The sequence below is a fragment of the Sphingomonas sp. HMP9 genome (genome assembly GCF_013374115.1).
Taxonomy (GTDB): domain Bacteria; phylum Pseudomonadota; class Alphaproteobacteria; order Sphingomonadales; family Sphingomonadaceae; genus Sphingomonas.
Genome location: NZ_AP022673.1, coordinates 338,832 through 393,958 on the forward strand (window position 1 = coordinate 338,832; position 55,127 = coordinate 393,958).

57 protein-coding genes and 1 other RNA gene (2 of these 58 cut by a window edge) are annotated in these 55,127 nt (G+C 65.7%); 29 read left to right on the forward strand and 29 right to left on the reverse strand.

Annotated elements, in window-relative coordinates; genetic code table 11:
* Positions 1–413: the end of a sensor histidine kinase gene (locus HMP09_RS01610; RefSeq protein ID WP_176498906.1), read on the forward strand. 928 nt of this gene lie to the left of the window's left edge; the window shows 413 of its 1,341 coding nt (coding positions 929–1,341); the start codon falls outside the window, past its left edge; its stop codon occupies positions 411–413.
* Positions 414–472: 59 nt separating this feature from the next.
* Here the strand turns inward: HMP09_RS01610 and HMP09_RS01615 are convergent, their stop codons facing one another.
* Positions 473–3,085: a TonB-dependent receptor gene (locus HMP09_RS01615; protein WP_176498907.1), complete on the reverse strand. Its 2,613-nt coding sequence runs from the start codon at positions 3,083–3,085 to the stop codon at positions 473–475.
* Positions 3,086–3,348: 263 nt separating this feature from the next.
* Between HMP09_RS01615 and HMP09_RS01620 the strand changes: the two genes are divergently transcribed.
* Complete coding sequence (locus HMP09_RS01620; protein ID WP_176498908.1) at positions 3,349–6,411, forward strand: TonB-dependent receptor; 3,063 nt, start codon at positions 3,349–3,351, stop codon at positions 6,409–6,411.
* Between the two features lie 5 nt (positions 6,412–6,416).
* Complete coding sequence (locus HMP09_RS01625; protein ID WP_176498909.1) at positions 6,417–7,433, forward strand: phytase; 1,017 nt, start codon at positions 6,417–6,419, stop codon at positions 7,431–7,433.
* A 3-nt stretch (positions 7,434–7,436) separates the two neighbouring features.
* Here the strand turns inward: HMP09_RS01625 and HMP09_RS01630 are convergent, their stop codons facing one another.
* From HMP09_RS01630 to aroQ, 7 genes are all read right to left on the reverse strand, one after another.
* A complete protein-coding gene (locus HMP09_RS01630; protein WP_232090540.1) occupies positions 7,437–8,774 on the reverse strand; it encodes an ABC1 kinase family protein in 1,338 nt (445 codons plus the stop codon).
* Positions 8,775–9,302: 528 nt separating this feature from the next.
* Positions 9,303–10,715 (reverse strand): type I glutamate--ammonia ligase, encoded by a 1,413-nt coding sequence (gene glnA / locus HMP09_RS01635; RefSeq protein ID WP_176498911.1) that lies wholly within the window; start codon positions 10,713–10,715, stop codon positions 9,303–9,305.
* Positions 10,716–10,872: 157 nt separating this feature from the next.
* On the reverse strand, positions 10,873–11,211 hold the full coding sequence (locus HMP09_RS01640; RefSeq protein WP_055875939.1) for a P-II family nitrogen regulator: 339 nt from the start codon (positions 11,209–11,211) through the stop codon (positions 10,873–10,875).
* 184 nt (positions 11,212–11,395) lie between these two features.
* The gene (locus HMP09_RS01645; protein ID WP_176498912.1) at positions 11,396–11,731 is read right to left on the reverse strand and encodes an arsenate reductase family protein; all 336 of its coding nucleotides are present in this window, start codon (positions 11,729–11,731) and stop codon (positions 11,396–11,398) included.
* A gap of 102 nt (positions 11,732–11,833) precedes the next feature.
* Positions 11,834–13,186 (reverse strand): acetyl-CoA carboxylase biotin carboxylase subunit, encoded by a 1,353-nt coding sequence (gene accC, locus HMP09_RS01650; protein ID WP_176498913.1) that lies wholly within the window; start codon positions 13,184–13,186, stop codon positions 11,834–11,836.
* A complete protein-coding gene (accB, locus tag HMP09_RS01655; RefSeq protein ID WP_176498914.1) occupies positions 13,186–13,674 on the reverse strand; it encodes an acetyl-CoA carboxylase biotin carboxyl carrier protein in 489 nt (162 codons plus the stop codon). The genes accC and accB overlap by 1 nt, the downstream gene beginning before the upstream one ends.
* Before the next feature lie 14 nt (positions 13,675–13,688).
* Positions 13,689–14,123, reverse strand: a complete 435-nt coding sequence (aroQ, locus tag HMP09_RS01660; protein WP_055875951.1) for a type II 3-dehydroquinate dehydratase — start codon at positions 14,121–14,123, stop codon at positions 13,689–13,691.
* Between the two features lie 121 nt (positions 14,124–14,244).
* Between aroQ and thiS the strand changes: the two genes are divergently transcribed.
* From thiS to HMP09_RS01675, 3 genes are all read left to right on the forward strand, one after another.
* The gene (thiS, locus tag HMP09_RS01665; protein WP_176498915.1) at positions 14,245–15,237 is read left to right on the forward strand and encodes a sulfur carrier protein ThiS; all 993 of its coding nucleotides are present in this window, start codon (positions 14,245–14,247) and stop codon (positions 15,235–15,237) included.
* Between the two features lie 123 nt (positions 15,238–15,360).
* Positions 15,361–15,543 carry a CsbD family protein gene (locus HMP09_RS01670; RefSeq protein ID WP_176498916.1) on the forward strand — a complete coding sequence of 61 codons (183 nt, stop codon included), beginning with the start codon at positions 15,361–15,363 and terminating at the stop codon, positions 15,541–15,543.
* Between the two features lie 251 nt (positions 15,544–15,794).
* Positions 15,795–16,457 carry an HAD-IA family hydrolase gene (locus HMP09_RS01675; protein WP_176498917.1) on the forward strand — a complete coding sequence of 221 codons (663 nt, stop codon included), beginning with the start codon at positions 15,795–15,797 and terminating at the stop codon, positions 16,455–16,457.
* 18 nt (positions 16,458–16,475) lie between these two features.
* Here the strand turns inward: HMP09_RS01675 and HMP09_RS01680 are convergent, their stop codons facing one another.
* From HMP09_RS01680 to HMP09_RS01700, 5 genes are all read right to left on the reverse strand, one after another.
* A complete protein-coding gene (locus HMP09_RS01680) occupies positions 16,476–16,688 on the reverse strand; it encodes a hypothetical protein (protein ID WP_176498918.1) in 213 nt (70 codons plus the stop codon).
* A 42-nt stretch (positions 16,689–16,730) separates the two neighbouring features.
* Positions 16,731–17,735 (reverse strand): alpha/beta hydrolase, encoded by a 1,005-nt coding sequence (locus tag HMP09_RS01685; protein ID WP_176498919.1) that lies wholly within the window; start codon positions 17,733–17,735, stop codon positions 16,731–16,733.
* Between the two features lie 99 nt (positions 17,736–17,834).
* Positions 17,835–18,260 (reverse strand): MAPEG family protein, encoded by a 426-nt coding sequence (locus HMP09_RS01690; protein WP_176498920.1) that lies wholly within the window; start codon positions 18,258–18,260, stop codon positions 17,835–17,837.
* 194 nt (positions 18,261–18,454) lie between these two features.
* A complete protein-coding gene (locus HMP09_RS01695; RefSeq protein WP_107955180.1) occupies positions 18,455–19,510 on the reverse strand; it encodes a 1,9-bis(guanidino)-5-aza-nonane synthase in 1,056 nt (351 codons plus the stop codon).
* Between the two features lie 152 nt (positions 19,511–19,662).
* A complete protein-coding gene (locus tag HMP09_RS01700) occupies positions 19,663–20,898 on the reverse strand; it encodes a type III PLP-dependent enzyme (protein WP_176498921.1) in 1,236 nt (411 codons plus the stop codon).
* A 137-nt stretch (positions 20,899–21,035) separates the two neighbouring features.
* Between HMP09_RS01700 and HMP09_RS01705 the strand changes: the two genes are divergently transcribed.
* On the forward strand, positions 21,036–21,998 hold the full coding sequence (locus HMP09_RS01705; RefSeq protein ID WP_176498922.1) for a threonine ammonia-lyase: 963 nt from the start codon (positions 21,036–21,038) through the stop codon (positions 21,996–21,998).
* On the forward strand, positions 21,995–22,174 hold the full coding sequence (locus HMP09_RS01710) for a hypothetical protein (protein WP_176498923.1): 180 nt from the start codon (positions 21,995–21,997) through the stop codon (positions 22,172–22,174). Before HMP09_RS01705 ends, HMP09_RS01710 begins: the two co-directional genes overlap by 4 nt.
* Positions 22,175–22,320: 146 nt before the next feature.
* Here HMP09_RS01710 and HMP09_RS01715 read toward each other — a convergent pair whose 3' ends face one another.
* Positions 22,321–22,977 carry an alpha/beta hydrolase gene (locus HMP09_RS01715; RefSeq protein WP_128453102.1) on the reverse strand — a complete coding sequence of 219 codons (657 nt, stop codon included), beginning with the start codon at positions 22,975–22,977 and terminating at the stop codon, positions 22,321–22,323.
* A gap of 144 nt (positions 22,978–23,121) precedes the next feature.
* Between HMP09_RS01715 and HMP09_RS01720 the strand changes: the two genes are divergently transcribed.
* From HMP09_RS01720 to HMP09_RS01755, 8 genes are all read left to right on the forward strand, one after another.
* On the forward strand, positions 23,122–24,147 hold the full coding sequence (locus HMP09_RS01720; protein WP_176501510.1) for a cysteine desulfurase family protein: 1,026 nt from the start codon (positions 23,122–23,124) through the stop codon (positions 24,145–24,147).
* Positions 24,144–25,229: a cysteine desulfurase family protein gene (locus HMP09_RS01725; RefSeq protein ID WP_176498924.1), complete on the forward strand. Its 1,086-nt coding sequence runs from the start codon at positions 24,144–24,146 to the stop codon at positions 25,227–25,229. The genes HMP09_RS01720 and HMP09_RS01725 overlap by 4 nt, the downstream gene beginning before the upstream one ends.
* Positions 25,226–25,531, forward strand: a complete 306-nt coding sequence (locus HMP09_RS01730; protein WP_176501509.1) for a 2Fe-2S iron-sulfur cluster-binding protein — start codon at positions 25,226–25,228, stop codon at positions 25,529–25,531. The genes HMP09_RS01725 and HMP09_RS01730 overlap by 4 nt, the downstream gene beginning before the upstream one ends.
* Positions 25,532–25,641: 110 nt before the next feature.
* Complete coding sequence (locus HMP09_RS01735) at positions 25,642–25,953, forward strand: hypothetical protein (RefSeq protein ID WP_176498925.1); 312 nt, start codon at positions 25,642–25,644, stop codon at positions 25,951–25,953.
* A gap of 77 nt (positions 25,954–26,030) precedes the next feature.
* On the forward strand, positions 26,031–26,270 hold the full coding sequence (locus tag HMP09_RS01740) for a hypothetical protein (RefSeq protein ID WP_176498926.1): 240 nt from the start codon (positions 26,031–26,033) through the stop codon (positions 26,268–26,270).
* Positions 26,271–26,328: 58 nt separating this feature from the next.
* Positions 26,329–26,422, forward strand: an RNA gene (ffs, locus tag HMP09_RS01745) — signal recognition particle sRNA small type.
* A 324-nt stretch (positions 26,423–26,746) separates the two neighbouring features.
* Entirely contained in the window at positions 26,747–28,453 is a 1,707-nt protein-coding gene (locus tag HMP09_RS01750; protein WP_176498927.1) for a DNA polymerase III subunit gamma/tau, read from the forward strand.
* A complete protein-coding gene (locus tag HMP09_RS01755) occupies positions 28,450–28,773 on the forward strand; it encodes a YbaB/EbfC family nucleoid-associated protein (RefSeq protein ID WP_176498928.1) in 324 nt (107 codons plus the stop codon). Before HMP09_RS01750 ends, HMP09_RS01755 begins: the two co-directional genes overlap by 4 nt.
* Positions 28,774–28,917: 144 nt before the next feature.
* On the opposite strand, the gene mtgA is transcribed toward HMP09_RS01755, so the two are convergent.
* The 4 genes from mtgA to HMP09_RS01775 form a co-directional block, all read right to left on the reverse strand.
* Positions 28,918–29,592 carry a monofunctional biosynthetic peptidoglycan transglycosylase gene (mtgA, locus tag HMP09_RS01760; RefSeq protein WP_176501511.1) on the reverse strand — a complete coding sequence of 225 codons (675 nt, stop codon included), beginning with the start codon at positions 29,590–29,592 and terminating at the stop codon, positions 28,918–28,920.
* A gap of 9 nt (positions 29,593–29,601) precedes the next feature.
* Positions 29,602–30,873, reverse strand: a complete 1,272-nt coding sequence (locus tag HMP09_RS01765) for a flavin monoamine oxidase family protein (RefSeq protein ID WP_176498929.1) — start codon at positions 30,871–30,873, stop codon at positions 29,602–29,604.
* A gap of 1 nt (position 30,874) precedes the next feature.
* Positions 30,875–31,777 carry an RNA polymerase sigma factor RpoH gene (rpoH, locus tag HMP09_RS01770; RefSeq protein ID WP_056048373.1) on the reverse strand — a complete coding sequence of 301 codons (903 nt, stop codon included), beginning with the start codon at positions 31,775–31,777 and terminating at the stop codon, positions 30,875–30,877.
* 78 nt (positions 31,778–31,855) lie between these two features.
* On the reverse strand, positions 31,856–32,803 hold the full coding sequence (locus tag HMP09_RS01775; protein WP_176498930.1) for an RluA family pseudouridine synthase: 948 nt from the start codon (positions 32,801–32,803) through the stop codon (positions 31,856–31,858).
* 41 nt (positions 32,804–32,844) lie between these two features.
* Here HMP09_RS01775 and HMP09_RS01780 point away from each other — a divergent pair, with 41 nt between their 5' ends.
* From HMP09_RS01780 to HMP09_RS01810, 7 genes are all read left to right on the forward strand, one after another.
* A complete protein-coding gene (locus HMP09_RS01780) occupies positions 32,845–33,258 on the forward strand; it encodes a M67 family metallopeptidase (RefSeq protein ID WP_332103259.1) in 414 nt (137 codons plus the stop codon).
* 119 nt (positions 33,259–33,377) lie between these two features.
* Positions 33,378–34,022 (forward strand): histidine phosphotransferase family protein, encoded by a 645-nt coding sequence (locus tag HMP09_RS01785; protein WP_176498932.1) that lies wholly within the window; start codon positions 33,378–33,380, stop codon positions 34,020–34,022.
* Between the two features lie 184 nt (positions 34,023–34,206).
* Positions 34,207–36,495 (forward strand): chemotaxis protein CheA, encoded by a 2,289-nt coding sequence (locus HMP09_RS01790; protein WP_176498933.1) that lies wholly within the window; start codon positions 34,207–34,209, stop codon positions 36,493–36,495.
* Positions 36,492–36,920 carry a chemotaxis protein CheW gene (locus HMP09_RS01795; protein ID WP_176498934.1) on the forward strand — a complete coding sequence of 143 codons (429 nt, stop codon included), beginning with the start codon at positions 36,492–36,494 and terminating at the stop codon, positions 36,918–36,920. Before HMP09_RS01790 ends, HMP09_RS01795 begins: the two co-directional genes overlap by 4 nt.
* 75 nt (positions 36,921–36,995) lie before the next feature.
* Positions 36,996–37,361 (forward strand): response regulator, encoded by a 366-nt coding sequence (locus HMP09_RS01800; protein ID WP_176498935.1) that lies wholly within the window; start codon positions 36,996–36,998, stop codon positions 37,359–37,361.
* A gap of 94 nt (positions 37,362–37,455) precedes the next feature.
* A complete protein-coding gene (locus tag HMP09_RS01805; RefSeq protein WP_176501512.1) occupies positions 37,456–38,502 on the forward strand; it encodes a chemotaxis protein CheB in 1,047 nt (348 codons plus the stop codon).
* Positions 38,499–39,323, forward strand: coding sequence for a CheR family methyltransferase (locus HMP09_RS01810; protein WP_176498936.1), 825 nt, complete (start codon positions 38,499–38,501; stop codon positions 39,321–39,323). The genes HMP09_RS01805 and HMP09_RS01810 overlap by 4 nt, the downstream gene beginning before the upstream one ends.
* Here HMP09_RS01810 and cdd read toward each other — a convergent pair.
* From cdd to HMP09_RS01825, 3 genes are read right to left on the reverse strand one after another with little or no spacing between them, the layout of a single operon-like run.
* Positions 39,320–39,769, reverse strand: coding sequence for a cytidine deaminase (gene cdd, locus HMP09_RS01815; protein ID WP_176498937.1), 450 nt, complete (start codon positions 39,767–39,769; stop codon positions 39,320–39,322). The two genes, HMP09_RS01810 and cdd, sit on opposite strands and share 4 nt — an antisense overlap.
* Entirely contained in the window at positions 39,766–40,443 is a 678-nt protein-coding gene (locus HMP09_RS01820) for a glycoside hydrolase family 25 protein (protein ID WP_176498938.1), read from the reverse strand. The genes cdd and HMP09_RS01820 overlap by 4 nt, the downstream gene beginning before the upstream one ends.
* A gap of 7 nt (positions 40,444–40,450) precedes the next feature.
* Positions 40,451–40,933 (reverse strand): UPF0262 family protein, encoded by a 483-nt coding sequence (locus HMP09_RS01825; RefSeq protein WP_176498939.1) that lies wholly within the window; start codon positions 40,931–40,933, stop codon positions 40,451–40,453.
* A gap of 99 nt (positions 40,934–41,032) precedes the next feature.
* On the opposite strand from HMP09_RS01825, the gene HMP09_RS01830 reads away from it, so the two are divergent.
* A complete protein-coding gene (locus HMP09_RS01830) occupies positions 41,033–42,523 on the forward strand; it encodes a replicative DNA helicase (RefSeq protein WP_176498940.1) in 1,491 nt (496 codons plus the stop codon).
* 166 nt (positions 42,524–42,689) lie between these two features.
* Here the strand turns inward: HMP09_RS01830 and HMP09_RS01835 are convergent, their stop codons facing one another.
* From HMP09_RS01835 to HMP09_RS01865, 7 genes are all read right to left on the reverse strand, one after another.
* Positions 42,690–43,442, reverse strand: a complete 753-nt coding sequence (locus HMP09_RS01835; protein WP_176498941.1) for a phosphoadenylyl-sulfate reductase — start codon at positions 43,440–43,442, stop codon at positions 42,690–42,692.
* Positions 43,435–43,875 (reverse strand): DUF934 domain-containing protein, encoded by a 441-nt coding sequence (locus tag HMP09_RS01840; RefSeq protein WP_176498942.1) that lies wholly within the window; start codon positions 43,873–43,875, stop codon positions 43,435–43,437. The genes HMP09_RS01835 and HMP09_RS01840 overlap by 8 nt, the downstream gene beginning before the upstream one ends.
* Positions 43,868–45,499, reverse strand: coding sequence for a nitrite/sulfite reductase (locus tag HMP09_RS01845; RefSeq protein WP_176498943.1), 1,632 nt, complete (start codon positions 45,497–45,499; stop codon positions 43,868–43,870). The genes HMP09_RS01840 and HMP09_RS01845 overlap by 8 nt, the downstream gene beginning before the upstream one ends.
* A gap of 1 nt (position 45,500) precedes the next feature.
* The gene (locus HMP09_RS01850; RefSeq protein WP_176498944.1) at positions 45,501–45,797 is read right to left on the reverse strand and encodes a DUF2849 domain-containing protein; all 297 of its coding nucleotides are present in this window, start codon (positions 45,795–45,797) and stop codon (positions 45,501–45,503) included.
* On the reverse strand, positions 45,794–46,585 hold the full coding sequence (cobA, locus tag HMP09_RS01855; protein WP_176498945.1) for a uroporphyrinogen-III C-methyltransferase: 792 nt from the start codon (positions 46,583–46,585) through the stop codon (positions 45,794–45,796). The genes HMP09_RS01850 and cobA overlap by 4 nt, the downstream gene beginning before the upstream one ends.
* 244 nt (positions 46,586–46,829) lie before the next feature.
* The gene (gene astD, locus HMP09_RS01860; RefSeq protein ID WP_176498946.1) at positions 46,830–48,242 is read right to left on the reverse strand and encodes a succinylglutamate-semialdehyde dehydrogenase; all 1,413 of its coding nucleotides are present in this window, start codon (positions 48,240–48,242) and stop codon (positions 46,830–46,832) included.
* A gap of 145 nt (positions 48,243–48,387) precedes the next feature.
* Positions 48,388–49,746, reverse strand: a complete 1,359-nt coding sequence (locus HMP09_RS01865; protein WP_176498947.1) for a protein adenylyltransferase SelO family protein — start codon at positions 49,744–49,746, stop codon at positions 48,388–48,390.
* Positions 49,747–49,783: 37 nt separating this feature from the next.
* Between HMP09_RS01865 and HMP09_RS01870 the strand changes: the two genes are divergently transcribed.
* From HMP09_RS01870 to HMP09_RS01880, 3 genes are all read left to right on the forward strand, one after another.
* On the forward strand, positions 49,784–50,665 hold the full coding sequence (locus tag HMP09_RS01870; RefSeq protein WP_176498948.1) for an alpha/beta fold hydrolase: 882 nt from the start codon (positions 49,784–49,786) through the stop codon (positions 50,663–50,665).
* A gap of 44 nt (positions 50,666–50,709) precedes the next feature.
* Positions 50,710–51,468 carry an SDR family oxidoreductase gene (locus HMP09_RS01875; RefSeq protein ID WP_176498949.1) on the forward strand — a complete coding sequence of 253 codons (759 nt, stop codon included), beginning with the start codon at positions 50,710–50,712 and terminating at the stop codon, positions 51,466–51,468.
* A gap of 124 nt (positions 51,469–51,592) precedes the next feature.
* Complete coding sequence (locus HMP09_RS01880; RefSeq protein WP_176498950.1) at positions 51,593–52,702, forward strand: glycosidase; 1,110 nt, start codon at positions 51,593–51,595, stop codon at positions 52,700–52,702.
* A gap of 47 nt (positions 52,703–52,749) precedes the next feature.
* Here HMP09_RS01880 and HMP09_RS18310 read toward each other — a convergent pair whose 3' ends face one another.
* Complete coding sequence (locus HMP09_RS18310; RefSeq protein WP_232090541.1) at positions 52,750–52,956, reverse strand: hypothetical protein; 207 nt, start codon at positions 52,954–52,956, stop codon at positions 52,750–52,752.
* Positions 52,957–53,386: 430 nt separating this feature from the next.
* On the opposite strand from HMP09_RS18310, the gene HMP09_RS01890 reads away from it, so the two are divergent.
* Both HMP09_RS01890 and HMP09_RS01895 read left to right on the forward strand, forming a co-directional pair.
* Positions 53,387–54,523: a glycosyltransferase gene (locus tag HMP09_RS01890; protein ID WP_176501513.1), complete on the forward strand. Its 1,137-nt coding sequence runs from the start codon at positions 53,387–53,389 to the stop codon at positions 54,521–54,523.
* Positions 54,524–54,592: 69 nt separating this feature from the next.
* A protein-coding gene (locus HMP09_RS01895) for an NAD(P)H-dependent flavin oxidoreductase (RefSeq protein WP_176498952.1) crosses the window boundary here: on the forward strand, positions 54,593–55,127 show its 5' end (the start). The gene runs 869 nt beyond the window's last position; only the first 535 of its 1,404 coding nucleotides appear in the window; its start codon is at positions 54,593–54,595; the stop codon falls past the right edge of the window.

The window sequence follows — 55,127 nt, forward strand, 5'->3', positions numbered from 1 at the left end:
ACATCGCGACGATGATGCAGCCGGTTGTCGAGGACAGCGATCGTACGCTGCTGGTCGAGGCGTCCGCGCACGCGCCGATCGTCGGCGACCGGCAGATGCTTGGCCAGATGATCGTCAACCTTGTCGAGAACGCGATCCGGCACACGCCCGTCGGCACCAGGATCGCGATCGGTGTCGAAGCCGTCGCCGACAGCATTACGGTGACCATTGCCGATAACGGTCCGGGGATCCCGGTGGAGCAGCATGCTTTGGCGCTGCGGCGGTTCGGGCGTCTCGATGCCAGTCGCCACGACACCGGCCATGGCCTCGGACTGCCGCTGGTCGCGGCGATCGTCCGGCTGCACCGGGGCACCATCGCGCTCGAGGATGCAAACCCGGGTCTGCGCGTGGTGCTTCGTCTCCCGCGCGTCTGAACGCAGAACGACCCGAGCGGGCAGGGCCAGCTCGGGTCGTTCGATCGTCCGGTGGTCGATCAGAACTTCACGGATGCCTCGGCACCGAAGGTCCGCGGCGCGTTGAAGTTGCCGTAGTCGCCCAGCACGTTGTTGATATTGCCCGCGGTTGCGGTGCCCGACGTCGGTGCGCCCGGCAGGCTGTTCGACGGATCGCGGCGGAACACATACTGCTTGTCGAACATGTTGCGCACCCAGGCCGAGATGGTCAGCATATTGGTGCCGCTCACCCGGATATTGGCCAGCGCGACGCGGCCATTGGCGATGAACGCCGCATCGTTCTTGGTCGCGAACTGGTCGAAAGTCTGCGTGGCCTGCGAGTAGTTGCCGTCCAGATGGAACTTCAGGTCGAGGTCGCCGAGCGGCATCGTGTAGTCGATCGCGCCGTTCGCGGCGTTGCGCGGCGTGAAGACGATGAAGAAGTTCTGGTACACGCCGGTCGACGCGATCAGCACCGGCGGGATCTTGGTGTAGGTATAGGCATAGCCCGCGGTCAGCGTCAGGCCGTCGACCGGCTGCACGGTCAGGTCGGCCTCGATCCCGCGGATCTTGGTGATGCCGGGCGCATTGATCGTCACGAGATTGTTGAAGTTGCTCCCGTTGAACGGCTGGATCGAGCTGATGTCGACCTGGCTGTTCTTGCGGTCCATGATGTAGCCGGCGAGGTTCAGGCGCGCGCGGTGATCCCAGAAATCGGATTTCATGCCGATCTCGTACGACTTCACGTCCTCGGGGTTGAACGTCTGGTAGTTGGCGGTGCGCGAGCTGGCACCGCCCGCGCGGTAGCCGGTCGCGTATTTCGCATAGACATGAAGCGTGTCGCTCACGTCATATGCCAGCGTCGCCATCGGGTTGAACCGGTTCCAGCTCTTGTCGAGCGGCGCGTAGCCTGCCGCCGTCGCGGCCGCGGTATTGGTGTCGTAATTGACGTTGCGCGAATAATGCAGGACGCCCTGCTTGTCGTCGTGGGTGTAGCGACCGCCGACCGTCAGATGCAGCGCGTCGGTCGCGTTCATCGTCACCTGGCCGTACGCCGAATAGCTCTTCGACCGGACTTCGGATGCGCGATCGATCGAGCGGCACTCCGGCTGCGATCCGGCGGGCTGGGGAACGCCGGTTGCGTTCGCAATGTAGGTGCAAGGGTCGACGATCGTGTAGGACAAGCCGTTCGCACCGATATCGGGCTGGCCGTCCGCGCCGTTGGCGCCCGTCGTGTTGTTGACGAGATCCTGGTTCCAGCGGTTCGAGTTCGGCGTCGCCGCGTCGTCGCTGACATGCTCTTGGAAGTAATACAGGCCACCGACATAGTCGAACCGGCCGACCGTACCGACCGCCTGGAACTCCTGGCTGAACTGGCTCTGGTGCAGGTCGGCGAGGCTGTACCGGCTGAAATAGCCCGAATTGTTCGGGTTAGCCGCGGTCGGGTTGAGCACGCTCAGCACGGGTACGCGGTGCGCGCCGCCGCTATTGTCCCACTGCGTCGAGCTGACGCCGCGCCATGCGGTGATCGAGCGCAGTTCGATCTCGGGCGACACGTTCCAGCGGATGTTGGAGGTATAGCCGTGCGTCTTGTCGATGCTCGGCTGCTGCGGCACGCCGATGTCGGCCATTTTCATGCGGCTGTCGCCATTGACGACGACTTGTCCGGGCACCGGCTTGACGGTGCCGGTCAGCGTGGTGAAGTTGGTGCCCGGCAGGTAGCAGGCCGACGCCGCAGCCTGTGTGCCGGCGACGCAGGCGTTCGGATTGGCGTTCAGCAACTGGCTGTAGAACGGGCTGTTCGCGTCGTAGCCGTTATCGTAGCTGAAGTCGGCGGTCATGCCCTCGACGGGCTTGATCCGCGCGGTCGCCTTGAAACCGCGACGGTCGAAATAGTTGAAGCCGGTCTGGCCGACGAGCGGGTTCTTGGTGGTCGCGCCCTGATACTGGACGACGCCATCGAGCTTCAGCGAGACGCCGTACGTCTCGGGCAGGTCGAGGCGGATCGCGCCGTTATAGCCGCCGTAATTGGCGATGCCCGCGGTCGCGCTGCCGCCCCATTTGCCGGTCGGTGCCTTTGTGACGATGCTCAGCGCGCCGCCCTCGGTGTTGCGGCCGAACAGGGTGCCTTGCGGACCCTTCAGGACTTCGATCCGGTCGACGTCGAACAGCGCTGCGTTCAGCCCGTGCTGGCGACCGAGATAGACGCCGTCGATATAGATGCCGACGCCCTGCTCACGTGCGGGCTGGTTGGCGTCGAGCGGGACGATGCCGCGGATGCCGACCGTCAGCGCGGACTGGCGCGCCTCGAAGGTCGCGACGCGCAAGGACGGGACCGCGCCGTCGGCGAGGTCGTACAGGCTCTGGACGTGGCGATCGGTCAGCGCCTGGCTCGTGAGCACGTTGATCGCGATCGGCGTCTTCTGCAGGTTCGTCTCGCGCTTGGTCGCGGTGACGACGATCTCGCCGAGACCGGTTTGACCGGCGGCAGGCTCTGCATCCGTTGCCGGCTGGGGATCGGTCGGAGCCGCCGTAACAGGCGCCGTATCCTTGGCGGCGGTCGGCGTAGGTGCTGCGAACGCTGGCGTCGCGATCGCGACCGTCAGGGCGGCGCCGGCCAGCAGCCGCAAGCGCAGGCTTGCTGAATTCAACATCGAGAGTTTCCCTTTTTCGGCAGTCTTTGCCTTGAAGGGCGCGATAGGCGGCGGTCGTGGCACGTCCGTTACGAATATAAGAATCGCGTGTCCGGCGATTTTAACGTTGGTTTAATGTAGATTTATCCCCTCGGGCGCGCGAACCCGTCGCAGATGACGGCGCTGTCACAGGCCTGTCATGCAAAAGTAACGTCGCTGCCATGCACGGCGGTTACCGCGCCTCCAAGCCGGCTGAAGAAGTCGGGACCACCCGGGGGAATATCATGAAATCGAACCTGTCGACCCGCGTTCGCGGTCGCGTCCTTGCGCATGCGCTGCTTACCGGCTGTGCGCTGACCTCGCTGACCGCAACCAGCGCTCATGCCGGCGCCAACGCCGCGACCCCGGCCGGCGCACCGCGGGCTGCGGGCTCGATCGTCGGTACCGTGTCGCAGGCCGGCAGTGGCGAGTATCTCGACGGGGCGTCGGTCTCGATCCCGGCGCTGGACCTGTCGACGGTCGTCGATCGGACGGGACGGTTCGCGTTGCTCGGCGTTCCCGCGGGCACGCACGACGTCGTGATCCGCTATGTCGGCTTCCCCGATACGCGCCGGGCCGTGACGGTCGCCGATGCTGCCGTGACGCTCGACGTGGCGATGACGGTCGACGCCGGCGCGAACGCAGGCGAGGGCGACGAGATCGTCGTTTCCGGCTCGCGGCCGATCGCGGAATCCGAAGCCGCCGCGCTGCAGATCCAGCGGACCAGCCCCTCGCTCGTCTCGGTCATCGCCTCCGATTCGATCGGACGCCTGCCCGACCAGAACGTCGCGCAGGCCGTCAGCCGTCTCCCCGGCGTCGGCGTCCAGCGCGACCAGGGCCAGGCGCGCTACATCACGCTTCGCGGCGCGCCGATCAACTGGACCACGCTGTCGATCGACGGCATCAACGTCGTCAGCCCCGAAGGCCGCGACGCCCGCTTCGATTCCATCCCCTCGGCGATCGCGTCGCAGATCATCGTGCGCAAGGCCGTCACCCCGGACATGACCGGCGAGACGATCGCCGGCAACGTCGACATCATCACGCGCTCGGCATTCGATTATCCAGGCATGAAGGTGCAGGCCAAGGGCGGCCTCGGCCATGTCGAACTCGGCAAGAAGACCGAATATGAGGGCTCGCTCGTCATCTCCGACCGGATCGACACCGGGATCGGCGAGTTCGGTATCGTCTCGTCCGCCAGCCTGTATCGCCGCGGCATGGTCACCGACAATTTCGAGACCGATTTCGAGGCGGTCGACCGCGATCTCCGCCCCGGCTTCGAGACCCGCAAATGGGCACGCGAGACGGAGAACAAGCTGTACCGCCTGACACGGAAGAACTACTCGCTGTCGACCCGGCTCGACTGGCGCCCGGCGCCTGGCCACAAGCTGTTCGCCGAGACGATCTACTCGGCGTTCCAGGACGACGAACAGCGCAACAACTACATCTTCGATCTCGACGATCAGCAGTCGCGCACGCCCAATGGCACTGCCGCCTGCACGCTCAACGCGCGGCCTGCGACGGGCACGACCGGCTATGCCGATGTCTGCACGGGCAACACGCCGCTGCTCGGCACGGTCTACGGGATCGATCTCAATTCGAACTTCACCGTGCGCAAATACAAGCAGTCGGTGTTCACCAACACGATTGGCGGCGATCACGAACTGGGCGCCTGGAACGTGAAGTGGCGCGGCAATTTCACGCGCTCGATCGATGACCGCTCGCAGCCTGCACAGCTGAACTATGACAGCCCCTCGTTCGGCACCAACGGCGCGAATGCCGCCAACCGCCTGACCGTCGGTTACGATTTCACCGACCCGCAGCTTGCCAAGGTCCAGTTGTTCCGGACGATCCGCAACGCCGACGGCACCTTCTCGCGCGGCGCGCAGGTGACGTCGATCGAGGACTTCCCGCGCACGCTGTCGCGACTGCGGTCGCTGAAGGCGAAGGACGTGACCGAAGCCTATACCGCCAAGCTCGACATCAGCCGCGAGGCCGCGGTGTTCGGCGCGCAGACGGTGTTCGCGGTCGGGCTCCGCTACGACGATCGCACCAAGACCGCGAACGAGTATCTGCTCGACCTGAGCACACCCGCGCAGTTCGCCGCGGCCGGCATCGCGACGGGGTACGCCGCGATCGCCAAGCCGGGCGGGTTCCAGGGGGAGATCCCGCTCGGCTACACCTTCCAGTATTTCGATCGGGACAAGATCCTGGCGCTGGTCGAGCAGGCCAAGGCGGTCAGCCCCTTCGTGTCCACAGACGCCAATTTCTATGATGTCGGCGAGAAGGTCTATTCCGCCTATGCGATGGCGACGACGACCACCAACTGGGGCAGCATCATCGGTGGCGCCCGCATCGAGCATATCCGCAACGACGCCAGTGCGTTCTCGTCGCTCGGCCTGATCGACGTGAAGTCGAGCCAGACTCTCGTGTATCCGAGCCTCCACCTGAACTGGGACGTCAACGACCGCATGAAGGCGCGCCTGTCGTTCAACACCGGCGCCGCGCGGCCGGATTACGATCAGCTGCGCCCCAATCTGAGCTTCAACGACGCGAACGCGACCATCTCGGGCGGCAATCCCGACGCGAAGCCCGAAAAGGCCAAGGGCGTCGATCTCTACGTCGAATATTACACGATGCCACGCGGCTTCCTGTCGATCGGCGCGTATTACAAGGACGTCACCGATGTCCTGTTCGACTCGACCCGCACCTATGGCCAGACGACCCTGAACACCCCCGGCGTCGATCGGTCCGGGTATGTCTACTCGACCATCATCAACGGCGGCAAAGGCTATATCATGGGGATCGAGGGCGCGATCCAGCAGCAGCTCGACCCCTTCACCGCAGACCTCGGCCTGCCCGAATGGATGGGCGGGTTCGGCGTCCAGCTCAACGCGACGATCAACAAGAGCCGCGCCGATACGCCGGCAACGGGCGCGATCCCGTCGCGCAAGGTGCCGCTGCCCGGCGCATCGGATGCGATCTACAACCTGATCGCCTATTACGAAAAATACGGGTTCTCCGCCCGCGTGTCCTACCAGAACCGATCGGCGTGGCTCGATGCGATCGGTGCGGTCGACACGATCGGTGGCGTAGTCCGCGGCGTCGACGGCGGCGATTTCTACTGGGCCAAGGACAACGAGCTCGACGCGTCGGTCCGCTATGCGATCAACGGCAATGTCGAGATCTACGGGGATTTCGCCAATCTGCTGAACGGCCCGGGGCGTCGCTACGTCGGATCGTCCGCGTACACGATCGAGCATGAGACGTTCGGCCGGCGCTACACGGGCGGCGTGCGGGTGACGTTCTGATGCGCATGCTGCCCTTCGCCGCGTTGCTGCTCGCGGGATGTGCGACGACCTCGACCCCGGTGGCGGTCGACGCACCGATCGTCGCGGCGACGGCAGAGACCGATCCGGTCGACACCGTCGCCGATGCCGCGGACGATCCCGCGATCTGGCGGAACGTCTCCGATCCGGCGAAGAGCCTGGTCATCGGCACCGACAAGAAGGCCGGCATCCACGTCTACGGCCTGACGGGCAAGCGCCTGAGCTTCACGCCCGCCGAACGCCTCAACAATGTCGACCTGCGCGATCTCGGAACGCGCGTGGTCGCCGCGGCCAGCGACCGCGCCGACGTGAACACCGCGCACGTCTCGCTGTTCACGCTCGACACGGCGGCGGCAAAGCTCGTCCCGCTTGGTCGCTTCCCGGTCGGGCCTGGCGAGGCGTACGGCATGTGCCTGTGGACCCGCGCGCGCGACCACGCATTGTTCGGGTTCGTCGTGCTGAAGGACGGCCGCATCGATCAGGTCGCGATCGACCTGTCGGGTGCCTCCCCGAAGGTCACGACGGTCCGCTCGATGAAGCTTGGCACCCAATCCGAAGGCTGCGTTGTCGACGATCGGACCGGCCAGCTCTATGTCGCCGAGGAAGACGTCGGCCTCTGGCGGTTCGATGCCGACCCGTCCGCGCCGGCCACCGCCACCGCTATCGGCAAGGTCGACGGGAGGACACTGTTCGCCGATGCCGAGGGGCTCGCCCTCGCACCCTCTGGCAGGAGCGGCGGCTATCTGATCGTGTCGAGCCAAGGCGACAACGCCTACACGCTCTACCGCCTGCCCGGCATGGCCTATGCAGGCCGCTTCCGGATCGGCGGCGGCGGGATCGACGGGACCAGCGATACCGACGGCATCGACCTGATGCTCGGTGATTTCGGGCCGGCCTATCCGCGCGGCCTGTTCGTCGCGCAGGACGGCGACAACGCACCCGCCACGCAGAACTTCAAATATGTCAGCTGGGACGCGGTCCGAAAAGCGCTCCGGCTGCGATAAGCGTCAGGGCCGGTCGTCCGCGCAATAGGCGACGACCATGGCCCGGATATCGACGCGCGCCTTCAATCGCGCGGCGAGCAGCGCGGTGCCGCTGATCTTGCGCTGGACGAACAGCGTGTCGATCGGGGGCAGGTGCCAGGTGTCGCGGTCGCGAGCGATCTCGGTGCCCTGTTCGCGGAGCACGCCGACGAACGCCCGATCGCCGAAATCGAACGCGCCGGGCTTGGCGAGCTCGCCGATGATCACATCGATCATCCGGTCGATGAGCGCACGGTGCTGCAACACGGCCGCCTCGCCGAGGAAGCCCGCGGCGATCGCGGCGTCGCGGACCGCGTCGCGATCGCCCGCCAGCGCTGCGGTGAGCAGCCGGCGATACCCTTCGCCGGTTTCGGCGGGAAGGGGGCGGGCGGCGCCGAAGTCGAGCAGGACGAGCTTTTCGGTTTCAGGCTGCCAGCGGTAGTTGGCGAAGTTCGGGTCGGTCTGCATCAGCCGCCAGTCGAACAGTTCGCGCAGCACCAGCGAGACGAGGTCGTGCATCACGCGATCGCGGACGTCCTGCGGCGCGGTTTCCAACGTCTCTACCGGAACGCCGGTGACGAAGCTCATCGCGAGGACACGCGGCGTTGTGAGATCCGCGTAGAGCGTCGGGACGACGAACTGCGGCTGCTCGGCGAGCAGGTCGCCGTAACGCGCGAGCATCTGCGCTTCGCGGAGGTAATCGGCTTCCTCGTGGAGCTGCTTCTTCGCCTCGTCGAGCAACGGCGCGATATCGAGCGACTTGGGGAGCATGCCCGATACGCGGAGCAGCGTCGCGACGTTGTCCACGTCCGCGTCGATGCTCTCCTTCACGCCCGGATACTGGACCTTGATCGCCAGTTCGGTGCCGTCGGGCAGGCGGGCGCGGTGGACCTGACCGATCGAGGCTGCGGCGACTGGGTGTGCCTGGAAATGTGCGAAGCGGCGGCGCCAGTCCTTGCCCCATTCTGCGGCGAGCACGCGGTCGAGCTGTTGCGGTGGCATGTGGTGCGCGTTGTTGCGCAACCGCGCGAGGATCGTCGCGAGCTCGGGCGGGAGCATGTCGCCCGCGTCCATCGAGATCATCTGCCCAAGCTTCATCGCCGCGCCGCGGAGGTGGGAGAGCTGATCGGCAACGCGCGTGGCGTTGGCCGGGGTCAGCAGGAGATCCCCGATCTTGCGCCGCTCGCCGTTTGCGAGACGGCGGGCGCCCTCAGCGACGACCCCGCCTGCGACGCCGCCGGCGAGTTTGCCGAAGATGCCGAGGCGGGCAAGGCGGCCGCTCGGGATGGCGCGTCCGGCGCGGTCGCCGCTGTCTTCGGTCACGGATGTTCCTTGGATTTTGGGGAGGACTGTTGGGAAGGATATGGGTTGCGGGTGTGGTCGATCAATCGAACGCGGCATGGGAAGTTAACCGAGGTCTACGCCCTCTTGTTCTCCCGCGAAGGCGGGAGCCCAGACTGGGTCCCCGCCTTCGCGGGGAAACAAGCTTGGTGAGGGCACTCTGGGCCATGCCTTTGTGTCATCGCCGACCCCGTCGTCATCCCCGCGCAGGCGGGGATCCATAAACTCGATCACTCGCGCTTCGATCGTGCCGTCAGCCAGTATGGGTTCCCGCCTGCGCGGGAATGACGGGAAGGGCGGTGTTGCTATCGCTTCTCCACATCCGAACTTGCCGGTAAGAAGTGTGAGGGCCTGCTTGGATTGCTTATAAACAAAGAGGGCGCCCGGATTGCTCCGGACGCCCTCTTTTCCAGTCAGCGACGTGGCGAAGCCACGTCGTCGGTCGTCGCGGTTCGCGACGCCGGCCGACAGCGGCCGTGCGCTTTCGCGCACCGCTGCCGGCTCGGCCGCTCAGCCGCTGTAGTACATGTCATACTCGACCGGGCTCGGCGTCATTTCCCAGCGTGCGACTTCGGCGCGCTTGATCTCGACATAGCTCTCGATCTGGTCCTTCGAGAACACGTCGCCCTTGAGCAGGAAGTCGTGATCGGCGAGCAGGCAGTCGAGCGCCTCGCGGAGCGAACCCGCGACGGTCGGGACCTGCGCGAGCTCTGCCGGCGGCAGGTCGTACAGGTTCTTGTCCATCGCCTCGCCCGGATGGATCTTGTTGAGGATGCCGTCCATGCCGGCCATCATCAGCGCCGCGTAAGCGAGATACGGGTTGGCGAGCGCATCGGGGAACCGCACTTCGACGCGCTTCGCCTTGGGGCCGGTGCCGTACGGAATGCGGCACGATGCCGAGCGGTTGCGCGCCGAATAGGCGAGCAGCACCGGTGCTTCGTAGCCGGGGACGAGGCGCTTGTAGCTGTTGGTCGACGGGTTGGTGAACGCGTTGACCGCCTTGGCGTGCTTGATGATGCCGCCGATGAAATACAGGCACATGTCGCTGAGGCCCGCATAGCCGTTGCCGGCGAACAGCGGCGTCTTGCCTTCCCAGATCGAGAAATGCGTGTGCATCCCCGAGCCGTTATCTTCCTTGATCGGCTTGGGCATGAACGTCGCCGTCTTGCCGTACGCATGCGCGACCTGATGAACGACGTACTTGTAGATCTGCATGCGATCCGCGGTCTGCGTCAGCGTGCCGAAGGTCAGGCCCAGCTCATGCTGTGCGGCCGCGACCTCGTGGTGATGCTTGTCGCAGGGCAGGCCCATCTCGATCATCGTCGAGACCATCTCGCCGCGGATGTCGACCGCGCTATCGACCGGCGCCACGGGGAAATAGCCGCCCTTGGCGCGCGGACGATGGCCGAGGTTGCCGCCCTCATATTCGCGACCCGAATTGCCCGGCAGCTCGATATCGTCGATCTTGTAATAGCTGGTCGAATAGCTGTTCTCGAAGCGGACATCGTCGAACATGAAGAATTCGGCTTCGGGGCCGACATAGACCGTGTCGCCGACGCCGGTGGTCAGCAGATACGCCTCGGCGCGCTTGGCGGTCGAGCGCGGATCGCGCGCGTACAGCTCGCCGGTCGACGGATCGGCGATGTCGCAGATCAGGATCATCATCGGCGTCGCCGAGAACGGATCGACATAGACCGCGTCGAGATCGGGCTTGAGCGTCATGTCGCTCTCGTTGATCGCCTTCCAGCCCTCGATCGACGATCCGTCGAACATCAGGCCGTCGGTCAGCTCGTCTTCGCCGATCAGGCTGGCGACCATCGTGAGGTGCTGCCACTTGCCCTTGGGATCGGTGAACCGCAGATCGACCCACTCGATCTCCTGGTCCTTGATCATATTGAGAACGTCGGAGGCCGAATTCGCCATGATGCTTGCCCTTCGTCTTGAGACTTCCACCGCGTCGTGCGGGGAATCTAATTGCGGTATGGAACGTGATTTCCACACAATGTTGCGCTGCGTCAAATGACGATGTCGTCACCCCCCGTCAACGGGGAAGTCGTCAACGCCGTATGCGTGCTCTGAACTAGATTGCGTCGTCGTCGCGCTCGCCGGTGCGGATGCGCAGCGCGCTCTCGACCGGGATGACGAAGATCTTGCCGTCGCCGATCCGGCCGGTCTGCGCGGCTGCGGCGATCGCCTCGACGACGCGCTGTGCCAGACCGTCCTCGACCACGACCTCGAGCTTCACCTTCGGCAGGAAGTCGACGACATATTCCGCGCCGCGGTACAGCTCGGTATGGCCCTTCTGCCGGCCGAAACCCTTGGCCTCGGTCACGGTGATGCCGCTCACGCCGATCTCGTGCAGCGCTTCCTTCACCTCATCGAGCTTGAACGGCTTGATGATGGCTTCGATCTTTTTCACAGGTACGCCCCCGGTTGTCGTTGAAAGCCTCGCCCTTGCGGGTGAGCCGTTCGCCCTTCCGGGCGCCTTGCACCAAACGTGCCAGCCGCGGCGCCCTTGGGCAACCGCGGAATATCGTTGATTTCACTGCCCGAAATTGCGGCAATCGCTGGCTGCGTGCGCAATGCGAGGGCAGGGGTATCGATCACAGGATCTCGTGCAGCCGCGCGATCGGGCGGCCAAGGCGCACGCCCTTGTCGGTCTCGACCAGCGGGCGTTCGATCAGCAGCGGATCGATCATCATCGCGTCGAGGATCGCGTCGGCATCGCCATGCTTGACCGCCTTGGCGCCGTCTTCGGCCATACGGAGACCCTGGCGCGGCGTCATGCCGGCGCGGTCGTAGAGGCGGACGAGGTCCGCGCGGGAGGGGGGAGTCTTCAGATATTCGACGATCGTGACGTCCGCGCCCGCGTCCTGCAGCAGGGCGAGCGCCTCGCGCGACTTGGAGCAGCGTGGGTTATGGTAGATCGTCGCCTTCACGCATGCTCCGTCGTTATCGAACTCACCCGGGCCAGAACACGTGTCCCGCCCGCCTCTTGTTCTCCCGCCTTTGCGGGAGAACAATCCAAGTTGCAGGGAAGACTACGCCCCCTGCTTAGCGAGCCACTCTTCCAGCCACTTGATCGTGTACGCGCCTTCCTGGAACTCGGCATCGTCGAGCAGCGCGCGATGCAAGGGGATCGTCGTCGTGACGCCCTCGATCACCATCTCCTCGAGCGCACGCCGCAACCGGCGCAGCGCGCCCTGGCGGGTCGTGCCGTAGACGATCAGCTTGGCGATCATCGAGTCGTAATATGGTGGCACGCGGTAGCCGGCATACAGCCCGCTATCGACGCGGACGTGCATCCCGCCCGGCGCGTGATACACCTTCACCAGCCCCGGCGACGGCGCGAAGGTGCGCGGGTCTTCGGCGTTGATGCGGCATTCGATCGCATGGCCGCGGAACTGGACGTCTTCCTGGCGCAGCGTCAGCGGATGCCCCTCGGCAACCCGGATCTGTTCGCGGACCAGATCGAGGCCGGTGATCATCTCGGTCACCGGATGCTCGACCTGGAGCCGCGTGTTCATCTCGATGAAATAGAATTCGCCCGCTTCCCACAGGAACTCGATCGTCCCGGCGCCGCGATAGGCCATGTCGGCCATCGCCTTGGCGACGATGCCGCCCATCCGCTCGCGTTCTTCGGCGGTGATGATCGGCGAGGGGGCTTCCTCGAGCACCTTCTGATGGCGGCGCTGGAGCGAGCAGTCGCGCTCGCCGAGATGGATCGCGTTGCCGTTGCCGTCGCCGAAGATCTGGAATTCGATATGCCGCGGATTGCCGAGGTATTTTTCCATGTAGACGGTGGCGTCGCCGAACGCGGCCTTCGCCTCGCTGCCCGCCTGCTGCATCTGCGTTTCGAGGTCTTCGGGATCGTTGACGACCTTCATGCCGCGACCACCACCGCCCGACGCGGCCTTGATGATCACCGGATAGCCGATCGATTCGGCGATTCGCTTGGCCTCGGCGATGTCACTGATCGCGCCGTCGGAGCCGGGGACGAGCGGCAGCCCGAGCGCGCCTGCCGTGCGCTTGGCCTGAACCTTGTCGCCCATCGTGCGGATGTGCTCGGGCTTGGGGCCGACGAACAGGATGTTGTGCAGCTCAACGATCTCGGCGAACTGTGCGTTCTCGCTGAGAAAACCGTAGCCCGGATGGATCGCGTCAGCGCCCGAAATCTCGGCCGCCGAGATGATGTTGGGGATGTTCAGATAGCTGTCGGTGGCCGACGGCGGTCCGATGCAGATCGCCTCGTCCGCGAGCCGCACGTGCATCGCGTCGGCGTCGGCGGTCGAATGGACCGCCACCGTCTTGATGCCCATCTCATGGCAGGCACGGTGGATCCGCAGCGCGATCTCGCCGCGGTTCGCAATGAGCAGCTTCTTGATTTGCGGCATTATTCCACCACGACCAGCGGCTGGTCGAACTCGACCGGCTGGCCGTTCTCGACGAGAATCGCGGTGACGGTGCCGGCCGACGGCGCGACGATCGTGTTCATCACCTTCATCGCCTCGATGATCAGCAGCGTGTCGCCCGCATTGACCTTCTGGCCGATGGTCGAGAACGGCTTCGCCTCGGGGTTGGCGGCGAGATAGACGGTGCCGACCATCGGCGATTTCACCGCGCTCGCGCTGATCGCCGGGGCCGACGCGCCGACCTCGGCCTGCGGGATCGCGAGCGGTGCGGAGACGGGGGCCGCCGCGGGGGCGGGCGCGTAATGCGCGACGGGCGCGGCCTGGGCGGCCTTGCGCGCGACGCGGATCCGGCGCGAACCGTCCTCGACTTCGATCTCGGTCAGCTGCGTGGTGTCGAGGAGTTCGGCGAGCTGGCGCACCAGGGTCACATCGACCTGCATCGCACCGGTGTTTTCTGTATTGTCGGTCATGGCGGGGCCTCCTGTCAGAACCGTGCGACGGCTTCAAGCGCGAGCAGATACGAAAGCGCGCCGAAACCCGCGATCGTACCCTTCGACGCCTGGCCGACCAGGCTGACGTGCCTGAACGATTCGCGCGTATGGGGATTGGAAAGATGCACTTCGATCACCGGCGTCTTCACGCCCTTGATCGCGTCATGGACCGCGACCGAGGTGTGCGTGAACGCGCCGGCGTTGAGGATCACCGCCTTGGCGCCGCGCGCCTGCGCTTCCTGGATCCAGTCGACGAGGTGCCCCTCGTGATTCGACTGGCGCATGTCGATCGTCAGGTCGAGTTCGCGCGCGCGATCCTCGAGCATCCCGGCGATGTCGTCGAGCGTCTCGTCGCCATAGATCTCCGGCTCGCGCGTCCCCAGCAGGTTGAGGTTGGGGCCGTTCAGGACGAATATCGTATCGGGCAAGGTCGGCCTTTCGGTTGCGGGCGCTGCGGCGCGGTCTCTATATGCGTGTCACGCCATTCCTTACAGGCCCGTCTCGCGACAAGTCGAGCCGCGCCTTCGCTGTATAGTGGATCACACACCCATGCCCCATTCCGATGGCACCGTCTCGATCACCGTCAACGGCGAGCACAAGCGCGTCACCGCCGGGCTTTCGCTCACCGCACTTGCAACCGAACTCGGCCTCGTTCCCGAGAAGATCGCGGTCGAACGCAACATGGAAGTGGTGCCGCGCTCGACTCTGGCGGACGTCATGGTCGAGGACGGCGACGACCTGGAGATCGTGCATTTCGTCGGCGGCGGTGACCATGCCGACAGCTGGACCGTCGCCGGGCAGAAATTCACGTCGCGGCTGATCGTCGGCACCGGCAAATACAAGGATTTCGCGCAGAACGCCGCCGCCGTCGAGGTGTCGGGCGCGGAGATCGTCACCGTCGCCGTACGCCGCGTCAACGTGTCGGATCGCAACGCGCCGATGCTGACAGACTTCATTGACCCGAAAAAGATCACCTATTTGCCCAACACCGCGGGCTGCTTCGATGCCGAATCGGCGATTCGCACGCTGCGGCTGGCGCGCGAGGCAGGCGGCTGGGAGCTGGTGAAGCTCGAGGTGCTGGGCGAGGCAAAGACGCTTTATCCCGATATGGTCGAGACGTTGCGCGCCACCGAGATCCTGGCGAACGAGGGCTTCAAGCCGATGGTCTATTGCGTCGACGATCCGATCGCGACGAAGCGGCTGGAGAATGCGGGCGCGGTCGCGATCATGCCGCTGGGCGCGCCGATCGGCTCGGGGCTGGGCATCCAGAACCGCGTGACGATCCGGCTGATCGTCGAGGGGGCAGGGGTGCCCGTGTTGGTCGATGCAGGCGTCGGCACCGCGTCCGATGCCGCGGTGGCGATGGAGCTCGGTTGCGACGGCGTGCTGATGAACACTGCGATCGCCGAGGCGAAGGATCCGCTGATGATGGCCGCGGCGATGAAGGCCGCGGTCGAATCGGGGCGGCTGGCTTATCGTGCCGGCCGGATGGGGCAGCGGCGCTATGCGGATCCGTCGAGCCCGCTGGCCGGGCTGATCTGAGTGCGCGCTTCTCAAACTGGGTCATGACGCAAACGTCACGGAACCCACGTTAAAGATGACCGTTATACCTTTACAAGTTCAGAGCGGCACGACTGGCGTGACGCGAAACAGATGGAGGCTCTGATGGGCGAATTCACCGATAAGGTCGCAGCAGCAGGCAACAAGGCTGCAGGCAACGTCAAGGAAGCCGTCGGCAAGGCGACCGATAATGATCGTCTGGTAGCCGAAGGCGAGGCACAGCAGGCCAAGGGCACTGCGCAGAACGTCAAGGGCAGCGTCAAGGGCGCACTCGGTGACGACATCTAAGCTTTGGCTTGATGCATGAATATTGGCCGCTTCGGGAAACCGGGGCGGCCTTTTCTTTATGCGCGGTCTACCGCGACCACGACCCCGGCGAAGGCCAGGGCCTAATTGGCGGACGATTGTGACCGAGGTTATCACGTGGTTACCTCGGTCATGCCAATTGGGGCCCCGCCTTCGCCGAGGTGGTAGATAGCCCGTCAGGGTGGTGGACAGGCCCCTTGCCCCACGACCCAAACCCCATCACGAGCACCCTCATGACCTTCCCCACTCGCACCTACGCCGCATTCCTGTTCGACATGGACGGCACGATCCTCACCTCGATCGCCTCCGCCGAGCGTACCTGGACAAAATGGGCGATCGCGCATGGCCTCGACGCCGCGACGTTCGTGCCGACGATCCACGGGGTGCAGTCGGTCGAGACGGTCCGGCGGCTGAACCTCCCCGGCGTCGATCCGGTCGTGGAAGCCGCGGCGATCACCGCTGCCGAGATGGAAGATGTGGGCGACATCGCGCCGATCGCCGGCGCCGCGGCGTTCCTCGCCAGCCTGCCGGCCGAGCGCTGGACGATCGTTACCTCCGCGCCGCGCGCGCTCGCCGAGGTGCGTCTCAAGGCAGCCGGCCTGCCGATCCCCGCGACGATGATTGCCGCTGATGACATTCCAAACGGCAAGCCCGCCCCGGATTGTTTCCTGATCGCAGCCGAACGGCTGGGCGTCCTGGCCACGGATTGCCTGGTGTTCGAGGATGCCCCAGCCGGTATTACAGCAGGCGAGGCGGCTGGCGCAGATGTTCTGGTGATCACCGCTACGCATGGGATGACCCATCGGCCCGATGCCCGTCACCTCAAGATACAGGATTATCTGAACGTGACGGCGACGGTTACGTCGGACGGTGAACTCGTGATGGTATCGCTCTGACGCGAACGATCGGCGCGTTCAAACCAAAGTACCACGCTCTTGTGCACGCGCAATCAACTCATCGTTCGCGGCTTCGTCAAGGCGTCCAGCGGTACGCAACGCAGCTTCGGGAGTCATCGCGATGACCGCCCCGTTCGGCCCGTCGATCACAACCTCGCCGTTTTCATGGAAAACGTCGCGGGGTTCGGTATGCGGACTAATCATCGCGCGCTCCTGATCTTTCAGGATCAACGTCGGTCGAGACGGATAGGTCCACGATGCTGACTCTTCCCGTCAGCCGATAACCGATTCGCCCATCCATCGATCGAACAATTGCGGCCACAACGACCCCGGCGAACGCGGCGAGAGGCGCGTCCCGAAACCATGGCCGCCATGCTGAAGGAAATGTGCTTCCGCCGGAATGCCAGCGCGACGAGCGGCGGCGAGCGTGTCGACACTGTTCGCGACCGGTACGGTGGTGTCATCCTCGGCATGGACGAGGAACAGCGGCGGGTCGCCCGCCTTCAATTGGCGGTCGATCGCGTAGCGTGCCTGAACGGCAGGCACCGGGTCCGGGCCGAGCAGGTTGGCGCGCGATCCGCCATGGCTGCGGCCGGGGTCCATGTTGGAGACCGCGTACATCAGGCCCGCCCAGGCCGGCCGTGCCGAATGCCGGTCGGCGGCGTCGACCGGACGATACGCCTTGAAGTCGTGGAGCACCGCCACGGAGCCGGCAAGGTGTCCGCCGGCCGAGAAGCCGAGCACGCCCAGCTTCTCCGCCTTGATCCCGTAGGCGCGCGCATTGGCTCGGATCAACCGCATCGCGCGCTGCGCGTCGGCAAGCGGCACGTCGGCGCGGTCCGCCCACCCTTCGCCCGGCAGGCGGTAGCTCAGCACGAATGCGGTGATCCCGAACGCGTTCAACGCGCGCGCGACATCGATCCCCTCGTTACGCAGCGAGGTGATCGAATAGCCGCCGCCGGGCACGATCAGCACCGCGCGACCGTCGGGCCGGGCAGCGCGAAACACGCCGACTTCCGGGTGGACGACGCCGCGCATCTGGAAGTCGCGATACCCGTCGGGGTAGCGCGGCATCCGCGGCTGCGGGATAGGCAGCGGGTTCGGCGCACCCGGGGGGATGCCGGGCCATAGCGCGAACCGCTCGGCAGGGGGCCAGATCGGCAGCTCGGGTGCGCGTGGCTGGCCGGAAGTGCGTTGTGCCCCACTCCGCGCGAAGACGGCAGGTGTAAGGCCCGCAGCGAGGGGAAGGGCAAGGAGCGAGCGGCGGTCAAAGGTCATGCCGGATTTCTAGACGATCGATCGGCGTCGGGGGAGGGGCGTATGCCGCGAATGGCGATTATTCGCATTGGCTCTCCAGTCTCGCCTCGAGCCACCGCCTCAAAACACTGCCAAAGCCGCGTGTAGCGTGAGCGCGGCGACCATCATGCTCGACAGGACGAAGAACAGGAAGCGGACGCGGACGCGGTTGCTGGTCGACTGCACCAGACTGTGCAGGATCCTCAGCCCGACATAGGCCCAGGCGATCCAGGTGTTGGGGCCGTTTCCCGTGCCGCTCAACGCCAGAACGGTACAGATCGCGTAGAACAGCGTCGGCTGCTCCATCAAATGATTGTAATTATGCGCCTTCCACTGCGCCTGTGGCGGCAACGACCGGTCGGCATCGGCGGCCTTCGTACCGACGAGGGTGCTCATGTCGATGCCCGCCGCCTTCATCGCTGGTAGTCGCGTCGCGAGCGTCCAGGCCAGCATGACCAGCGTCCACGCGATCAGCACGACCATAGGTCGCAGGATGTCGCTGTGCATGAAAAAGCCTCCCCCGGTTATCCGGAGAAGGCTGCCTCAGTTACATGTGCGGAGCAATGTCTGAATCCTCCCCCGCCAGGGGGAGGTGGCAGGCGCAGCCTGACGGAGGGGGAGGGAAGGGCAACTTACGTTCCGTGTCCGCCCCCTCCATCGCCTTCGGCGCCACCTCCCCCTAGCGGGGGAGGATCAGCGGCTCAGTCGAAGCTCGCGCCCCACTTGCGGACCGGACGGTCCTTCCAAAGCCCGCGGTGATACGCGTCCGACGCCAGCAGCGGCATGACCGAACCCGCTTCGGCGAACACCATCTGCTCGATGCCGGTGTTGACCTTGCCCCACGAGGCGGCCTCCTGCAGCGTCGACGACGAGCACGCACCGTCGCGCACGTCGGCGACCGTGATCTGCACCGCGTACTTGTGGACCTGGACGTCGTCGTGGCCGAGGATCTCGGCGCAGACGACGGTGTCCTGGATGAAGTTCTTCGGCACGCCGCCGCCGATCATGAGAAGCCCGGTGGTGCCCGCCTTGATCTTGATCTCGGTGAGCTCGCGGAAATCGGCGATCGCGTCGAGCACCATGTACGGCTTGCCCGCCTTGACCGCGTCGACCTGGTGCTTGACGAGCCCGAAACCTGCCGAGCTGTCGACGAACGCCGGGCAGAAGATCGGCACGTCATGCTCATAGGCGAGCTTGACGAGGCTGTTCTCCTTCTTGCCGTGCTCGACGAGGTACTTGCCCATCTCGCGGATGAATTCGCGGCTCGAATAGGCGCGCGGCTCGAGCGTCTCGGCGATCTCGAAGATCGTGTGGTCGACGTGCTGGAGCTCTTCCTCGTCGATATAGGTGTCGTAGATCCGGTCGATCATCAGCGAGCGCAGCACGTCGTCGTGCGGTACTTCGAGCGCCTGATAATGCTTGTGGCCGAGGCCCTCGAAGAAATCCATGTCGACGATCGTCGCGCCGGTCGCGACGATGCCGTCGATCATGTTGTTGCGCAGCAGTTCGGCATACAGGTCCATGCAACCGCCGGCCGAGGTCGAACCCGCGATCACGAGGAAGATCGTGCAGTCCTTGTCGGCCAGCATCTGGTTGTAGATGTCGGTCGCACGACCGAGGTCGCGGCTGGTGAACGACATCTTCTTCATCGCGTCGACGATCGGCCGCGCGTCGAAGCTCGTGATGTCGATATGCTCGACGGTGGTGGACAGGAGCTCAGCCTTGCGCTGCGCGTCGATGCGGGTGTCTTCGGTCATGTGAATTTGCTCCATAAGTCCCCCTTCCGCTTGCGGGAGGGGTTAGGGGAGGGACTGAAATATCCGCGAACGCCAACGCTCACGGACAAGCCCTCCCCCGACCCCTCCCGTAAACGGGAGGGGAGGAAGAAGGGCGCGGTACTAAAGCTTGGTTACAGCTTGACGACGTTCGACGCGAGGTCCTGGAACCGCTCATCGTACAGCGAGACCATCGGCTCGTCGGTGACGATCACCGTCTCGTCCGATCCGAACCCGTTGAACGCGGTCCGCATCGCCGAGCCGTACGCGCCGAGCATGCCGATCTCGATGTAATCGCCGGCCTGCGTGTCGGCGGGCAGCAGGAACGGGCCGACCATGTAATCCATGTCGTCGCACGTCGGACCGTAGAAGCTGAACTCCATGTCCTTCGCCCGGCTTTCCGGCTCGCGGAGCAGTTCGACCGGGAAACGCCAGCCGATATGCGCCGCATCGAACAGCGCGCCATACGCGCCGTCGTTAATGTACAGCTCGGTCCCGCGGCGCTTTTCGACGCGCACGATAATCGACGAATATTCCGCACACAGCGCGCGGCCCGGCTCGCACCACAGCTCGGACGAATAGCTGACGGGCAGCGATTCGAACGACCGGTGGATCGTCTCGAAGAAATGCTCGAGCGGCGGGGGCTCCATGCCCGGATAGGACGACGGGAAGCCGCCACCAACGTCGATCACGTCGACCGTGACCGCCGCCTCGACGATCGCCGCACGGACGCGCTCCATCGCGTTCGAATACGCTTCGGGAGTCATCGCCTGCGAACCGACATGGAAGCAGATGCCGAGCGCGTCCGCCGCCTGGCGGGCTGCGAACAACAGCTCCTTGGCTTCATGCGGGGCGGCACCGAACTTCGACGCGAGGCTCAGCTTCGAATGTTCGGACGACACGCGCAACCGGACGCACAGCGTCAGGTCGGTCGCTTCGTTGGTCGCGCGAACGACCTTGTCGAGCTCTTCGAGGCTGTCGAGGCTGAAGGTACGAACGCCGTGCGTGAAATACGCCTCGCGCACTGCTTCCTCGGCCTTGACCGGGTGCATGAAGCACAGGGTCGCCTGCGGGAGCGTCCGCGCGACCAGGCGCACTTCGGCGATCGACGCCACGTCGTAATGCGTGATGCCGTTGTCCCACAGGATCTGCAGGAGTTCGGGAGACGGGTTCGCCTTCACCGCATACATTGAGCGACCCGGAAACTTCTCGACGAAGAACCGAGCGGCGCGCGCAGCAGCGTGCGGACGAACGAGCGTGACCGGATCAACCGGGCGCCCTTTAGCGATGTCGATGCCGCTCCCGATGGGGGAGGTGTCGGCGGTCGAATGGGCTTTCGCTAACCCCAGCGCGATATGATGCTTAACCAATTCAAGGGACCTCCAATGTCCTGAGACAAATTACAAAAACACTGCCTTGCGGTTGGAAGTCCCATGGGGCAGCGGAAGCGCGATCTAGGGTTACGCGCCCCCCATGTAAATAGCGTTTGGCGGATAGGAGACGGTGTGTGACGATTTTGCGACAACCGACGCGGGCGGGTGTGCGGGATGCCGCGGAAAAGATCGCCCGGATCCTCCCGCCGACACCTTTGTCCGTCAGCGAAATCAGAGGCGTATCGGTCGCTTTCAAAGCTGAATCGCTGCAACCCATCGGCGCGTTCAAGATTCGCGGCGCGTGGCATCGGCTCACCGCCTTGGACGAGGTCGCACGAAAGAAAGGCGTGGTCGCGTTTTCGTCGGGCAATCACGCGCAAGGTGTGGCGTGGGCGGCGAAGCGGCTCGGGATTTCGGCGACGATCGTGATGCCGTCGGACGCGCCGCGCCTGAAGCGCGAGTCGACGCTGGCGCTGGGTGCGGAGGTCGTCACCTACGACCGCGCCACCGAAAGCCGCGAGGCAATCGCCGCGGGACTGGCCGAAGCGCGCGGCGCGACGTTGGTACCCAGCTTCGACGACCCGTGGATCATCGAAGGGCAGGGCAGCACCGGGATCGAAGCGGCCGCGCAGATGGCAGCGCTCGGCATGGGCGTGCCGAGCCGTGTCGTGATCCCGTGTGGCGGCGGCGGTCTGTCGGCGGGCATCGCGCTCGCGTTGAAGGACAGCGCCATCACCGTCGTCGAACCCGAGGGCTGGGACGACATGCGTCGTTCGCTGGAGGCCTCCTGGATCGAACCGGTCGGCCCCAACCCGCCGCCGACCGCCTGCGATTCGCTCCAGACCCTACGCGTGTCGCCGCTGACCTTCGACGTCCTCTCCCGCCGCGATGCGACCGGCGTCGCGGTCAGCGAATCGGAGATCGCGGCGGCGCAGCGTTGGGCGGCGGAACGGCTACGGCTGGTGATCGAACCCGGCGGCGCGGTCGGATTGGCGGCAGTGCTCGCCGGCAAGGTGAGGCTCGAACCCGGGCTGCTGGTCATCCTGTCCGGCGGCAACGTCGACATCGCCGCCTATGCAAAGGCGATGGCCGCATGAATGCCGCACTGATCTCGATCGCGGCGGCAGCGCCCACCATCGCGATGCTGGGCATGTTCGCCTGCCTGATCGGCGGGGTCATGTTGATCGCGAAGAAGCGCGACACGAAAAAGGGCGTGCTGATGCTGGTGATGGCCGCAGTGCTGCTGGCCAACGTAGCGATCTGGACCCTCTAACTCTCTCGCCCCTGCGGGGAGAGGGAAGGGGCCCGCCGCACTTGCGGTGGGAAGGGAGAGGGGAGTTGGGGAGAGATCCGCTCTCCCCAACTCCCCCTCATCCGGCGCAAGCGCGCCACCTTCTCCCCGAGGGGAGAAGGCCAGGTTCACCGGATCGGCGAGTTCGGATCGAGGCGCATGTCGAGATACTTGTCCACGCTCCCCATCAGCTCGGGCATCTCGTGCTCGAAGAAGTGGTTCGCCTTCGGGATGGTATCGTGATGGATCGTGATGTGCTTCTGCGTGCGGAGCTTATCCACCAGCTTCTGCGTGGCACCCGGCGTCGCGACCTCGTCGCCCTCGCCCTGGATGATGATCCCGCTCGACGGGCAGGGCGCGAGGAACGTGAAGTCGTACAGGTTCGCCGGCGGCGCGACCGAGATGAAGCCGCGGATCTCGGGGCGGCGCATCAGCAGCTGCATGCCGATCCACGCGCCGAAGCTCACGCCCGCAATCCAGGTCGTCTGCGCCTCCGGGTGGAAGCTCTGCACCCAATCGAGCGCGCTCGCCGCATCGCTCAATTCGCCGACGCCATTGTCGAACACGCCCTGGCTCTTGCCGACGCCGCGGAAGTTGAACCGCAACGTGGCAAAGCCGCGCCGCTGGAACGTCTTGTACAGCTGCTGCACGATCGCGTTGTTCATCGTGCCACCCGCCGATGGATGCGGGTGCAGGATCATCGCGACGGGTGCGCGCGGGCGTGGACCCGGCGCAAAACGACCTTCGAGGCGGCCTTCGGGACCGGGGAAAATGACTTCGGGCATGGGGCACTCGCGAACTGGAGGCGCACTCGGGTGGAGTGACGGAATATGCGCGCTATATAAGGTCCGAGCCCCTTTTCGCAATTGGAACCGACCCTGGCCCGTCACGACTCGCGTATCTACCTCGATCACGCCGCCACCACGCCGATGCGCCCCGAGGCCATCGCGGCGGTGATGGAGGGCATGGCGCGCTGGGCGAACCCGTCCTCGCCGCATGCCGAGGGGCGGGAGGCACGGCGCGCGTTGGAGGATGCGCGAGCGAGGATCAAGTCGGTTCTGGGTTGGACGGGTGAAGTGATTCTGACCAGCGGAGCAAGCGAGGCACTCGCGATCGGCTTGGGCCGATCGAAGGCGGTGCGTCAGCTCGTTTCTGCCGTAGAGCACGACGCCGTCTTTCGCGCTGCTCCTCGGGCAGACATTCTGCCGATTATCGATGGCCAGCCGGATGAGGTTTTCTTAGCGGAGTATCTCGATACCGGCGCCCCGCCGGTCGTGGCGATCCAATCGATAAATTCGGAGACGGGAACTGCCTTGCTCCCTTACGTCCGCTCGCCAACTCTCAAAATGGTTCAGGACGCAGGCGGTTTGGTACTGGCGGACTGTTCGCAATCGGCCGGGAAGATGCCGCTCCCAGACGCCGATATGGTCGTGGTGTCGGCACACAAGCTTGGAGGTCCGCCGGGCGTGGGTGCGCTGTTCGTCAGAAATTTCGGGATGCTGGAGCCGACAGGCGGTCACGAGTCAGGCTACCGCGCGGGAACCGAAAACCTCCCTGGCGTACTTGGATTTGCCGCAGCGCTTGATGTCGTAAGTTCATGGTCGACTGACGTCGAGCAGCGGTTCGATTTCAAGAACTCGCTGCACGAGGTGGCCGAAATCAACATGCCCGGCGTTCAGTGCTCGCACATCTTTTCCGTCGCGATGGAGCATTTGCCTTCGGCCGCACAGTTGATCCGCCTAGATGGCATGGGTTTTTCCGTCTCTGCCGGCAGCGCTTGTTCGTCGGGAACGTTGAAGACTAGTCGTTCGCTTGCAGCCTTCGGCGTTTCGGACGTCGCCGCTGCGCGAACGATCCGAATCAGTCTTGGCTGGTCAACGACGGTCGAAGAACTGAACCAGTTTGCCCGAGCGTTTCGCACTCTTGCGCACGATGCGGCAGCGCGCGCCGCATGATCTATCTCGACTACCAGGCGACCACCCCGCTCGCGCCCGAAGCGCTCGCCGCCATGCTCCCCTGGCTCGAATCGCAGCATGCCAATCCGCATTCGCCCCACCGCGAAGGTCGCCGCGCGAAAGCGGCCGTCGAAGTCGCCCGCGATCAGGTCGCCGCATTGCTCCCCCCCGGCGGCCGCATCGCCTTCACCAGCGGCGCGACCGAGGCGCTGAACTGGGCGATCAAGGGCACGCGCGGTCCGATCGTGACGCTCGCCAGCGAACATGCGGCCGTCCTCGACACGGCCGCGGCCGAAGCGGCGAGGGGGCGCGACGTCACCATAATCCCGGTCGGTGCGGACGGCATGGTCGACCTTGACGCAGCCCGCTCGGCGATACGCTCCGGTACCGGCCTCGTCGCCGCGATGCTCGTCAACAACGAGATCGGCGTCATCCAGCCCATCGCGGCACTCGCCGAGATCGCTCACGACTCTGGTGCGCGGATGCTCTGCGATGCAGTACAAGGCTACGGCCGCGTCCCGATCCCCGCCACCGTCGACCTGATCGCCATCTCGGCACACAAGGTCCACGGTCCCAAGGGGATCGGCGCGCTCTGGATCCGCGATGGCGTAGACCTCGCCCCCCTGATGCACGGCGGCGGGCAGGAAGCGCCGGGCCGCTCCGGCACGCTATCGCCCGCCCTGTGCGCAGGCTTCGGCGTCGCAGCGCGCCTGATGGCCGATCGCAAGGACCAAGACGAAGTGCATCTCGACCGCCTCTGGTCGCTGGCCCGCGACCGTCTCGGCCCAGGCTGGACGATCAACGGCTCGATCGAACATCGCTACCACGGCAATCTCAACGTCCGCCGCGAAGGTCTCGACGTGAACCGCCTCATGTCCGACCAGCGTGACATCGCCTTCTCCGCCGGATCCGCCTGTGCCAGCGGCTCCGGCCGTTCGAGCCACGTCCTGCGCGCGATCGGCCTTACCGAAGCCCAGGCACGGTCGAGCATCCGCCTCGGCTTCGGCCGCTACACCACCGAAACCGAACTGCGCGACGCCATCAATGCGATCGTCGCCGCAGCCGAGGCACAATGGCCATGATTGTCCGCTTCATCGCCCGTGACGGCAGCATAGGTAGCGTCGCGGCCAATCCCGGCGACCGGCTGCTCGACGCTGCGCAGGCGGACGGCCAGCCGCTCGAAGGCACCTGCGAAGGCCAATTGTCCTGCGCGACCTGCCACGTCATCGTCGACGCCGCCGACTTCGCCCGCCTGCCGCCTGCGAGCGAGGACGAGGAGGACATGCTCGATCTCGCGCACAACGCGACTCGCACCAGCCGGCTCGCCTGCCAGATCCGCCTTACCGAAGCCCTGGATGGACTGACCGTGAGGATTCCCGCTTAGGTCAGCAAAGCTTACAGGAAGACAACGGCCGGTTCAGGGAACGTCCACCGCAGAAAGTGGATTATCCCCTCATCGCCTCAATGTACGAGGCCTTGAGAGGAGTACCGGACATGAAGATTATCGCAATGTTCGCCGCTGGCGCGTTGGCCGCCGGAACGCTGTTCGCCTCGGCTCCCGCCGATGCCCAACGCCATGGTTGGGACGGTCCGCGCGGCGGACCCGGATGGCACGGCCCCCGCGGCGGTCGCGGCTGGCACGGGCGTCGCGGCTGGGACGGCCCGCGCCACGGGTATCGCGGATACGGCGGCTATCGCGGTGGCGGCTATGGCTATCGCGGACCGCGGGGCTACGGCCGGTCGCGCGTCGTGTGCCACATCGAGCGCGGCTATTACGGCCCGGTTCGCCGCTGTTTCCGCCGCTGATACGGAACCGTAACGACGCGTTTTAGTTTAACATAGGTTGCCGGGTTTTGCAGGACCCGCACCAGCAGGAGAATATCATGAAATTGTTCACGCTCGCCGCCGCCGGTCTCGTCGCACTCACCGGTTTGGCCCCCGTCGGCATCGCTGCCGAAGCCTCGGCACAGCGCACCGTCGTCCATGAGCGCACCGTCGTGCGGCACAACGACAACCGTCCGGGTTACCGTCGTCACGCCGTTCGCACGCGCCAGGTCTGCCGCAACGTCTATCGCAACCATCACCGCCAGCGCGTCTGCCGCACGGTCCGCTACAACCGCTAAGTCAACACCCGCTCTTAAAGCGGCTTGATCATCCCGCCCGACCCCGCCATATGCGCCGCGGGAGCCGGGCGGACGTGGTCGTCGCCAACTTGGTCAGATCCGGAAGGAAGCAGCCACAACGATTTCGCCGCGGGTCGTCCCGGCTCCCACCGCGAACATGTCGTACCGACATGTGAGCGCGGCCAGCGGCGCAAAGCGCCGTCTGACGCTGCGGCTTAGCCGCAGCGCACTTTCTTCCTGCTTCGATTTACGACCGCCACCCTTGACTTCGCATACCCGCGAATGTTCCCGAAACGTTCCAAACCATTGTCCTACACCGTCACGCTGTGCCAGGCTTGGTCCATGCTCCACATCCACACCAAAACCGGCCCGGCACGCTGCTCTGCCGACACAAGTGCAGACCCTTCCGAGCGTCTATACTTTCTATACTTCACTCCCCTTCGACAGCACGCGCCGCAGCCGCTATGACGATCGCAATGTCAGATTCCTTCGACCTGGGCGAACCCCCGCAGCCGGCCAAAGCGCCAGCCCAAACAGGGGACGCCGCCTACCGCGTGCTCGCGCGCAAATACCGTCCGCAGACCTTTTCCGAACTGATCGGGCAGGATGCGATGGTCCAGACGCTCGGCAACGCGATCAAGCGCGACCGGCTGGCGCACGCCTTCCTGATGACCGGTGTGCGTGGTGTCGGGAAGACCTCGACCGCGCGGCTGATCGCCAAGGCGCTCAACTGCATCGGCCCGGACGGCGAGGGCGGCCCGACGATCGATCCGTGCGGCGTCTGCGAACCCTGCCGCGCGATCGCCGAGGGGCGCCATATCGATGTGATCGAGATGGATGCCGCCAGCCATACCGGCGTCGACGACGTCCGTGAGATCATCGACGCGTCGCGCTATTCGGCGGTCACCGCGCGGTTCAAGATCTACATCATCGACGAAGTCCACATGCTGTCGAAGAACGCGTTCAATGCGTTGCTGAAGACGCTCGAGGAGCCGCCGCCGCATGTGAAGTTCCTGTTCGCAACCACCGAAGTGAACAAGGTCCCGGTGACGGTCCTCTCGCGCTGCCAGCGTTTCGACCTGCGCCGCATCTCCGCCGAACAGCTCGCCAAGCATTTTGCGTGGGTGTCGAGCGAAGAAGGCGTCGCCGCCGATCCCGAGGCGCTGATGCTGATCGCGCGCGCAGCGGAAGGCTCTGCGCGCGACGGCCTGTCGATCCTCGACCAGGCGATCGCGCATGCGGGCCTCGAAGGCGGCGGCGTGACGGCGGATGCGGTCCGCCAGATGCTCGGCCTGTCCGATCGTGGCGCGGTGCGCGATCTGCTCACGCTGATCCTCGCCGGCGACGGGGCAGGGGCGCTCGCCTCCATGCGCCGCCAATATGATTACGGCGTCGACCCGTTATCGGTGCTTCGCTCGCTGCTCGAAACCGTCCACGGCATCACGCTGACCAAGGTCGGCACGCCGCCCGACGCCGCACAACCCGCCGAGGAACGCGCGGCACGCGAGGAATGGGCGGCATCGCTTGGCTACCCCGCGCTGCACCGTCTGTGGCAGCTGTTCCTCAAGGGGCATGACGAGGTCGCCAAGGCCGCACTGCCGATCGAGGCCGCCGAGATGGCGCTGTTGCGCGCGATCTACGCCTCGACGCTCCCCGATCCCGGCGAACTTGCGCGGCAGATCGCCAGCGGCACGGCGCCCGTGGCTGCACCCGCATCGACGTCGCCGCCGCCTGCGACCCCGTCCGGTGAAACGCCGCCCTGGAAGGCGGGATCTGCCGTCGCGGCACCCGAACCGGTCGCGACCGGACCGATCCTGCCGCCGACCTTCGAAGCGCTGGTCGATCTGCTCGACGAATCGGGCGGCCTGGCTATCGCCGCACGCCTTCGTCACGGTGCGCGCATCGTCAGCTATGCGCCGCCTGAATTCGCGCTCAGCGGCAGTCGTCCGGTGTCGGCCGACACGCTCGCCGAGCTCGGCGCGCTGTTGAAGACGGTGACTCGGACGGCGTGGAAAGTGTCGATCGTCGATGCACCCGGCGAGCCGACGCTGCGCGAGGCGCAGGACGCCGCCGACGCCGCGGTGCGTCAAGCCATTCTCGAATCCCCCATCATGAAGGCCGCGGTGGCAGCGTTTCCCGACGCCCAGCTCGAATCGTGGCCTGGCCAAAGGAGCAACGCATGAAGAATATCGACGAAATCCTCGCCATGGCGCAGAACGTCCAGAGCGAGATGGAAAAGGCGCAGGCCAATCTGGACACGATCGAGGTCGAGGGCGCATCCGGCGGCGGCCTGGTCAAGATCAAGGCCTCCGCCAAGGGCCGCATCATCAACATCGCGATCGACGACTCGCTGATGCAGATGAGCGAAAAGCAGATGCTCGAGGACCTGCTGACGGCCGCATTCAACGACGCACGCGCCAAGGCGGATGCGGTCTCGGGCAGCGAAATGTCGAAGATGACCAGCGGGTTGCAGCTTCCCCCGGGCTTCAAGCTGCCGTTCTGACCGTGGGTTGGGTTTCCCTGCGAAGGCGGGACCCAGTCTGGAATCCCCTCTTCGCGGGAGGACACGGGGGCCGAGTAAAGGCCTGCATCCCTACTGCCACCCCGGCCTACGCTGGGGTGGCACCCTTATGACGGGCCGTACGGGTCAGGAACGCAAACAGCTATCCAAGCCATCGTTCCGCACCACCGAAACGCGCCGCGACAGCGTATTCCCATGCTTGCGAACGAACCCATGCGGATCGATCGCAGCCCGCTTCTTCGGCAGCGGCAGCACCGCCGCGATCCGCCCCGCCTCGGTCGGCGAAAGCTTCGAAGCATCATGGTTGAAATACCGGATCGCCCCGGCATTCGCGCCGTAGGTCCCGATCCCGGTCTCGGCGATGTTGAGATACACCTCCATGATCCGCCGCTTCGGCCACAGCACTTCGATCAGCACGGTGAAATACGCCTCGAACGCTTTGCGCACATAGCCGCCGCCCTGGAACAGGAACGCGTTCTTCGCGGTCTGCTGGCTGATCGTCGATCCACCGCGGATCCGCCCGCCCTGCGCATTACGCGCCGCCGCCCCCGCCATCGCCTTGAAATCAAAGCCATGATGCGAACAGAACCGCGAATCCTCACCCGCTATCGCCGCACGCGCCATGTCTGGATCCATTTCCGACAGCGGCATCCAGTCCTTGGTCACGCCGTGTCCGTTGACGACGTCGCCCATCATCGTCCAGGTGAACGGCACCGGCACGAAGCGGTACAGTCCGACCCACGCGACCGTGACCAGCACGAACATGAAGACGATCTTGGCGAGGATGCGGAGGAAGCCCATCGGCATTCCTTATGCGATCGCCACGGCCTCGCCAATGACCGCGCGCGCAGCCGTAACGCCGGTCTCGTATGCTCCATGTGCGGTCGAGAAATCGAACGCGTGGCACGCCTCGCCGGCGAAGTGGATGCGGCCATCGACCGATGCGGCAAGGACAGCGCGCTGCCCGGCCCGGCCGATCCGCGCATGGCTGTAGCTGCCGCCGATATAGGGTTCGTGTCGCCAGCGGGTTGCAGCGAGCGGCGTGAAGTGCGCGCGCCAGTCGCTGCCGAGCAATCCGACGAGTTCGTCGATCGCGAACTGCGCGGCGTCGCGGTCCTCCAGCATCTCCGCGCAATCGCCGCCGAAGAAGCTCTCGACGATCGGCCAGCCGAACGGCGACAGGCGGTGGCTCGCGGTGCACGCGCTGTACGGATTGCCGATCAGGTGCGCGTTGGCGGGCCATTCGGGGCGGTCAACATGGAGGAAGACCTTGTCCGCGAACCCAAGTGGGAGATCGGCGGCCGCGGCATGCTTGTCGGAGAGTGGCGGGTCGAAGTCAATCTGCGCCTTCGCGAGCACGGTCGTGGGGACGCAGACGATGACATGATCTGCTTCGATCGTGCCGGCGGGGGTGTCGAGTTTGATGCGCCGGCCGCTATGGTCGATCCGCGTCACTGGTGTCGACAGTTGGACCGGCAGGCCGGCGGCATGGCTGGCAACGAGCGTGCCGTAGCCTTCCTTGACCGTCCAGTTGTCGTCGGTGGCGGCGTTTTCGTACGCGGCCCAGTCGTGGAGCGACACCTGCGCAAGGTTCGCACCATTGGCGTAACCGGAGATCGCGTCGATCTTCGGGCGCCACGGATCGCTCGGGTCGATGAAGTCAGAGAGAGGGCGGTCTTGGCCGCCGAGAGCGGCGAGAGCTCGCTCAGTCCAGTCTTGGTAGGCGGTGGCGGATGCTGCTTGGTCTTCGGGCGGGAAACCGAGGTCGCGCCACTGGCTACGCCAGTTCGTGTCCGAACGGTCGACCGTAAAGCCGGTTTTCTCCGCAATCGATGTCCACGGATTGCGCCCGGCGGAGTGCAGCCAACCGCAACCGGCGTCGACATGGTGCCCTGCGAAGGCGGGGCCCCAGTCTGGGCTCCCGCCTTCGCGGGAGAACAAGGAGAAGAGAGGAAGGCTTTTAGCTCTGCCGCCGAGGCGTTCGCTGGCCTCGACCAACAAGACGTCATGTCCCGCATCGTGCAGCGTTCTTGCCGCAGCAATGCCAGCCGCACCGCCGCCGATGACGACGGTGCGCGCCACCTTACGCCGCCAGCAGGCGCTTCTCGCCGGCGATGCGCATCATTGCCTTCTGGAGCTTCTCGAACGCGCGCACTTCGATCTGCCGGACCCGCTCGCGCGATACGCCGTAGACCTGCGACAGTTCCTCCAGCGTCTTGGGATCGTCGGTCAGCCGCCGCTCGGTGAGGATATGCTGCTCACGCTCATTGAGATCGTCCATCGCCGACACCAGCATCGAGTGGCGAACGTCCGCCTCCTGCGCATCGGCAACGATCTTGTCCTGCAACGGCGCGTCGTCCTGCAGCCAATCCTGCCATTGGCCCTCGCCATCCTCGCGCATCGGCACGTTGAGCGACGTGTCACCGCCCATCGCCATGCGGCGGTTCATGCTGACGACGTCAGTCTCCGCGACGCCCAGATCGGTCGCGATCTTGGTGACGTGCTCGGGGCGCAGATCGCCGTCCTCGAACGCGTCAAGGCGGCTCTTCATCCGACGCAGGTTGAAGAACAGCTTCTTCTGCGCGGCGGTGGTGCCCATTTTCACGAGGCTCCACGAGCGCAGGATATATTCCTGGATCGACGCTCGGATCCACCACATCGCGTAGGTGGCGAGACGGAAACCGCGCTCGGGCTCAAACTTCTTCACGCCCTGCATAAGGCCGATATTACCTTCGGAGATCAGCTCCGACGTCGGCAGGCCATAGCCGCGATAGCCCATCGCAATCTTCGCCACGAGACGAAGATGCGAGGTCACCAGCTGCGCCGCAGCCTCGGTATCGCCATGCTCCTGAAAGCGCTTGGCGAGCATATATTCCTGCTCGGGTTTGAGCAGCGGGAATTTCTTGATCTCGGCGAGATAGCGATTGAGGCCAGCCTCGCTGCCGAGCGCAGGAATCGTCGCTGGAACGTTGGAGCGGGCTGCCATTGTCGTAATCCCTTTCTGCTGACCTCGATTGCCGCACCGCGGCCCCCGATTGCCGCGTTGCGGCATAGTGTCGATTATCTATACGTGAAGCTGGGTGAACAGTTCCTGCATGTCGGCAGGCATTTCGCTTTCGAACGCCAAAGCGATACTTTTCACCGGATGGATGAACCCGAGATGCGCCGCGTGCAAGGCTTGCCGGCGGAAACCGAGCGTTTCGAGCAACGACTTCTGAGCTTGCTTTGTTCTACCATAGACCGGGTCTCCCAACAAGGCATGGCCGATCGAGGCCATATGCACGCGGACCTGATGCGTCCGCCCCGTCTCGAGCCTACACTCGATCAAAGCCGCATCGCGGAGCGTTTCGATCGTCGAGAAATGCGTCACCGCGCGCTTGCCGCCCTCGACGATCGCGATCTTCTTCCGGTTCTGCGGGCTGCGCGCGAGCGGTGCGTTGACCGTTCCGCTCGGTGGACGAGGGATACCGCCGACGATCGCCCTGTAGCGACGATCTATGCTGTGGTCGTGGAACTGCTTGGCGAGGCCCTCGTGCGCGCGGTCTGTCTTGGCGGCGATCATCAGCCCAGACGTATCCTTGTCGATGCGGTGAACGATGCCAGGCCGCGCGACGCCGCCGATACCCGATAAATTGCCGGCGCAGTGGTGAAGCAGCGCATTGACCAACGTGCCGTCGAAATTGCCTGCGGCGGGGTGGACGACGAGGCCAGCGGGCTTGTCGATCACGATCAGGTCGTCGTCTTCATACGCGACGACGAGCGGGATATCCTGCGCCTCGTTGTGCAGCGGCGTCGGCGGCGGGATCGCGACCGCGAACACTTGTCCGGTGGCGGCCTTCTTCGCCGAATCACGCCATTCACGGCCGTTGAGCGTCACCTGCCCCGCGGCGATCAGCGCCTTCAGTCGTTCGCGCGACATGTCGGGAAGAACTTCGGCGAGCGCGCGGTCGAGCCTCCAGCCATCGGTGGCCGGCGTAATCGATGCTTCGACGATGGAAACCCCCCGGTCCATGTCGTAGCGATGTGGCGATGAGCGTGACTATTTCAAGCGAAGTGCTGACACAACTTGTCGCAGCGGCAGACGCATCGCTATATTCGGAGATCTGCGGACTGTTGTTCGGGGCACAGGGACGGATCGAGGCAGCGGCGGCATGCGCGAACGTCGCGGCGGATCCGGCGCGGACGTTCGAGATCGATCCGAAGGCGCTGTTTGCGGCGCACCGGCGGGCAAGGGGTGGGGGGCTCGCGGTGATCGGGCACTATCATTCGCATCCGTCGGGCTTGCCGATTCCGTCTCCAAGGGATGCAGCGCAGGCGATGGGGGATGGGGCGGTCTGGGTGATCCTTGGAAGAAGCACGGCGCGGGCTTGGCGGTCGGTCGAGGCCGGTGCATTCGTCGAAGAAGCGATCGAGCGTACCCAAGGCCCGAGCGACAACGTGCAGCGCCTAGTCGGCGATGTTTCCTGATCGGGCTCCGGCCTTTCGGGAGCATGGTGTAGTCGGAGCGCGCGCCGCTCCGCGATCCAACCACCCTTGCGCACCGTCCGCACCCCCGCCACAAGACGCTCCAGAATTAGGGGATTTTCATGACGGTCAGCCCGGTCGATTTCGCGAGCCTGCTGTGTTCGCGCCTGTGCCACGACCTGTTGTCGCCGGTCGGCGCGCTCAACAACGGGCTCGAACTGCTCGCCGACGAAACCGATCCGGCCATGCGCGAGCGTGTCATGCAGCTGCTCGCGGACAGCGCGCGCTCTTCCGCCAGCAAGCTGAAATTCTTCCGCCTCGCGTTCGGCGCCGCGGGCGGGTTCGGCGAGTTGGTCGATACGCACGAGGCCAGAACCGCGATCGAGGGGCTGGTCGCGGAGAACAAGCGGATCACCTTCGTGTGGGCAGTCGAGACCCCGGCGATGCCGAAGTCGGCGGTGAAAGTGTTGCTCAACCTCGTCCTGGTCGCAACCGAATCGCTGGTGCGCGGCGGCACGATGGAAGTTGGTGGCGAGGAGAATGACGGACAGCTCGAGATCGTCGTGAAGATCGAGGGCACCCGGATCGTGCTCGACCCCGAGATCCGCCGCACGTTGGTCGAAGGCGAGGGCGCACAGTCCGTCACGCCGCGCGCTGCGGCTGCGTACCTGATCCATACGGTCGTGGACGAAGCGGGCGGCACGGTGATCGTGTCCGAGCCGGCCGAGGGCATCATGATCTTCGGCGCGGTCTTCAACACGCGGTAGCATCGAAATCCTCCCCCGCCAGCACCGAAGGTGACGGGGGGAGGACACGAGACGCTGGTTTTCCCGTGCCTCCCTTTCCATCTGGCAAGCGCCAGCCACCTCCCCCCGCGATGATGCGCCTCGCCAGCACTAACCGGCCCTTAACCTCCACCATGCATGACAGGTCCTCGAACGCGGGGCTCGCATGGACGATCTGTTACAGGAATTCATTGCCGAGACGCGCGAAACGCTGGAGGCGATCTCCGGCGAGATCGTCGCGTGGGAACTTGCCCCAGCCGACGGCGCCCGCCTCGACGCGATCTTCCGCTTCGTTCACACCGTCAAGGGAAGCTGCGGTTTTCTCGATCTGCCTCGGCTCGCGCGGCTGAGCCATGCTGCGGAGGACGTGCTGGCCGCCGTACGCGACGGCAAGCGGACGCCGGATACTGCGCTTGTCACCGCGGTACTCGGCATCGTCGACCGGATCGCCCAACTCGTCGATGCGATCGAGTCCGACACGACGCTGGACGAGTCGGGTGAGCCTGCATTGATCGCCGCGCTCGCCCCGGACGCGCAGCCCCTGGCGCCCGCTACCGTCGCGCCGGTGGGGCGCAGCGCCAGTCGCAGCGTCCGGCTCAACGTCGACCTGCTCGATCACATGATGAGCGGCATGTCCGAGATGGTGCTCGCGCGCAACGAGCTCGCCCGGCAGCTGCGCGACAGCGATGTCGATCCCAAGGTCGAGGCGGCGCTGGAACGGCTGTCGGTGACCGTCGCCGACATGCGCGACACCGTCACGCGCACGCGGATGCAGAAGGTCGATGCGCTATTCTCCGCGCTGCCGCGGATGGTGCGCGATACCAGCGCGGAGCTGTGCAAGGCGGTCAACCTCGTGATCGAGGGCGCAGATGTCGAGCTCGACCGCGAGATGATCGAGCTGATGCGCGATCCGCTCGTCCATATCATCCGCAATTGTATCGATCACGGCATCGAGACGCCGATGACACGCCGCGCGGCAGGCAAGCCGGAGGCAGGCCGGCTGGTCGTGTCCGCGCGCCAGTCGGGCAACCAGATCCTGATCGAGGTGAGCGACGACGGACAAGGTGTCGACGTCGCGCGGATCGTCGCCAAGGCCGCCGAAAAGAAATTGCACACGCCGACCGAGCTGGCGGCGATGAGCGAGGCGTCGCGGCTTCAGCTGATCTTCGCGCCGGGCCTGTCGAGCCGCGATACCGTGACCGCGACGTCGGGCCGCGGTGTCGGCATGGACGTGGTGCGCGCGAACATCGAACAGATCGGCGGCCGCATCGTGCTGGTCAACGATCCTGGGCGCGGCTTGCGGATCGTCATCAACGTGCCGCTGACGCTGTCGATCTTGTCGACGATCATCGTCGGCGTCGGCACGCAACGCTTTGCCCTGCCGCGACAGGCGATCGAGGAGATCGTCATGGTGCGCGGCGATCAGGTCCGGCTCGACATGATCGGCGACGCGGCGACGGCGACGGTACGCAGCAAGCGGATGCCGCTGGTTTCGCTCGGGGAACTCTTCGCGCTGACCACGGACGCGCCGCCGATGCTGGTGATCGTGTCGACGCGCGAGGGCGACTATGCGCTCGGCGTCGATACCGTGCTCGATACCGAGGAACTGGTCGTGAAGCCTGCGTCGCCCGCGGTGATGGCGACCGGCGTCTATGCGGGCAAGACATTGCCGGACAATGGCTTGCCAATGCTGCTGCTCGATGCATCCGGGATCGCGGCGGTTGCGGGGCTTCGATTCGCCCCGATCGCAGCCGTCGATGCGGCGGTCGACGAACAGGTCGTGCCAAGAGTGCCGGCGTTGCTGTTCGACGACCTCGATGGCCAGCGTCGCGCGATCGCCCTGGCCGTCATCGACCGTGTCGAGCCGGTGTCGACCGAAGCGATCCGCTGGGCGGCAGGCGCGATGCGGTTGTCGATCGGCGATGCGATCATTCCCCTTTACGCGGTCGGCGATTTCGCCTCGCGGGCCGAAGTCGCGGTGTTGCGCCTTACCGATGGCGAAAGCGAAATGGCCTATGCCATCGCCGAGGCGATCGAGATCGTTGAACTGCCCGTAGAGATTGCACCAGCGCGTGGCGCCGGGCCGATCGCGGGCGTCGTCCTGATCGCCGGCGAGCAGGTCGAGCTGGTCGATCCGCATGCGCTCTTCGCCGGCCAGCCCGTCACGATCGCGTCCCCGCCGGTATGCCTATTGCAGGTCGACGGCTCGGGCTGGATGGAGACGTTCCTCAAGCCCGCGCTGGAGGCGTCCGGCTATCGCTGCGTCACGTCGCTGGCGCACGGCGAGACGGCCGCGGTGGCGCTTGCGATGGAGGATGCGCCACCGCGCGAGACGCTTGCGCCCGTGGTGACCTTGCGGCGCTCCAGAAGCGCCGACGGGGCGGACGATGCCAGCATCTATCGATACGATCGGCCCGCGCTGATCGCAGCCCTGGCGGCGCGGAGGGCACGATGACCGATCTGTTTCTGGTGGCGCATATCGCCGGCCGCGGCGTCGCGATCGCCGCAGCGCAGGTCGATTCGGTCGTCGATATCGGCGAGATCGTCGCGGTGCCTCGCGCGGAGGCGTTCGTTCGCGGGCTGGCGGCGTTGCGTAGCCGGGTCGTGACGGTGGTCGACACCGGCACTGCACTCGGCCTCACACGGACACCCGATAGCGTGCGGCGCGCAGTGATCACCGTGGTCGAGGGTCATCACTATGCGATCCTGGTCGATTCGGTGGAGGATGTCGCACCGTTCGTGCGGTTGCCGTTGTCGTCGGGGCTCGCGCTGCACGGTGGCTGGGCAGCTGTCGGCTGTGGTCTCGTCGAACGCGACGGCGAGCCGTTGCTGATCCTGGATCTCGCCGCGCTCATTCCGGCGCCCGGTGTGGCTGCCTGATATTCTCGTAGCTTAACCCGGTGCTTACGCTTTGGCGGGTAGACCGGCTCCACGATTTCCCCTGGAAGGCTTTCCATGAAGACCTGTCTCGTCGTCGATGATTCAAAGGTGATCCGCAAGGTCGCGCGTCACATCCTCGAGACGCTCGATTTTACCGTCGCCGAGGCGTGCGACGGGCGAGAGGCGCTGGCGGCGTGCATGGCGTCGATCCCCGACGTGATCCTGCTCGACTGGAACATGCCGGTGATGAGCGGGATGGATTTTCTCCGCGCGCTGCGCGAGGCGGACGTGCCGCGCCGCCCCAAGGTCGTGTTCTGCACTACCGAGAACGGGATGGCCTATATCCGCGCGGCGATCGAGGCGGGGGCGGACGAATATGTCATGAAGCCGTTCGATCGCGATACGCTTGAATCGAAGCTCCAGATCGTCGGCATGGCCTGATCCGGTTCCGATCGTGGCGAGTAGCTCCCCCCCTTCGTCGCTGAAGGCGCTGCGTGCGCGGGCCGCGAACCGCGACATCGCCGATACGGCACGGGTGCTCATCGTGGACGATTCTGTGGTGGCCCGTGCGGTGATATCGCGCTTGATCGATGCAAGCGACCGCTTCTCGGTGGTCGGGGCGGTTGGTACCGCGAACGCGGCGCTGGAGTTTCTCGGTCGCACGACGGTCGAATTCATCCTGCTCGATATCGCAATGCCCGGCGTCGATGGGCTGACCGCGCTACCAGGCCTGATCGCTGCGGGAAGGGGGGCGAAGGTGCTGATCGTGTCGTCCTCGGCCGATGACGGCGGCGCTGCGACCGTGCAGGCGCTGGCGCTCGGTGCGGCGGAGACTCTGGTCAAACCCGTCGCGAGTGCGTTGTCGGGACAGTTCGGCGCGGCGCTCGTGACCAAGCTTGAACGGCTCTCCGAGAATGCCGCGCACCTGCCGCCCGCCGTCGTGATCCGCGCGCCAGCCGAGCGACCGGCCGCGGCGCGCCCGATCGCCGTCAAGCCCAGTAGCGAGGACTATGACATCGTCGCGATCGGCGCGTCGACCGGCGGCATCCACGCGCTGAGCCAGCTGTTCGCCGCGTTGCCCACGGGCTTACGCCTGCCGATCGTCATCACCCAGCATCTGCCGGCATCGTTCATGCCCTATTTCGCGGCGCAGATCGCGCTGCTCGCCGGGCGGCCGTGCGAGGTCGCGATCGACCGACTGCGGGTTCGGCCTGGACGGATCATCATCGCGCCGGGTGACGCACACCTCAAATGCGTCAAGCTTTCCGACGGCGGCGCGGCGTTCCGTCTCACCCATGACCCGGCCGCCAGCGGCTGCCTGCCCTCGGTCGATCCGATGCTTGCGTCGATGGCGGATGTCTATGGTGCGCGGATGCTCGCAATCGTCCTCAGCGGCATGGGGCGCGACGGTGCGGAGGGCGCGCGCCATGTCCACGAACGCGGTGGCTGCGTCGTCGTGCAGGACCAGGCGAGTTCGGTGGTCTGGGGCATGCCGGGCGCGATCGCATCGTCGGGCGGCGCCGACGCCGTGTTGCCGCCCGATGCGATCGGCCGCCTCGTTGCGACGCGACGCCGGCCATGACGCCGACCGCGCCCTCGCAGACCGCGATCAACGTCCTCACCGCGCTGCTCGAAGCCCGCACCGGGCAGCAGATCGCCTCCTATCGCTCGTGGCGGCTCGACACCGCGCTGAAGCCGCTGTTGCGCGACCGCAACCTTGATACCCTCGACCAGCTCGTGACGCAGTTGCTCGATGGCCGAGACCGGCAGATCGGCGACCGGATCGTCGACGCGCTGGTCAATCAGGAAACGTCGTTCTTCCGGGATGCGCAGGTGTTCGACATGATGGTCGAGGCGGTCGCGCTGGCCGAGTCCGAAAGCCGTCGGGTGCGCATCTGGTGTGCGGGCTGTTCGACCGGGCAGGAGCCCCTGTCGCTGGCGATGCTGTTTGCCGAGCGCCGGGAGACGAGCGGCGCGCCGATGCCCGAGATCGTCGCGACCGACGTGTCCGACGCGGTGATCGCGCGCGCACGTGCCGGCCGGTTCTCGCAGTTCGAGATTCAGCGCGGTTTGCCGGTGCGTCGCATGATCCGCTGGTTCGACACGACGGGCAGCGAGTGGGTCGCCAAGCCTGAACTGCTGTCGTTGATCGCGTTTCGCCGCATGAACCTGGTCTCGGACCCGCCGCCCCCTGGTCAGTACGACCTCGTACTTTGCCGCAACGTGCTGTTGTATCTGTCCCCGGATACCAAGCGGCACGTCTTCGCGAAGATTGGCGCGGCGATGAAGCCCGGCGGCGTGTTCGTGATGGGGGCGGGCGAGACCGTCATCGGCCAGACTCAGGCGCTCGAACCCAGTAAGACGTTCCGCGGCTTCTATCAGTCGCAGCCGCCTCGGGACTAGCGGATATCCAGATCGGCGGGGCCGAACGCGTCGGGCAGCAATTCGGATATGACATAGGTACGGATCGCATCGCCTTCCGCAGCCCCGCAATGCACCGGCAGGTCGCGGCCCCCCATCTGCGCCGCCTCGTTGATCACCTGGCGGCAGCGACCGCACGGGCTGACGGGGGAGGATCCCGTCGCGCGACCCTCGGCGTCCATCGCGCCGCCGATCACGCCGATCGCGACGATATCGCGCAGCCGACCCGCAGCGCTCGCGGTGGCGATCGCGACCGTCTCCGCGCAGAGCGACAGGCCGTAGCTCGCATTCTCGAAGTTGGCGCCAGTGATAAACGTACCGTCGTCGAGCAGCACGGCCGCGCCGACCGCAAACCGCGAATAGGGCGCGTGCGCGTTACGCGAGGCGTCGCGCGCCGCGGCTACGAGTTGAAGTGCGTATTCAGTCATGATGCCACCACGTCCCAATTCACCGGTCCCTCGATCCCGTCGATGCGGCGGAAATCGCTCGCACGCCACATCCGCCACGGCCGCGCGGTGTAGTCCGGCTTGAGGACATTCTCCACCGCCCATAGCGGCCGCGGGACGGCGTCCGACAGTGTGTATTGCGTGTCCACGGCCTTGCTGATCCGCAGCATCACCGGCTGCCTTGTGTGCGTCTCGACCATCGTCACGAACTGCGCGATGTCGGCGATCAGCGTCGCGCGCTCCGGCCGCGCAGTGCAATCGTCGTGGAAGGCGATGTCGACGGCGGTCGGCAACGCATCCGACGTCCGCGGTACGAAGGTGTTGAACGCGTTCGCCTGCTCGTCCGCGCGCTGGCAAAGCGAATAGACATGGACCGCGCCGCGACGCAGGCCGGCCTCGGGCAGCGCCGCCCAGTTCGCCTCGAACGCCGGATCGCGCCGGTCGGTGCCCGAGGTTGCGACCATATAGGCGAAGTCGGCGCCGCTGGCGCGCACCGTGCCCCATTCAACCGGGCCGGGATTTTCGGTGAGGTCGATGCCCTGGAGCGGGTATTGCTTGACGTCGGGGCGCCAGCCGGTCGCGGCGGTCCAGCCACAAATACCGACAAAGCCGGTCGCGGCCAGCGCGGCCGCGAATTTCAAAAGTCCGTGAGCCATGTGTCTTCTAGTTGCGGATGTGGAGGACGCAGATCAGCGTGAAAAGCCGTCGCGCGGTGTCGAAATCGACCTCGATCTTGCCGTCGAGCCGCTCTTTCAGCAGCTCTGCGGCTTCGTTGTGGACGCCCCGGCGGGCCATGTCGACCGTCTCGATCTGCGCAGGCGAAGATTGCCGGATCGCCTGATAGTAGCTGTCGCAGATCGCGAAATAATCACGGATCGGCCGCCGGAACCGCCCGAGCGCGAGCACCAGGGTCTCCAGATGCGTGTCGTCCTCGCGGTGGATATGGATGCCGAGGCGTCCTTCCTCCGACTGGAGCTTGATCCGGTAGGGGCCTGCATAGCCGTCGGCATAGGCACGCTGCGGCGCGAAGCGATTCCCCTCGATCAGGTCGAAGATCGCGATCCGCCGTTCCTGCTCGACGTCGGGCGAGCGCCAGCCAAGACTGGTCTCGTCGAGTTGCACGTCGATGATCCGCGGGTCGGCCATCCGAGTTCGATAGCGGCGCGCATTCGACCTGTCACTTATCCCCAGCATTCGGGCGCGAGCAGCTTGGACGAGGACCCGTCCATCGCGTAGGTGCGGGGGATGGCAACTCTCGCATTCCCCGTTCCCGCTGTGGCCGAGCCGCAGCAGCTTCCCCGCAACGTCGAGGCCGAGGCCGCGATGCTCGGCGCGATGATGATCGACAACCGGCTCGCCGACGATCTGGTCGACAAGCTCGAGCCCGGGCATTTCTTTGAACCCGTCCACGGGCGGATCTTCGCGGCGATCAAGACGCTACGCGGCAACGACATGCTGGTGACGCCGGTGACGCTGCGGCCGATGTTCGACGCGGACGAGGGCATGCGCGAGCTTGGCGGCCCGGCGTATCTCGCCGGGCTTACGGGCAGCGGCGCCGGGCTGATCGGTGCGCGTCAGTTCGCGCAGCAGATCTATGACCTCGCGATGCTCCGCGCGCTTGTGTCGGTCGGGCGTACGCTGGTCGACCGCGCGATGGACACCTCGGAAGAGGTCAATCCGCGTGCGCAGATCGAGCTGGCCGAAGAGGAGCTGTTCAAGGTCGCGGCGGATGGCGGCTCGGAGAATACCGTGAAGTCGTTCGCGCAGGCGACGACCGCGGCGGTCAAGATGGCCGAGCGTGCGCTGAACTCGGGCGGCAATCTGTCGGGCGTGACCACGGGTATCGATTCGATCAACGCGAAGATCGGCGGCATGCATCACAGCGATCTCATGATCCTCGCCGGCCGTCCGGGCATGGGCAAGACGTCGCTCGCCACCAACATCGCGTTCAACGCCGCGCGGCGCTGGATGCGCGACATGGCCGACGGCATCGCGCCGAAAGATTCGGTCGGCGCGAAGGTCGCGTTCTTCTCGCTGGAAATGTCTGCGGATCAGCTGGCGACGCGTATTCTCGCCGAGCAGTCGCAGATCAGTTCCGAATCGCTCCGCATGGGTAAGATCAGCCGGACGGAGTTCGCACAGCTGGCGGCCGCGGCGGCTGAGCTGGAGAATCTGCCGCTGTTCATTGACGACACCGGCGGTCTGTCGATCGGCGCGCTGCACACGCGCGTCCGCCGGTTGCAGCGTCGCCACAACAACGAGATCGGGCTGGTGGTGGTCGACTATCTCCAGCTGCTGTCTGGCTCGGGCAAGAGCAAGGATGGCAACCGAGTCCAGGAAATCTCCGAGATTTCGCGCGGGCTGAAGACGCTGGCGAAGGACCTCAACGTGCCCGTACTGGCGCTGTCGCAGCTGTCACGCGCGGTCGAATCGCGCGAGGACAAGACGCCCATGCTCTCGGATCTTCGCGAGTCGGGCTCGATCGAGCAGGACGCCGACATGGTCTGGTTCGTCTACCGCGAGGATTATTACGTCGCGTCGAAGGAGCCGAAGCGCCCAGCCGAAGGCGACAGCTCGAAGATCTTCGAGGACCACGCGTCATGGGCGGCGGAGATGGAGCGGGTGTACGGTCTGGCCGAGCTGATCATCGCCAAACAGCGCCACGGCGCGACGGGCAAGGTGCGGATGAAGTTCGATCCAACGATCACGAAGTTCTCGGATCTCGCGGACTATTGAGCGCCTTTTCCCTCGCCCCTCCGGGGAGAGGGAAGGGGCCCGCGGCCGCTTGGCCGTGGGAAGGGAGAGGGGAGTGAGGCAAGGGACGTTGCATCCCAACAACCCCTCTCCCTTCCGTCGCCTACGGCTCCTCCCTCCCTCTCCCCGGAGGGGCGAGGGAGAGCAGTCAGATCATCGGATCGTAATCGGTCGGCGCGTGGATGCCGCATTCGACCTTGTCGAAGCTCCGCCACCGGCCGGCACGCGGATCTTCGCCAGGGGCCACCTTCGTGGTGCACGGAGCGCAGCCGATCGAGAGATAGCCCTGCGCCTCGAGCGGATGCCGCGGCAGCTGATGCTCAGCGAAATAGGCGTCGAGCTTGGCCTTGTCCCAATCCGCCAGCGGGTTGATCTTCAGCCGGCCCTCATCCTCCTCGAACCGGGGCAGCGCGGTGCGAGTACCCGACTGGAAGCCTTTCCGACCCGAAATCCACGCATCGAACGGCGCCAGTGCACGCCGCAACGGCTCGACCTTGCGCAGGTCGCAACAGCCATCGGGATCGTAGGACCAGCGCAGCCCCGTCTTGTCCTTGATCGCGAGCAGACGCGGGTCGGGGCGGAACACGCGCAGGTCGGTCAGTCCCAGCTTCTCGGAAAGCTCGTCGCGGTACGCCAAGGTCTCGCCGAACATTTTCTGCGTATTGGTGAAGACTACGGGCACGTCGACATCGACCTGCGCGACCATGTGCAGGAGTACCGCCGACTCAGCCCCGAACGACGACACCGCCGCGATCCGCCCGCGCAACTCGCCGACCAGCAACTCGAACAGCATTTCCTGCGCGGACACGCCTTCGAAACGCTCCTGCATCACCATCGCATCGGTGCGCGTGAACGCCGGCGTGACGTCGATCATGTCGAGCTTGCGCGCGGGCTCACCCATGGCGCAGCTTCCACACCGGCACCGCGCCATCCGCCGCCTTCTGATACGGCGTGTCGTACCGCTCAAGGCTCGCGCGCAGCACGTCGATGTCGATCGGCGCTTGCGGCGCAAAGCTGTCGAAACCGCAGCGCCGCATCAGCGGAATCTGGTCGACGAGTACGTCCCCCTGCGCGCGGAGTTCACCGGTATAGCCCGCCTCGCGCAGGATCCGCGCGGACGAATAGCCGCGACCGTCGCGGTAGCCGGGGAAGCTCACCTCGATCAGCGCGAGCTGGGCGATCTGCGGCAGCAGCGCGCGCGCGTCGTCGCCGGCCTCGAGCCGCACGGCAGCCGCGTTGCTCTGGCCGATGAACGAGTCGAGCGTCACCGCAGGCTCGTCATGCGGCTCGTCGTCGCGGAAGCGCAGCAGCGTCTGGTCCGGATACTCAACCATAGATCGCCTCCTTGAACGTCTCGAAGCCGACGCGGCGGTAGGTGTCGAGGAACCGCTCGCCGGGGTCGCGGATCTCAAGATAGCGGTCGGTGACGCGCTCGATCGCGTCGACAACGCCGTCCTCCGAGAAGCCGGGTCCGGTGATCTTGGCGAGGCTCACATCCTCTGCGCCCGAGCCACCGAGCGAGAGCTGGTAATTCTCGGTGCCCTTCTTGTCGACGCCGAGGATGCCGATGTGCCCGGCATGGTGATGCCCGCAGGCGTTGATGCAGCCGCTGATCTTGAGCTTCAGTTCACCCAGGTCGCGCTGACGATCGAGGCTGCCGAAGCGCGTCGCGATCTTCTGTGCGAGCGGGATCGAGCGCGCATTGGCGAGGCTGCAATAATCGAGACCGGGGCAGGCGATGATGTCGCTGATCAGGTCGAGATTGGCCTCGGCCAGACCCGCCTCGTTGAGCGTCGACCACACCGCGTGCAGATCGGCGATGCGGACATGCGGCAGGACGATGTTCTGCGCATGCGTCACACGCAGTTCGTCGAAGCTGTAGCGCGTGCCGAGATCGGCCATCACGTCGATCTGATCGGCCGACGCGTCGCCGGGGATGCCGCCGACGGGCTTCAGGCTGATGTTGACGATCGCATAGCCCGGCTGCTTGTGGGCTTTCACGTTCTGGTCGAGCCAGACCGCGAAGTCGGGATCGCCGCGGTCGATCTCGGCGGATGCGTTCTCCTCGAACGCGGGCGCGCCGAAGTGGCTCGTGATCCGCTCGAGCTCGGCGCGCGGGGGATCGAGGCCGAGGCCCTTCACCGCGGCGAACTCCTCCTCGACCTGACGGCGATAGTCGTCGGGGCCGATCTCGTGGAGCAGGATCTTGATTCGCGCCTTGTAGATGTTGTCGCGGCGGCCGTAGCGATTATAGACGCGCAGGCACGCCTCGAGATAGCTCATCAGGTCGTCGGCGGGGACGAAATCGCGGATCTCGTGGCTGATCATCGGCGTACGACCCATGCCGCCGCCAACATAGATCTTCGCGCCGAGTTCACCGTCGCGGACATGCAGACCGATGCCGATGTCGTGCAGCCGCATCGCCGCGCGATCCTCATCCGCCGCGATCACGCAGATCTTGAACTTGCGCGGAAGGTAGGTGAATTCGGGGTGGAACGTGCTCCACTGGCGGATCAGTTCGGCCCAGGGGCGCGGATCGGCGACCTCGTCCGCGGCGGCGCCGGCGAACTGGTCGGAACTGATGTTGCGGATGCAGTTGCCCGACGTCTGGATGGCATGCATCTCGACCGTCGACAGCTCCTGGAGGATGTCCGGGGTCTGATCGAGCTGGATCCAGTTGAACTGGATGTTCTGCCGCGTCGTGAAATGCCCGTAGCCACGATCGTACTTGCGCGCGATATGGCCGAGCATCCGCATCTGCCGGCCGTCGAGCGTGCCGTACGGCACCGCGACGCGCAGCATGTACGCGTGGAGCTGCAGGTACAGGCCGTTCATCAGCCGCAGCGGCTTGAACTGATCCTCGGTCAGCTCGCCCGAGAGGCGGCGGCGGACCTGATCGCGGAACTCGTCAACGCGCTGGTCGACGATCGCCTGGTCATATTCGTCATATTTGTACATGTCAGATCACCCAGCTGCCGGCATCGGGGTCGGCGGGTTTGAGAGTCAAATCGGGTCGCATCGTCGGGCCCAGCGCGCGGATGCGGTCCTTGATGTGCGCAGGGCGGGGACCCTCGTCGGTCTGCGTTGCCTCGATCAGATAGGGGACGTTGACGCGGCGCGCGCCTTCCTCCGCCTGGAGGATCGCCTCGCCAGCCACCCCGACGTCGGTCGCGTCCTCGACGTGGCGGGACCAGCCAGAGCCGGTCCACCAGACGACGTCGCCGGTGGGAAGATCGTTTCCGGTCAACAGCTTCATGCGGCGGCGTCCTCTGCTACGCGGGCCCAGCGGGCGAGTTTGTCTTCGGCATCCGACAGTTCGACGACTTCACCGACGACGATGATCGCGGGGCTTTTGACAGCCTCCCGCGTCACCATCGCGCCGAGATCGGCGAGCAGCGTGCGGATCGCACGGCTCCCTTGCAACGTACCGCGTTCGAGGACGGCGACAGGCATGTCGGGCGCGACGCCATCGGCCATGAGCTTGTCGGCAATCTCGGTCGCGGTGGCGATGCCCATGTAGATGACCAGCGTGCGGCCTTGGCCAGCGAGCCCAGACCAGTCCTGCTCGGTCAGCCCCTTGCACTGGCCGGCTACGAAGCTGACCGCGCTCGAATGGTCGCGGTGCGTGAGCGGCAGCATCGCTTCGGCGGCGCACCCGAGTGCAGCCGAAACGCCGGGGATCACTTCGACGGGCAGACCGGCAGCGCGGACCGCCTCGACTTCCTCGCCACCGCGACCGAACACGAACGGATCGCCGCCCTTGAGGCGAATGACGATCGCGCCGGTCTTCACATGCGCGATGATCAGCGCGTTGATCGCCTCCTGCGGCAGCGTGTGGCGGGCGCGCTGCTTGGCGACCGAGATGCGCTGCGCCGACGACGGCGCGATGTCGAGCACGCGCGGGTCGATCAGCCCGTCATGCACGACGACATCCGCGGTCTTCAGCGCCTCGACCGCGCGGACGGTGAGGAGCCCGGGATCGCCCGGGCCTGCGCCCACGAGGATGACGCGCCCGCGGGCGGTTGGGTCTAGGAGACTTGCCATGCTCGGGAGATGGGCGGCAACGCGCTGCGCCGCAACCGAATGATGCTTTGGCGGGAGGTAGGATTGCTTTTGCCGACCGTGTCGATCGACATGCCCGGCTGACGGACCCAACGATCCTCTCCCGCCAGGGGGAGCTGGCTGGCTCTTGCCAGACGGAGGGGGAGGTAAGCGACGACCGCTGCTCCGTGTCCGCCCCTTCCGTCGCTTCGCGCCACCTCCCCCTAGCGGGGGAGGATCGCGGTAGTCAGCCGTCAGCCAGGCCGATCCCGATGCTGGCGCGGGCGCTCTCGGACTCGCTGCTGACCACTGGGTACGCACAGTAATCTGCCGCGTAATAGGCGCTCGGCCGGTGATTGCCCGACCAGCCGATGCCACCGAAAGGCGCACCCGAGGAGGCACCATTGGTCGGCTTGTTCCAGTTAACGATGCCCGCGCGGATATTCGCCCAGAAGCGGTCGTACAGCGACGGAGTCTGACTGATCAGCGAGGCGGACAGGCCGTAGCGCGTGTTGTTTGCCTCCGCGATCGCGGCGTCGAAATCGTCGACGCGGATGACCTGCAGGATCGGGCCGAACAGCTCGATGTCGGGGCGGTCGGCAATGTCGGTCACGTCGATAATCGCGGGCTTCAGGAACGGCAGTGTCTCGACCGGGCGTTCGAGATGGCGGATCGCGCGCCCGCCGCGAGTCAGCAGTTCGAGGAAGCTCTCGCCGAGCTGGTCCGCCGCCTCGTTGTCGATCACCGGCCCCATGAACGGCGCCGGGTTCGCGTGCGGTTCGCCGACGATGATCCGCCCCACCATCTTGTCCAGCGTCGCGATCAGGGGATCGTAGAGCCGCGTGTCGACGATCAGCCGGCGCGCGGCGGTGCAGCGCTGGCCTGCGGTCGTGAAGGCGGACTGGATGATCAGCACTGCCGCAGTGTGCAGGTCGGGCGTGTCCCAGACGACGATCGGGTTGTTGCCGCCCATCTCGAGCGCGAGGATCTTCTCGGGCTTTTCCGCGAACGCGCGGTTGAGCGCGAGGCCGGTGCGCGCCGAGCCGGTGAAGAGCAGCCCGTCGATACCGGGATGCGCGGCGAGTGCCTTGCCCTCGTTCGGGCCGCCGATGACGAGGCGGATGCACTCGGCGGGGACTCCGGCGGCGCGAAAACATTCGACGAGGAACGCGCCGACCGCGGGAGTCTTTTCGGACGGCTTGAAGACGACCGCATTGCCGGCGATCAGCGCCGGCACGATGTGCCCGTTGGGCAGATGCGCGGGAAAATTATACGGCCCGAGCACGGCCAGCACGCCGTGCGGCTTGTGGCGGACGGCGATGCGCGAGCCCATCGTCGCCTCCAGCCGGCGCTGCGCGGTGCGATCGGCATAGGCGCTGACCGAAATGTCGACCTTGGCGATGACGGTATCGACCTCGCCGCGCGCTTCCCAGATCGGCTTGCCCGTTTCGCGTGCGATCAGGTCGGTGAACGCGTCGTTGCGCTGGCGGACGATATTGGCGAAGCGCCGCATCGTCTCGATCCGGAACGCGAGCGGCTTCGATGCCCAGCTCGACCAGCCCGCACGCGCAGTCGCAACTTCGAGATCGACGTCGCCGATCGGATGACGCCAGAGGACCGCGCCGGTGGCCGGTTCGTGGGAAATGATCTCATCGGACATGGCGCTGCTCTTGCCTTGATTTTCGGCAAGTTTCCACTGGCCGTGAAAGGGTGGCGTACGATCGTCCCCGGCAAGGGGGAGGCGGCGCCGAAGGTGACGGAGGGCTAGGACAAGCAACGCCGGTTGGCGCGTACCGTCCCCGCAGTCAGGCCAGCGCCTCGCCCATGGCGCGGATTGCGGCGACCTTGGCGTTTAGCATCGTCCAGTCGTCGTGCTCCGCGATCGGGGCCCAGATCGCTTCGACCTCCTCGATCAGCATGCTGCACGGTTCGCCCGACCAATAGGGGTGCGATCGGTCTTTACGGGGTTCGTAGGCGCCGAGCGCAGTGCGGACCTCGGCCCAGGGTTCTGCGTAGGTGTCTGGCAGCATGCCGCCAAAGGCGTCGAAGAAGAACCGGTCGATGCCGACGCCCGAGGTGCGCAGCGCGCGCTCGGTGGCCTGGACGAGGTCGCGATCGGTGTCCGGATCGCGCGGTCGGACGCCAAGGCGCCAGAGGATCGCCTCGGTCACTTCGGATTGGTAGCGGGGGCCGAACGTGTCGAGTGCGGCCACCAGCGGATCGCTGTCGGCGATCTGGCGGAGCGCGACGGCAAGCTGCATCACGTCCCAGTGGATCGCCTCGGGCTGGCGACCGAACGCGTAGAGCCCCTGATGGTCGAAATAGGCGGCGGTGAAGGCCGGATCCCACGTCGGGGCAAACCGCCACGGGCCATAGTCGAAGCTCTCGCCGGTGACGTTAATATTGTCCGAATTGAGCACGCCGTGGACGAATCCCGCTGCCATGTAGCGTGCTGAGAGGCGTGCGGTGCGGGCGACGACGAGCTCGAGCAGGCGGACCGGATCGTCGCTGTCCTCGTCGTAGAGGTTGCGCAGTGTGTAGCCGACCAGTTTGCGCAGCGCCGCTTCGTCGCGCTCATAGGCGAGGCGCTGGAAGCTGCCGATGCGGACATGGCTGTGGTTGAGCCGGACCAGGACGGCGGAGCGCGTCGGGCTGGGTTCGTCGCCACGCTGCAGCGCCTCGCCCGTCTCGATCAGCGACAGCGTACGCGAGGTCGGCACGTTGAGCGCCTCCAGCATCTCGGTCGCAAGGATCTCGCGCATGCCGCCCTTGAGCGTGAGGCGACCGTCGCCGGCACGGCTCCACGGGGTCTGGCCCGAACCCTTGGTGCCGAGGTCCATCAGGCGACCGCGGTCGTCGCGCATCTGGGCGAAGGTGAAGCCGCGGCCGTCGCCAAGATCGGGATTGTAGCTGCGGAACTGGTGGCCGTGGTAGCGCAGCGCGAGCGGCTGCGGCAGCGTCTCGGGCAGGGGTGCGAACCGTCCGAAATGGCGGGTCCAGTCCTCGTCGCTCAGCGCGTCGAGGCCGATCTGAGCGGCGGCGCGGTCGTTGCGGAAGCGGAGGCTCGTCTCGGGGAAATCGGCGGGCGCGACGGGATCGAAGAAGCCGTCGCCGAGGTCGAGGAGCTTTGCTTCGGGGCGATACACTTGCGGGTCGATGGGCATGCGGCGATATGGTGGCCGCTACCCGAAGGACGCAACCATGGCCGCTTACGAAAACCTCTATTGGTGGTCCAACGACGGGCTGAGACTGCACGCGCGGGACTATCCGGGCGGTGCGGAAGGCCAGCCACCGATCATCTGCATGCCGGGGCTGACCCGGAATGCGCGCGATTACGATGCGCTGGCGGCAAGGCTGGCAGGGCGCTGGCGGCTGATCACGGTGGATTTTCGTGGCCGGGGAGAGAGCGCCTACGCCAAGGAGCCGATGACGTACGTGCCGCTGACGTACGTGCAGGACGTCGAGGCATTGCTGACCGAGATCGGCGCCAACCGCTACATCGCGTTCGGGACGTCGCTCGGCGGGATCGTCACGATGCTGATGGCAGGGCCCTCCAGAGGCCGGATGGCGGCGGCACTGCTCAACGACGTCGGTCCGGAGATCGACGCGCAGGGCCTGTCGCGGATTCGCGGCTATGTCGGCAAGGCGAGCGTCTTCCCGACCTGGATGCACGCCGCGCGGTGCGTCGCGGAGAATAACGGCGACGTCTATCCGGACTGGCAGATCGAGGACTGGCTGGCGATGGCCAAGCGATTGTACCGGCTGAACAGTTCGGGACGGATCGTGCTCGATTATGATCTGAAGATCGCCGAGCCGTTCCGGGTGCCGGGCGACGAGGCGGGGCCCGACATGTGGCAGGCGCTGGCTTCGCTTCGCGACGTGCCCACGCTGATCGTCCGCGGTGGCCGGTCGGACCTGTTGTCGGCGGCGACGGCGGAGCGGATGGCGGCGTCGCTGGATCAGGCCGAGCTGGTGACGGTACCGGGCGTCGGCCATGCGCCGACGCTGAGCGAGGCGATGCTGCAGGCGCCGATCGACCAGTTGCTGGCGCGTGCGCTTGAGGGGGCGGCGATCCGCGCCTAAGCCCGCCGGATGCTGCGCACTCCGCCGATGCACCAGGAAATTGAATGACCGACCATGCCGAGCTTCATACCAGCGTACGCCCCCTGAGGGGCCGCCGCGCGATCATCACCGGGGGAACGACCGGGATCGGCCGGGCGATCGCGGTCATGCTCGCGGGGCAGGGGGTGAGTGTCTATATCTGCGGCCACGACGCGGGGCATCTGGACGACGCGCTGACGCAGATCCGGGCGGTCGGCACGGGCGACGGTATGGTCACTGAACTGGGCGACCCCGACAAGGTCCGCGCGTTCTTCGATGCGGGCGAGGCGGCGCTCGGCGGGTTCGACATTACCGTGATCAACGCGGCGGTCGCCGCGGGCGGGCTGACGCAGATGGATGAGGACGAACTGCGTTACGCGATCGCAGTCAATTTCACCGCCTATCTGCTTAGCGCGCACCACGCCGCGCACCGCATGGCGCCAATCGGCGACATGGTCCTGATCGGCTCGCTGAGCGCGCATATCCTCGGCCCGAGTTCGACTGTCTACGCTGGCATCAAGTCGGGCATCGCCGGCTTTTCGGAGGCGTTGCGGCGCGAGCTGGGGCCCAAGGGTATCCGGGTGTCGCTGGTCGAGCCGGGCAAGGTCGGCTCGAACATGCAATATCCCGACGTACCCGACGACAAGCAGCGCGCGATGATCGAGGCGGAGCAGATGCTGCGCGGCGAGGATATCGGCGCAGGCGTCGAGTTTCTGCTGACGCAGCCGACGCGGACGGTGATCCAACAGATCGTCATCGTCCCGCGAGCGTTGGAGGGCGAGTAACCCTTAACCCGTTCTACGCGAAGGCAGGAGCCCAGGGTTGCGAGACGCAGCGCTCGTGGCTCCTGTACCCCCGCTTTCGCGCGGGAACAGGCAGCGGACTGACGAAAAACTCCAGGAGAATAGCATGTTCGACCAGCTCGTCTTCACCCCCGCCGACATCGACCTGTCGCGCTCGCCGCTGGCGGGGAAGGTCGGCGCCGAGACCTATGTGCTCGGTGCGTTCAATCCGGGCATGACGCGGCTGGCGAACGGCAATTTGTTGCTGATGGTGCGCGTGGCGGAAGCGTTGAAGCAGCCGATCAAGGACGGCAACGTCCATGCGATCCGCTGGCAGGACGGCGCGTATCTGCGCGATGCCTGGCCGTTACACATGGTGGATACCAAGGATCCACGCAAATTCCTGATCCCCGGCGGCGGGTGGAAGGTCATGGCGCTGACCTCGCTGTCATGGCTGCTCCCGGTCGAACTCGACGGCGAGGGGCGCTCCGTCGTTAACGTGCATTACGACAAGGCGATCGCCCCGCGCACCGCGTACCAATGCTACGGCGTCGAGGACGCGCGCATCTCGAAGGTCGGTGATCGCTATCTGATGACCACCTGTTCGGTCAGCCCGGAGCGGCATTCGACGACGCTGTACACGTCCGCCGACGCGCTCGACTGGCAGCTCGAGGGGATCGTCCTCGATCACCAGAACAAGGACATGCTGATCTTCGAAGGGCTGATCGACGGGCAGTATTGGGCGCAGACCCGCCCGCTCGGCGATCTGTATTTCGCCTATCCGCCGGGCAGCGAATGGCGAAGCGGGCCGTCGATCAACCTGTCGCGCTCGCCCGATGCGCTGCACTGGAAGCCGCACGACAAGCCCGGCATTCGGCCGCATGCCGCCACCGTTTCGACCGCACGGATGGGCGGCGGCGCGCCCCCGATCCTGACCGATCGCGGCTGGCTGACGCTGTGGCACGGCGTCGAGCCATCGGGCGTCGTCGGCATCTACCGGACCTACTGGTCGATCCTCGACAAGGACGATCCGTCGCTCACGGTCGCGACCGAGCATAGCGCGCTGCTGGAACCGAACCCGGCTTTGACCGAGCCGCTGAAGGACAGCATGTACCTCGACAACGTCGTCTTCACGACGGGCATCGCCGACGCCGGCGACTTCTACGTGGTCGCAAGTGGGGAAGCGGACCTGGCCTGCCGGATCACGCATATCGCAAAGGACGTGTTCGCAGGCTGAAGCGGCCCGGTCGGCGCATTATCGTGCGTCGACCGGGCCATCTCAGATCAGCAATAGCCGAACGTCTGCTGGACGATCGTCCGGCCGGCGATCGACACGCTGACTTTGATCCCGGTAGGCACGCCCCATGTCGTGCAGATGTCGATGCAGGCCTGGCCTGCGGTACCGCTCGGGAAGATCGCGGGGATCGGTAGACAGACCGAGCCGAAGCCCAATGGCAGGTTGAGGCAGACCTTGCCGTTCTGGACGGTCACGCTAATGCACGTCGCTCCGAAGACAAGCTTTCCGCCGGAGGAAATATCCGTATCGTGACTTACTGCCGACAGTTTAAGTGTTTCCGCGTCCGCACTCGCTGCATCGAGTATGCTATCGATTGCTTTGCTGTCAAAATCATAGTTGGCCATGATCAGTATCCTTCCTGCGTTTTTCGTGGACCTGACAAATAGCCTTTGATGTCTAGTAAAGCGCGCGGATCTTGGTCCGTATCGATAGTGTCGAGGTCCGAAACGAATGCATTCGGCGAAGCTGCCTGATCTTCTTACCGGAAATAAGTTTCGACCCTGCGCAGTGGCCGATGGCAGGTGAAGTCGTTCGAAAACTCGATAACCGTCTCGTCGAACACCCTTTTCGCGGGTGCGGATGACACCCTTGAAAGGCGAGGGAGAAATCGGCATCGCGTTCGGCATGGCCGCTCCCGTGAACATACTCCACCTCCACTCCTCGTTCGACCTTGGCGGCAAGGAGGCACGGGCGGTCCGGCTGATGAATGCGTTCGGCGATCGCGCGAAACATACCATCGTGTCGGGCGTACCGGACGCCCTGAGCGCGCGGGACTCGATCGCGAAGGGCATTCGCTACGAGATCGCGCAGAGCCCGCCGCCGCTGACGGGCAAGCCGTCGGTCAAGCGCTACGAGGCGATCGCACAATACATGCGGCGGTTCGATCTGGTGCTGACGTATAATTGGGGCGCGATCGACGGGGCGATGGCGCGGCGGGCGTTCGCCAAGGGTGCGCCGCCGCTGGTGCACCACGAGGATGGATTCAACGCGGACGAAGCGGGTGGCCTCAAGATCGAGCGTAACATCTATCGCCGGCTTGCCCTGGGTGCGGCGCATGCGCTGGCGGTGCCGTCCGAGGTGCTCGAAGGCATTGCCCTGAAGACGTGGAAGCAACCCCGCGAACGCGTGCACCGGATCGTCAATGGAATTGGCACCGCCTATTACGCGCAGAAGCCTGAGCCGAAAGCGATTCCAGGCTTCACGCCCAACGCCAAGGAGGTAGTGATCGGCGCGCTGGCGGGCTTGCGCGACGTGAAGGATCTCACCGCGCTGGTACGCGCCGTGGGCGGCGTTTCGGGGCGGGTGCGCCTCGTCATCGTCGGTGAGGGGCCGGAGCGCGCGAACATCCTTCAGGCCGCGGCCGCGATGGGGATGGCGGACAAGCTGGTGTTGCCCGGCTTTCTCGACCGCCCCTACCGCTATATCGGCCATTTCGACATGCTGGCCGTGTCGTCGAGGAGCGAGCAGTTTCCGATTTCGGTGGTCGAGGCGATGGCGGCTGGCTTGCCGGTCGCGAGCTATCCTGTTGGCGACATCAAGCGCATGGTTTCGGCGGAGAATCTGCCGTTCGTGACCGATCTCGCCAACGAAGTTCGGTTGCGCGACGCGTTGCAGGCGCTGGTCGCCGATCCCGCATTGCGCGCGTCCGTCGGCGCCGCGAACCAGGCTAAAGCACGGGCCGAATTCGACGAAGCGGTTATGATCGCTCGGTATCGCGCGTTGTACGAAGATGCGCTGAACAGACCAGGTGCGCTAACCTAGGTCGTAATATTGCTCGCGCCCTGCGTCCTTGCGATATAGGGGGCCGTATTTTCCGGGAGAGGTGACGTCGTGTTCAAGGGCCTGAAGCCTATCGTCTATAACGGTCGGGAAGTCTGGCCTCTGGTTGAGGGCGGCAAGGGCGTCGCCGCGACCAACCACGCGTCGGCCGGCGCCTGGGCTGCGGCTGGCGGCATCGGCACCGTCTCGGCGGTCAACGCCGACAGCTATGACCCCGAGGGCAAGATCATCCCGCAGGTCTATGCGGCGCTCACGCGGCGCGACCGCCACGAGGAACTCGTCCAGTACGCGATCGAGGGCGCGGTCCAGCAGGTCGAGCGCGCGTACGAGATCGCCGACGGTAAGGGCGCGATCAACATCAACGTGCTGTGGGAAATGGGCGGCGCGCAGCGGATCCTGCACGGCGTGCTCGAACGGACGCGTGGCAAGGTCGCGGGCGTCACTTGCGGTGCCGGCATGCCGTACAAGCTGTCCGAGATCACCGCGTCCTACGGCGTCAGCTATCTGCCGATTGTTAGCTCTGGGCGCGCGTTCCGCGCGCTGTGGAAGCGCGCCTATTCGAAGGCAGCCGAGTGGCTTGCCGCGG

Excerpts from the sequence above, each read along its gene's own strand:
- HMP09_RS01615 (WP_176498907.1), bottom strand. The coding sequence starts at position 3,085 with ATGTTGAATTCAGCAAGCCTGCGCTTGCGGCTGCTGGCCGGCGCCGCC.
- HMP09_RS01620 (WP_176498908.1), top strand. The coding sequence starts at position 3,349 with ATGAAATCGAACCTGTCGACCCGCGTTCGCGGTCGCGTCCTTGCGCAT.
- HMP09_RS01625 (WP_176498909.1), top strand. The coding sequence starts at position 6,417 with ATGCTGCCCTTCGCCGCGTTGCTGCTCGCGGGATGTGCGACGACCTCG.
- glnA (WP_176498911.1), bottom strand. The coding sequence starts at position 10,715 with ATGGCGAATTCGGCCTCCGACGTTCTCAATATGATCAAGGACCAGGAG.
- accC (WP_176498913.1), bottom strand. The coding sequence starts at position 13,186 with ATGCCGCAAATCAAGAAGCTGCTCATTGCGAACCGCGGCGAGATCGCG.
- accB (WP_176498914.1), bottom strand. The coding sequence starts at position 13,674 with ATGACCGACAATACAGAAAACACCGGTGCGATGCAGGTCGATGTGACC.
- thiS (WP_176498915.1), top strand. The coding sequence starts at position 14,245 with ATGCCCCATTCCGATGGCACCGTCTCGATCACCGTCAACGGCGAGCAC.
- HMP09_RS01670 (WP_176498916.1), top strand. The coding sequence starts at position 15,361 with ATGGGCGAATTCACCGATAAGGTCGCAGCAGCAGGCAACAAGGCTGCA.
- HMP09_RS01675 (WP_176498917.1), top strand. The coding sequence starts at position 15,795 with ATGACCTTCCCCACTCGCACCTACGCCGCATTCCTGTTCGACATGGAC.
- HMP09_RS01685 (WP_176498919.1), bottom strand. The coding sequence starts at position 17,735 with ATGACCTTTGACCGCCGCTCGCTCCTTGCCCTTCCCCTCGCTGCGGGC.
- HMP09_RS01690 (WP_176498920.1), bottom strand. The coding sequence starts at position 18,260 with ATGCACAGCGACATCCTGCGACCTATGGTCGTGCTGATCGCGTGGACG.
- HMP09_RS01695 (WP_107955180.1), bottom strand. The coding sequence starts at position 19,510 with ATGACCGAAGACACCCGCATCGACGCGCAGCGCAAGGCTGAGCTCCTG.
- HMP09_RS01710 (WP_176498923.1), top strand. The coding sequence starts at position 21,995 with ATGAATGCCGCACTGATCTCGATCGCGGCGGCAGCGCCCACCATCGCG.
- HMP09_RS01715 (WP_128453102.1), bottom strand. The coding sequence starts at position 22,977 with ATGCCCGAAGTCATTTTCCCCGGTCCCGAAGGCCGCCTCGAAGGTCGT.
- HMP09_RS01720 (WP_176501510.1), top strand. The coding sequence starts at position 23,122 with ATGCGCCCCGAGGCCATCGCGGCGGTGATGGAGGGCATGGCGCGCTGG.
- HMP09_RS01725 (WP_176498924.1), top strand. The coding sequence starts at position 24,144 with ATGATCTATCTCGACTACCAGGCGACCACCCCGCTCGCGCCCGAAGCG.
- HMP09_RS01730 (WP_176501509.1), top strand. The coding sequence starts at position 25,226 with ATGATTGTCCGCTTCATCGCCCGTGACGGCAGCATAGGTAGCGTCGCG.
- HMP09_RS01735 (WP_176498925.1), top strand. The coding sequence starts at position 25,642 with ATGAAGATTATCGCAATGTTCGCCGCTGGCGCGTTGGCCGCCGGAACG.
- HMP09_RS01740 (WP_176498926.1), top strand. The coding sequence starts at position 26,031 with ATGAAATTGTTCACGCTCGCCGCCGCCGGTCTCGTCGCACTCACCGGT.
- HMP09_RS01750 (WP_176498927.1), top strand. The coding sequence starts at position 26,747 with ATGTCAGATTCCTTCGACCTGGGCGAACCCCCGCAGCCGGCCAAAGCG.
- HMP09_RS01755 (WP_176498928.1), top strand. The coding sequence starts at position 28,450 with ATGAAGAATATCGACGAAATCCTCGCCATGGCGCAGAACGTCCAGAGC.
- mtgA (WP_176501511.1), bottom strand. The coding sequence starts at position 29,592 with ATGGGCTTCCTCCGCATCCTCGCCAAGATCGTCTTCATGTTCGTGCTG.
- rpoH (WP_056048373.1), bottom strand. The coding sequence starts at position 31,777 with ATGGCAGCCCGCTCCAACGTTCCAGCGACGATTCCTGCGCTCGGCAGC.
- HMP09_RS01775 (WP_176498930.1), bottom strand. The coding sequence starts at position 32,803 with ATGGACCGGGGGGTTTCCATCGTCGAAGCATCGATTACGCCGGCCACC.
- HMP09_RS01785 (WP_176498932.1), top strand. The coding sequence starts at position 33,378 with ATGACGGTCAGCCCGGTCGATTTCGCGAGCCTGCTGTGTTCGCGCCTG.
- HMP09_RS01790 (WP_176498933.1), top strand. The coding sequence starts at position 34,207 with ATGGACGATCTGTTACAGGAATTCATTGCCGAGACGCGCGAAACGCTG.
- HMP09_RS01795 (WP_176498934.1), top strand. The coding sequence starts at position 36,492 with ATGACCGATCTGTTTCTGGTGGCGCATATCGCCGGCCGCGGCGTCGCG.
- HMP09_RS01800 (WP_176498935.1), top strand. The coding sequence starts at position 36,996 with ATGAAGACCTGTCTCGTCGTCGATGATTCAAAGGTGATCCGCAAGGTC.
- HMP09_RS01810 (WP_176498936.1), top strand. The coding sequence starts at position 38,499 with ATGACGCCGACCGCGCCCTCGCAGACCGCGATCAACGTCCTCACCGCG.
- cdd (WP_176498937.1), bottom strand. The coding sequence starts at position 39,769 with ATGACTGAATACGCACTTCAACTCGTAGCCGCGGCGCGCGACGCCTCG.
- HMP09_RS01820 (WP_176498938.1), bottom strand. The coding sequence starts at position 40,443 with ATGGCTCACGGACTTTTGAAATTCGCGGCCGCGCTGGCCGCGACCGGC.
- HMP09_RS01825 (WP_176498939.1), bottom strand. The coding sequence starts at position 40,933 with ATGGCCGACCCGCGGATCATCGACGTGCAACTCGACGAGACCAGTCTT.
- HMP09_RS01830 (WP_176498940.1), top strand. The coding sequence starts at position 41,033 with ATGGCAACTCTCGCATTCCCCGTTCCCGCTGTGGCCGAGCCGCAGCAG.
- HMP09_RS01835 (WP_176498941.1), bottom strand. The coding sequence starts at position 43,442 with ATGGGTGAGCCCGCGCGCAAGCTCGACATGATCGACGTCACGCCGGCG.
- HMP09_RS01840 (WP_176498942.1), bottom strand. The coding sequence starts at position 43,875 with ATGGTTGAGTATCCGGACCAGACGCTGCTGCGCTTCCGCGACGACGAG.
- HMP09_RS01845 (WP_176498943.1), bottom strand. The coding sequence starts at position 45,499 with ATGTACAAATATGACGAATATGACCAGGCGATCGTCGACCAGCGCGTT.
- HMP09_RS01850 (WP_176498944.1), bottom strand. The coding sequence starts at position 45,797 with ATGAAGCTGTTGACCGGAAACGATCTTCCCACCGGCGACGTCGTCTGG.
- cobA (WP_176498945.1), bottom strand. The coding sequence starts at position 46,585 with ATGGCAAGTCTCCTAGACCCAACCGCCCGCGGGCGCGTCATCCTCGTG.
- astD (WP_176498946.1), bottom strand. The coding sequence starts at position 48,242 with ATGTCCGATGAGATCATTTCCCACGAACCGGCCACCGGCGCGGTCCTC.
- HMP09_RS01865 (WP_176498947.1), bottom strand. The coding sequence starts at position 49,746 with ATGCCCATCGACCCGCAAGTGTATCGCCCCGAAGCAAAGCTCCTCGAC.
- HMP09_RS01870 (WP_176498948.1), top strand. The coding sequence starts at position 49,784 with ATGGCCGCTTACGAAAACCTCTATTGGTGGTCCAACGACGGGCTGAGA.
- HMP09_RS01875 (WP_176498949.1), top strand. The coding sequence starts at position 50,710 with ATGACCGACCATGCCGAGCTTCATACCAGCGTACGCCCCCTGAGGGGC.
- HMP09_RS01880 (WP_176498950.1), top strand. The coding sequence starts at position 51,593 with ATGTTCGACCAGCTCGTCTTCACCCCCGCCGACATCGACCTGTCGCGC.
- HMP09_RS01890 (WP_176501513.1), top strand. The coding sequence starts at position 53,387 with ATGGCCGCTCCCGTGAACATACTCCACCTCCACTCCTCGTTCGACCTT.